Source organism: Streptomyces sp. JK94, from assembly GCF_053613315.1.
On record NZ_JBSICH010000014.1, the window covers coordinates 1 to 56,640 of the forward strand.

45 protein-coding genes and 2 pseudogenes (1 of these 47 only partly in view) are annotated in these 56,640 nt (G+C 73.9%); 20 read left to right on the forward strand and 27 right to left on the reverse strand.

Annotated elements, in window-relative coordinates:
* Positions 1-453: 453 nt before the first annotated feature.
* A complete protein-coding gene (locus ACVV2G_RS13170; RefSeq protein WP_453842866.1) occupies positions 454-903 on the forward strand; it encodes a PTS sugar transporter subunit IIA in 450 nt (149 codons plus the stop codon).
* A gap of 76 nt (positions 904-979) precedes the next feature.
* Complete coding sequence (gene ptsP / locus ACVV2G_RS13175) at positions 980-2,650, forward strand: phosphoenolpyruvate--protein phosphotransferase (RefSeq protein ID WP_453842867.1); 1,671 nt, start codon at positions 980-982, stop codon at positions 2,648-2,650.
* 70 nt (positions 2,651-2,720) lie between these two features.
* Here ptsP and ACVV2G_RS13180 read toward each other — a convergent pair whose 3' ends face one another.
* Positions 2,721-3,611: a hypothetical protein gene (locus tag ACVV2G_RS13180; protein WP_453842868.1), complete on the reverse strand. Its 891-nt coding sequence runs from the start codon at positions 3,609-3,611 to the stop codon at positions 2,721-2,723.
* Positions 3,612-3,732: 121 nt separating this feature from the next.
* Positions 3,733-5,709, reverse strand: coding sequence for an acetoacetate--CoA ligase (locus ACVV2G_RS13185; protein WP_453842869.1), 1,977 nt, complete (start codon positions 5,707-5,709; stop codon positions 3,733-3,735).
* 214 nt (positions 5,710-5,923) lie between these two features.
* Between ACVV2G_RS13185 and ACVV2G_RS13190 the strand changes: the two genes are divergently transcribed.
* The gene (locus tag ACVV2G_RS13190) at positions 5,924-8,302 is read left to right on the forward strand and encodes a glycoside hydrolase family 31 protein (RefSeq protein WP_453842870.1); all 2,379 of its coding nucleotides are present in this window, start codon (positions 5,924-5,926) and stop codon (positions 8,300-8,302) included.
* On the opposite strand, the gene ACVV2G_RS13195 is transcribed toward ACVV2G_RS13190, so the two are convergent.
* From ACVV2G_RS13195 to ACVV2G_RS13220, 6 genes are all read right to left on the reverse strand, one after another.
* Positions 8,293-8,829, reverse strand: coding sequence for an NUDIX domain-containing protein (locus ACVV2G_RS13195; protein WP_453842871.1), 537 nt, complete (start codon positions 8,827-8,829; stop codon positions 8,293-8,295). The two genes, ACVV2G_RS13190 and ACVV2G_RS13195, sit on opposite strands and share 10 nt — an antisense overlap.
* A 46-nt stretch (positions 8,830-8,875) precedes the next feature.
* A complete protein-coding gene (locus tag ACVV2G_RS13200) occupies positions 8,876-9,685 on the reverse strand; it encodes a M15 family metallopeptidase (protein ID WP_453842872.1) in 810 nt (269 codons plus the stop codon).
* A gap of 364 nt (positions 9,686-10,049) precedes the next feature.
* Positions 10,050-10,652: a GTP-binding protein gene (locus ACVV2G_RS13205; protein ID WP_453842873.1), complete on the reverse strand. Its 603-nt coding sequence runs from the start codon at positions 10,650-10,652 to the stop codon at positions 10,050-10,052.
* A gap of 118 nt (positions 10,653-10,770) precedes the next feature.
* Positions 10,771-11,166: a DUF742 domain-containing protein gene (locus ACVV2G_RS13210; protein ID WP_453842874.1), complete on the reverse strand. Its 396-nt coding sequence runs from the start codon at positions 11,164-11,166 to the stop codon at positions 10,771-10,773.
* Between the two features lie 10 nt (positions 11,167-11,176).
* Complete coding sequence (locus tag ACVV2G_RS13215) at positions 11,177-11,611, reverse strand: roadblock/LC7 domain-containing protein (protein ID WP_453842875.1); 435 nt, start codon at positions 11,609-11,611, stop codon at positions 11,177-11,179.
* Positions 11,608-14,613, reverse strand: coding sequence for a sensor histidine kinase (locus ACVV2G_RS13220; protein ID WP_453843081.1), 3,006 nt, complete (start codon positions 14,611-14,613; stop codon positions 11,608-11,610). Before ACVV2G_RS13220 ends, ACVV2G_RS13215 begins: the two co-directional genes overlap by 4 nt.
* Before the next feature lie 420 nt (positions 14,614-15,033).
* Between ACVV2G_RS13220 and ACVV2G_RS13225 the strand changes: the two genes are divergently transcribed.
* Positions 15,034-15,612, forward strand: a complete 579-nt coding sequence (locus ACVV2G_RS13225; RefSeq protein WP_453842876.1) for a hypothetical protein — start codon at positions 15,034-15,036, stop codon at positions 15,610-15,612.
* Positions 15,613-15,640: 28 nt separating this feature from the next.
* On the opposite strand, the gene ACVV2G_RS13230 is transcribed toward ACVV2G_RS13225, so the two are convergent.
* The 4 genes from ACVV2G_RS13230 to ACVV2G_RS13245 form a co-directional block, all read right to left on the reverse strand.
* A complete protein-coding gene (locus tag ACVV2G_RS13230; protein ID WP_453842877.1) occupies positions 15,641-20,293 on the reverse strand; it encodes a hypothetical protein in 4,653 nt (1,550 codons plus the stop codon).
* A 110-nt stretch (positions 20,294-20,403) separates the two neighbouring features.
* The gene (locus ACVV2G_RS13235; protein WP_453842878.1) at positions 20,404-21,285 is read right to left on the reverse strand and encodes a hypothetical protein; all 882 of its coding nucleotides are present in this window, start codon (positions 21,283-21,285) and stop codon (positions 20,404-20,406) included.
* Positions 21,286-21,361: 76 nt separating this feature from the next.
* Positions 21,362-22,888 (reverse strand): hypothetical protein, encoded by a 1,527-nt coding sequence (locus ACVV2G_RS13240; protein WP_453842879.1) that lies wholly within the window; start codon positions 22,886-22,888, stop codon positions 21,362-21,364.
* Positions 22,889-23,094: 206 nt separating this feature from the next.
* Positions 23,095-23,790: a GntR family transcriptional regulator gene (locus ACVV2G_RS13245; protein WP_453842880.1), complete on the reverse strand. Its 696-nt coding sequence runs from the start codon at positions 23,788-23,790 to the stop codon at positions 23,095-23,097.
* 223 nt (positions 23,791-24,013) lie between these two features.
* Between ACVV2G_RS13245 and ACVV2G_RS13250 the strand changes: the two genes are divergently transcribed.
* From ACVV2G_RS13250 to ACVV2G_RS13270, 5 genes are read left to right on the forward strand one after another with little or no spacing between them, the layout of a single operon-like run.
* Complete coding sequence (locus ACVV2G_RS13250; protein ID WP_453843082.1) at positions 24,014-25,345, forward strand: MFS transporter; 1,332 nt, start codon at positions 24,014-24,016, stop codon at positions 25,343-25,345.
* Positions 25,346-25,359: 14 nt separating this feature from the next.
* Entirely contained in the window at positions 25,360-26,175 is an 816-nt protein-coding gene (locus tag ACVV2G_RS13255; RefSeq protein ID WP_453843083.1) for a putative hydro-lyase, read from the forward strand.
* 58 nt (positions 26,176-26,233) lie between these two features.
* Positions 26,234-26,992 carry a LamB/YcsF family protein gene (locus ACVV2G_RS13260; protein WP_453842881.1) on the forward strand — a complete coding sequence of 253 codons (759 nt, stop codon included), beginning with the start codon at positions 26,234-26,236 and terminating at the stop codon, positions 26,990-26,992.
* Positions 26,989-27,615 (forward strand): 5-oxoprolinase subunit B family protein, encoded by a 627-nt coding sequence (locus tag ACVV2G_RS13265; RefSeq protein ID WP_453842882.1) that lies wholly within the window; start codon positions 26,989-26,991, stop codon positions 27,613-27,615. Before ACVV2G_RS13260 ends, ACVV2G_RS13265 begins: the two co-directional genes overlap by 4 nt.
* Entirely contained in the window at positions 27,612-28,481 is an 870-nt protein-coding gene (locus ACVV2G_RS13270; RefSeq protein ID WP_453842883.1) for a 5-oxoprolinase subunit C family protein, read from the forward strand. Before ACVV2G_RS13265 ends, ACVV2G_RS13270 begins: the two co-directional genes overlap by 4 nt.
* 324 nt (positions 28,482-28,805) lie before the next feature.
* Here the strand turns inward: ACVV2G_RS13270 and ACVV2G_RS13275 are convergent, their stop codons facing one another.
* From ACVV2G_RS13275 to ACVV2G_RS13290, 4 genes are all read right to left on the reverse strand, one after another.
* Positions 28,806-30,071, reverse strand: coding sequence for a glycosyltransferase (locus tag ACVV2G_RS13275; protein ID WP_453842884.1), 1,266 nt, complete (start codon positions 30,069-30,071; stop codon positions 28,806-28,808).
* A complete protein-coding gene (locus tag ACVV2G_RS13280; RefSeq protein WP_453842885.1) occupies positions 30,068-31,195 on the reverse strand; it encodes a glycosyltransferase family 4 protein in 1,128 nt (375 codons plus the stop codon). Before ACVV2G_RS13280 ends, ACVV2G_RS13275 begins: the two co-directional genes overlap by 4 nt.
* Positions 31,196-31,439: 244 nt before the next feature.
* A complete protein-coding gene (locus tag ACVV2G_RS13285; RefSeq protein WP_453842886.1) occupies positions 31,440-32,858 on the reverse strand; it encodes a HEAT repeat domain-containing protein in 1,419 nt (472 codons plus the stop codon).
* A gap of 334 nt (positions 32,859-33,192) precedes the next feature.
* A complete protein-coding gene (locus ACVV2G_RS13290; RefSeq protein ID WP_453842887.1) occupies positions 33,193-33,585 on the reverse strand; it encodes an ankyrin repeat domain-containing protein in 393 nt (130 codons plus the stop codon).
* 323 nt (positions 33,586-33,908) lie between these two features.
* On the opposite strand from ACVV2G_RS13290, the gene ACVV2G_RS13295 reads away from it, so the two are divergent.
* Positions 33,909-34,103 (forward strand): hypothetical protein, encoded by a 195-nt coding sequence (locus ACVV2G_RS13295; protein ID WP_003977410.1) that lies wholly within the window; start codon positions 33,909-33,911, stop codon positions 34,101-34,103.
* A gap of 52 nt (positions 34,104-34,155) precedes the next feature.
* A complete protein-coding gene (locus tag ACVV2G_RS13300; RefSeq protein WP_453842888.1) occupies positions 34,156-36,153 on the forward strand; it encodes a hypothetical protein in 1,998 nt (665 codons plus the stop codon).
* 265 nt (positions 36,154-36,418) lie between these two features.
* On the opposite strand, the gene ACVV2G_RS13305 is transcribed toward ACVV2G_RS13300, so the two are convergent.
* Positions 36,419-37,921, reverse strand: a complete 1,503-nt coding sequence (locus ACVV2G_RS13305; protein ID WP_453842889.1) for an SCO1417 family PLP biosynthesis transcription factor — start codon at positions 37,919-37,921, stop codon at positions 36,419-36,421.
* Positions 37,922-37,951: 30 nt separating this feature from the next.
* Here ACVV2G_RS13305 and yczE point away from each other — a divergent pair, with 30 nt between their 5' ends.
* The 4 genes from yczE (at position 37,952) to ACVV2G_RS13325 (ending at position 41,520) form a co-directional block, all read left to right on the forward strand.
* Positions 37,952-38,683 carry a membrane protein YczE gene (gene yczE, locus ACVV2G_RS13310; protein WP_453843084.1) on the forward strand — a complete coding sequence of 244 codons (732 nt, stop codon included), beginning with the start codon at positions 37,952-37,954 and terminating at the stop codon, positions 38,681-38,683.
* Positions 38,680-39,456, forward strand: a complete 777-nt coding sequence (locus tag ACVV2G_RS13315; RefSeq protein ID WP_453842890.1) for a glycerophosphodiester phosphodiesterase family protein — start codon at positions 38,680-38,682, stop codon at positions 39,454-39,456. Before yczE ends, ACVV2G_RS13315 begins: the two co-directional genes overlap by 4 nt.
* 64 nt (positions 39,457-39,520) lie before the next feature.
* Positions 39,521-40,867 carry an MFS transporter gene (locus ACVV2G_RS13320; protein ID WP_453842891.1) on the forward strand — a complete coding sequence of 449 codons (1,347 nt, stop codon included), beginning with the start codon at positions 39,521-39,523 and terminating at the stop codon, positions 40,865-40,867.
* A 278-nt stretch (positions 40,868-41,145) separates the two neighbouring features.
* The gene (locus ACVV2G_RS13325; RefSeq protein WP_003977404.1) at positions 41,146-41,520 is read left to right on the forward strand and encodes an RNA polymerase-binding protein RbpA; all 375 of its coding nucleotides are present in this window, start codon (positions 41,146-41,148) and stop codon (positions 41,518-41,520) included.
* Between the two features lie 145 nt (positions 41,521-41,665).
* On the opposite strand, the gene fxsA is transcribed toward ACVV2G_RS13325, so the two are convergent.
* From fxsA to ACVV2G_RS13345, 4 genes and pseudogenes are all read right to left on the reverse strand, one after another.
* The gene (fxsA, locus tag ACVV2G_RS13330) at positions 41,666-42,238 is read right to left on the reverse strand and encodes an FxsA family membrane protein (RefSeq protein WP_453842892.1); all 573 of its coding nucleotides are present in this window, start codon (positions 42,236-42,238) and stop codon (positions 41,666-41,668) included.
* 342 nt (positions 42,239-42,580) lie between these two features.
* Positions 42,581-43,367, reverse strand: a pseudogene (locus ACVV2G_RS13335) (polyprenol monophosphomannose synthase); the annotation flags it as partial.
* Between the two features lie 527 nt (positions 43,368-43,894).
* Entirely contained in the window at positions 43,895-45,499 is a 1,605-nt protein-coding gene (locus ACVV2G_RS13340) for an amidohydrolase (RefSeq protein WP_453842893.1), read from the reverse strand.
* A gap of 180 nt (positions 45,500-45,679) precedes the next feature.
* Positions 45,680-46,120: an Lrp/AsnC family transcriptional regulator gene (locus tag ACVV2G_RS13345; protein WP_453842894.1), complete on the reverse strand. Its 441-nt coding sequence runs from the start codon at positions 46,118-46,120 to the stop codon at positions 45,680-45,682.
* Between the two features lie 269 nt (positions 46,121-46,389).
* Between ACVV2G_RS13345 and ACVV2G_RS13350 the strand changes: the two genes are divergently transcribed.
* On the forward strand, positions 46,390-46,827 hold the full coding sequence (locus tag ACVV2G_RS13350; RefSeq protein ID WP_453842895.1) for a hypothetical protein: 438 nt from the start codon (positions 46,390-46,392) through the stop codon (positions 46,825-46,827).
* Between the two features lie 351 nt (positions 46,828-47,178).
* A complete protein-coding gene (locus ACVV2G_RS13355) occupies positions 47,179-47,382 on the forward strand; it encodes a hypothetical protein (RefSeq protein WP_453842896.1) in 204 nt (67 codons plus the stop codon).
* On the opposite strand, the gene ACVV2G_RS13360 is transcribed toward ACVV2G_RS13355, so the two are convergent.
* Complete coding sequence (locus ACVV2G_RS13360; RefSeq protein WP_453842897.1) at positions 47,345-48,517, reverse strand: acyl-CoA dehydrogenase family protein; 1,173 nt, start codon at positions 48,515-48,517, stop codon at positions 47,345-47,347. The two genes, ACVV2G_RS13355 and ACVV2G_RS13360, sit on opposite strands and share 38 nt — an antisense overlap.
* A gap of 278 nt (positions 48,518-48,795) precedes the next feature.
* Here ACVV2G_RS13360 and ACVV2G_RS13365 point away from each other — a divergent pair.
* A pseudogene (locus ACVV2G_RS13365) lies at positions 48,796-49,084 on the forward strand (chitinase); the annotation flags it as partial.
* Positions 49,085-49,131: 47 nt separating this feature from the next.
* On the opposite strand, the gene ACVV2G_RS13370 reads toward ACVV2G_RS13365, so the two are convergent.
* The 3 genes from ACVV2G_RS13370 to ACVV2G_RS13380 all read right to left on the reverse strand — a co-directional run bounded on the left by ACVV2G_RS13370 (position 49,132) and on the right by ACVV2G_RS13380 (position 51,580).
* Positions 49,132-49,800, reverse strand: coding sequence for a TetR/AcrR family transcriptional regulator (locus ACVV2G_RS13370; protein WP_453842898.1), 669 nt, complete (start codon positions 49,798-49,800; stop codon positions 49,132-49,134).
* An 82-nt stretch (positions 49,801-49,882) separates the two neighbouring features.
* Positions 49,883-50,023: an SCO1431 family membrane protein gene (locus ACVV2G_RS13375; protein WP_453842899.1), complete on the reverse strand. Its 141-nt coding sequence runs from the start codon at positions 50,021-50,023 to the stop codon at positions 49,883-49,885.
* A gap of 177 nt (positions 50,024-50,200) precedes the next feature.
* The gene (locus tag ACVV2G_RS13380) at positions 50,201-51,580 is read right to left on the reverse strand and encodes a C39 family peptidase (protein ID WP_453842900.1); all 1,380 of its coding nucleotides are present in this window, start codon (positions 51,578-51,580) and stop codon (positions 50,201-50,203) included.
* 209 nt (positions 51,581-51,789) lie between these two features.
* On the opposite strand from ACVV2G_RS13380, the gene ACVV2G_RS13385 reads away from it, so the two are divergent.
* On the forward strand, positions 51,790-52,410 hold the full coding sequence (locus ACVV2G_RS13385) for a uridine kinase family protein (protein ID WP_453843085.1): 621 nt from the start codon (positions 51,790-51,792) through the stop codon (positions 52,408-52,410).
* 431 nt (positions 52,411-52,841) lie between these two features.
* A complete protein-coding gene (locus tag ACVV2G_RS13390; protein WP_453842901.1) occupies positions 52,842-54,707 on the forward strand; it encodes an AAA family ATPase in 1,866 nt (621 codons plus the stop codon).
* 8 nt (positions 54,708-54,715) lie between these two features.
* Here the strand turns inward: ACVV2G_RS13390 and ACVV2G_RS13395 are convergent, their stop codons facing one another.
* Both ACVV2G_RS13395 and ACVV2G_RS13400 read right to left on the reverse strand, forming a co-directional pair.
* Positions 54,716-55,753: a hemolysin family protein gene (locus ACVV2G_RS13395; protein ID WP_453842902.1), complete on the reverse strand. Its 1,038-nt coding sequence runs from the start codon at positions 55,751-55,753 to the stop codon at positions 54,716-54,718.
* A protein-coding gene (locus tag ACVV2G_RS13400; protein ID WP_453842903.1) for a hemolysin family protein crosses the window boundary here: on the reverse strand, positions 55,750-56,640 show its 3' portion. 441 nt of this gene lie beyond the right edge of the window; the window shows 891 of its 1,332 coding nt (coding positions 442-1,332); its start codon lies beyond the right edge, outside the window; it ends in the stop codon at positions 55,750-55,752. Before ACVV2G_RS13400 ends, ACVV2G_RS13395 begins: the two co-directional genes overlap by 4 nt.

The following is a 56,640-nucleotide window of genomic DNA, read 5'->3' on the forward strand; positions in this document are numbered from 1 at the left end:
CAGGTCGGGGTATCAACATATCTGGCGTTGACTTTTGGCACGCTGTTGAGTTCTCAAGGAACGGACGCTTCCTTTGTACTCACCCGAGAGACTCTCTCAGGCTTTCCTCCGGGCGCTTCCCTTCGGTGTTTCCAACACTACCAGGCTTTCCCGGTGCTTTTGACCACCGTCCTGCGGGCATGCAGAAGGCGATCCGGCCCGGCGATAGGATCTGATGGGTTGGGTACTGCCGGGGCGAGAACGCCTTACTTCGCATCGCTCAACCTCAAGCAGGAAGAACGACTGTACACGGAGCCGTGGAACGGGTGCAAATCCGTGAGGACTGTGGTCTAGACCTCTAATCGGAACACTCATGCGGAACCGGTACTTCCCATGACATACGCTGCTGCACAGTGCGCCGTCCGGGACAGGCAGTGACGGCCCGTACACATCTCCGCCCCTGGGAGGCTTCCCATGACCACCGTCTCGTCCCCGCTCGTAGGACGTGCCATCGGACTGGCCGCAGTGCCCGATCCCGTCTTCTCCGGGGCCATGGTCGGCCCGGGTACCGCCATCGACCCCGTACGGGAGCCCTCCGAGGCGGTCGCCCCCGTGGACGGGGTCATCGTCTCCCTGCACCCGCACGCCTTCGTCGTCGTCGACGACAACGGGCACGGTGTGCTGACCCACCTCGGCATCGACACCGTGCAGCTCAACGGCGAGGGCTTCGAGCTGCTGGTGAACAAGGGCGACACCGTCGTGCGCGGGCAGGGCGTGGTGCGCTGGGACCCGGCCGCCGTCGAGGCCTCCGGCAAGTCGCCGATCTGTCCGGTCGTCGCCCTGGAGGCGACGGCCGAAGCTCTCGCCGAGCTTCGCGAGGACGGCGAAGTGAAGGCGGGCGAGACCCTCTTCCTCTGGAAGTGACGGCAGGGCCGTCGTGAACGGCCGGCAGGACAACCACCGCGGCGGCGGGACCCGCCGCATTATCGGGACGGGTGAGATGGAGACAACGCTGCGAGGCGTCGGCGTGAGCCACGGGGTGGCGATCGGCGAGGTTCGGCACATGGGCACGGCGGTGCTCGAACCGCCGGCCAAGCAGATTCCGGCCGAGGACGCGGAGCGCGAGCAGGGGCGCGCCCGCAAGGCCGTGGAGGCGGTGGCGGCCGACCTGATGGCGCGCGGCAACCTGGCGGGGGGTGAGGCCCAGGCGGTGCTCGAGGCGCAGGCCATGATGGCCCAGGACCCCGAGCTGATGGCCGACGTGGAACGGCGGGTCGCCGTCGGCAGCACGGCCGAGCGTGCCGTGTACGACGCCTTCGCCGCCTATCGCGCCCTGCTGGCCGGTGCCGGCGAGTACCTGGCCGGCCGTGTGGCCGATCTCGACGACGTGCGGAATCGTATCGTCGCCCGGCTGCTCGGGGTGCCGATGCCCGGCGTACCGGACAGCGACGAGCCGTACGTTCTCATCGCGCGGGACCTGGCACCCGCGGACACGGCGCTGCTGGACCCGACGCTGGTCCTCGGTTTCGTCACCGAGGAGGGCGGACCGACCAGTCACAGCGCCATCCTCGCGCGGGCGCTCGGAGTGCCGGCCGTGGTGGCGCTCCCCGGTGCCGGAGAACTGCCCGAGGGCACGGTCGTCGCCGTGGACGGGAGTACCGGCGAGGTCTTCGTGAGTCCGAGCGAGGAGAAGAAGGGCCGGCTGGCGGCGGAGGCGGCCGAGCGCAAGGCGGCGCTGGCCGCCTCGACGGGGCCGGGCGCGACCTCGGACGGCCACAAGGTGCCGCTGCTCGCGAACATCGGTGGCCCCGCGGACGTGCCGGCGGCGGTCGAGGCCGGAGCCGAAGGCGTCGGTCTCTTCCGTACCGAGTTCCTCTTCCTCGACGACAGCGAGAACGCGCCTTCGGAGGAGACACAGGTCGCCGCGTACCGGCAGGTACTGGAAGCGTTCCCCGAGAGCCGGGTCGTCGTGCGCGTGCTGGACGCCGGGGCGGACAAGCCCCTGGACTTCCTGACCCCGGGCGACGAGCCGAACCCGGCGCTGGGCGTGCGCGGGCTGCGGACGCTGCTCGACCACCCCGACGTGTTGCGGACGCAGCTGACCGCGCTGGCGAAGGCCGCGGAAGGCCTGCCCGTCTACCTAGAGGTCATGGCCCCGATGGTGGCGGACCGCGCCGACGCCAAGGCGTTCGCGGACGCGTGCCGCGAGGCCGGGCTGCGTGCCAAGTTCGGCGCCATGGTGGAGATCCCTTCGGCAGCCCTGCGGGCACGCTCGGTGCTGCAGGAGGTCGAGTTCCTGTCGCTGGGAACGAACGACCTCGCGCAGTACACCTTCGCGGCCGACCGGCAGGTGGGCGCCGTCTCCCGGTTGCAGGACCCGTGGCAGCCGGCGCTGCTCGACCTGGTCGCGCTGTCCGCCGAAGCGGCGAAGGCCGAGGGCAAGAGCTGCGGTGTCTGCGGTGAGGCCGCGTCCGATCCGCTGCTGGCGTGTGTGCTGACCGGTCTGGGGGTCACCTCCCTCTCCATGGGTGCGGCGTCACTGCCGTACGTGCGGGCGACGCTGGCGAAGTTCACGCTGGCGCAGTGCGAGCGTGCCGCGGCGGCCGCGCGGGCGTCGGACAGCGCCGAGGAGGCGCGGAACGCCGCTCAGGCGGTGCTCTCCGGCGAGTAGACGCCGGAGGGGCTGCCGCTGCGACTGGGTGCGGGGCGTTCCACCTTCGGGTGGGGCGCCCCGCAGGCGTTCAGTGGTGGTGCCCCGGTGGCAGGTGGTCGTCTCCGAGGTCCGGCGGTGCGCAGTAGTCGACGTTGGATTCCGGGGAGATGAGGTCGCCCGACTCCGCGTCGGTGCAGTAGGCGTCGAAGACCTCCCCCGCGGTGAGGGGTTCGAGGCCGTACCCCCTCAGGCGCCAGCCGTGGATGCGGTCGGGGCCGTTCGGGGGGCTGGTGCGCATGACCAGTCCGCCGGGGCTGTGCGTGGCGAGGCCGAGGGCGAGGACGCTGGTGAACTCCAGGGCCTCGGCCTCGTCGAGGTGCGGGGTGCCGTCGAGGTCCTCGTCGGCGTGGAGGACGGAGACGACGGTTTCCGGGGAGCCCGAGACGCTGCAGACCAGGTGCCGGTTGCCCGGTGGGGCCGTCTCGAGGATGCGGCCAAGGAGGCGTGAGGCCCGGACGAAGGCGGCCCGGCCGAGGTCTTCGCCGCAGGTGGCACAGCTGCCGAGGCGGGCGAGCAGGGTGGAGGCGTACTCCCAGGTGGCCTGGCGGACGGCTTCGTCCACGAGGGCCGGAAGGAGGTCGGCGAGGGACTGACCCTCGTACGGGACGGTGGGGCCGCCAGCGGCGAGTTCGGCGGTGAAGCGGCTCCGGCTGGTGGGGGCGTCGGGGTCGAGGCCGGCCGCCGCGCAGAAGTCCGCGTACTCCTCCGGGTCGAAGAGGGCGACCGTGGTGTGGGTGCCCTCGGACGCGCGTGCCCTCAGCAGGGCTTCCACCTGCCGCAGGTAGGTGGCGTGGTCGTCGAAGGTGAAGCTGCGGTAGCGCCGCATGGCGCGGAAGTCGTGCTCGTCGGTGAGCAGTCCGATGGTGCCGGCGATCTCCCGCCGCAGGACGCGTCGCGTGGTCCGGTCGGTGTGCGCCATGATTCCCCCTGTGCGCCGTCGATCAATACTCACTCACAGTAATCGGCGGCACTGACAACGGCGCCGGGGCGGGGCGCGGAGCCGGTCGCCGTGGGGGGCGGCCGGCTCCTCGAAGGCCTGGTCAGTGGCGTTTGCGGGCGAGTTCCTCGTAGAAGTGGAGCAGGTCGAGGTTGTCGATCGAGCCGGGATTGACGGCCTTGTCGAGCGGGGTGCCCTGGAGGAGTCGTTTGACGGGGACCTCGATGCGCTTGCCGGTCAGGGTGTGCGGGACTCCGGGGACTTCGATGACCTCGTCGGGTACGTGGCGCGGGGAGAGCTGTTCGCGGATGGTCTGCTTGATGCGCTTCAGCAGGGCGTCGTCGAGGACGGCTCCGTGGACGAGGTGCACGAAGAGGGGCATCCAGTAGCCGCCGTCGGGCTGTTCGACGCCGATGACGAGCGATTCCTTGATCTCGGGCAGGCGCTCCACGGCCTCGTAGATGTCGGCCGAGCCCATGCGGACGCCCTGCCGGTTGAGGGTGGAGTCGGAGCGGCCGTGGATGACGACGGACCCGCGGGAGGTGAGGGTGGTCCAGTCGCCGTGCCGCCAGACGCCGGGGTAGGTGTCGAAGTAGCTGTCGTGGTAGCGGCTGCCGTCGGGGTCGTTCCAGAAGCGGAGCGGCATCGAGGGCATGGGGTTGGTGACCACCAGTTCGCCGACCTCGTCGGTCAGGGGGGCGCCGCCCGGGTCCCAGGACTGCAGGTCGGTGCCCAGGCCGGGGGCCTGGAGCTCGCCGATGTACACGGGGAGGGTGGGGACGGCGCCCGCGAAGCAGGAGCACACGTCGGTGCCGCCGCTGACCGAGGCGATCCAGAGGTCGGCCCCGCTCTGCGCGAACTCCTCGTGCAGCCAGCGGAAGCCGTCGGGCGGCAGCGGCGAGCCGGTGGTGGCGACGCACGTGATCCTGGAGAGGTCGTGGTCGCGGGCGGGGTGCACGCCGGCCTTGCGGCAGGCCATGACGTAGGCGGCGGACGTGCCGAAGAGCGTCGCCCCGGTGCGTTCGGCGATGCGCCACTGGGCGCCCGTGTCGGGGTGGCCGGGGCTGCCGTCGTAGAGGACGACCGTGGTGCCGGTGAGCAGGCCGGAGACGAGGAAGTTCCACATCATCCAGCCGGTCGAGGTGTACCAGAAGAACCGGTCCTCGGGTCCGAGGTCGCTGTGCAGGCCGAGTTGCTTGAGGTGTTCGACCAGGATGCCGCCCTGGGACTGGACGATGGCCTTGGGGAGGCCGGTGGTGCCGGAGGAGTAGAGCACCCACAGAGGGTGGTCGAACGGCACCTGCTCGAAGACGGGGTCCGTGTCCGCGGCCGTCAGGGCCTCCCACTCGAGCGCGCCTTCCGGGGCCCTGCCGCCCAGGAGCGGGATGTGGACCACGGCGCGCAGGGTGGGCAGTTCGCGGCGGAGTTCGGCGACGGTGTCGCGGCGGTCGTGTTCCTTGCCGCCGTAGCGGTAGCCGTCGACGGTGAACAGGACGACGGGTTCGACCTGCTGGAAACGGTCGAGGACGCTTCGGGCGCCGAAGTCGGGTGCGCAGGAGGTCCAGACGCCGCCCACCGCGGCGGTGGCGAGGAGGGCGACGACGGCCTGCGGGATGTTCGGGAGGTAGCCGCTGACGCGGTCGCCCGGGCGTACGCCGAGGGCGCGCAGTTCGGCGGCGAGCGAACCGACCTGGCGGCGCAGCTCGGCCCAGGAGACCGGCCTCGGGTCGTGGGTCTCGTCGACGTACAGGAGTGCCGGCTGGTCCGCGCGGGTGGCCGCCGCGCGCAGGGCGTGTTCGGCGTAGTTGAGCGTGGCGCCGGGGAACCACCGGGCGCCCGGCATGGAGCGGTCGCCCAGCACGCGTGCGTAGGGGGTCGAGAAGCGTACGTCGAACCATTCCGTGACGGCTTTCCAGAAAGTGTCCAGTTCGTCGACGGACCAGCGGTGCAGGGCGGCGTAGCCGCCTTCGGCGGGGGCGCCGTGGTGTTCGGCGGCCCAGCTCTGGAAGCGGGTGATCCGGGCCCGGGCGATGCGCTGCGGATCTGGCTGCCAGAGCGGCTGAGGGTTCACGGTCGTCATGGGGCGGCTCCCGGACTGTGCGCGTCGTGTGCGTCCTCCGCGCACGGGCTGGGGTTGTGCGCGTGACGCGGCTGACACGGACGATGCCATGTGATCGACTTCCGCACCAGGGCGCGCCCCGCATGGCCGGTGTCATGAAGATGTGGTGCGGTCACGGGTGAACGGCAGTTGAACGACACCCGCGCGGACGGCCGTCGATGGCAGGGTGAGCAGCATGGACGGTCGTGACCTGGTGCGTTCGATGAAAGTGGTCGCTTCTGCGGGGGCGGCGCAGGGGTTGCGGACCGTACGGGCGGCGTGGCGCAGGCGTCGAGCCGACGCGGTGGGGCTGCCGCCGCGGGGTGCGGAGCGTGCCCGGGTGCCGGGCTCGATGCGGGAGGTGGAGCCCGGGCCCGGCGGCGGGGTCGTCCGGTTCAGCCGCTCGGAGCTGAGCATCCGCGTCGCCGTGAACGGTTCCGTGTTCTGGGGCTGGGACGGAGCCGGGCCGGAGCCGTCGTACGCGGTGCCGGGCCCCTGTCCGGAGCCGGATCCGCGGGCCGTGCTGGAGCCGGACAAGGACGGCGGGTGGCGGGTGGTGGCCGAGCGGGCGACGGTGATCGTGTCCCGGCTCGGCGCGATCGAGATCCGTACGCCCGGGGGCGTCGTCCTGCGCCGTGAGCTGCCGCCGCGCTGGTGGGAACCGGTCGGCGGTGGTCCGGCCCGTTGGACGCAGCGGTCGGAGGTGGCGGCGGACGCGCGGTTCTTCGGGCTCGGTGCGCGGGCTGCGGGGCCTCGGCTGCGGGACGGCACGTACCGGCTGTGGAACGCCGGTCCCGGCCGGCCTTCCGCGCGCGGTGGGGCCACGTCGTCCCTCACGATGCCGGTGCAGTTGGTGGTGGCCGACGCGGGGACGCATCTGGTGTTCCACGACAGCGCGTGGGACGGCACGGTGAGGGTGCGGGAGGGCCAGGAGGGGGCGGGGTCCGGGCACGACCGGCCCGGGCAGAGTGTGCTGCGTATGGACGGTGGTCCGCTGCGGTGCTGGGTGTCGGTGGGCACCCCCGCGCGCGTGCTGCTGGCCTGGGCGTCGCTGACCGGGGCGCCCGCGCTGCCTCCGGCGTGGGCGCTCGGTCACCATCACGCGCTGTCGGGGTCGGGGGACGAGCAGGAGGTGCGGCGCGCCGTCGCCGGTCACCAGGAGCGTGATCTGCCGCTCGACGCCGTGCACCTGGGTGTCGGCCATCTCGACGCCCATGAGGTGTTCACCATCGACGAGGAGCGGTATCCGAAGCTGCCCGTCCTCGCCGAGGAGCTGCGCCGGGACGGGATCCGTCTGGTGTCGGCCGTCGCCTCGTCGGTCCCGGCCGTGCCCGGCGGTGCCGTGTACGAGAGCGGGACGGGCGAGGACGTTTTCGTGCGGGACGCCTCCGGAGCCGTCGTGCGGAGCGCGGCACCGCACGGTGACGTGGTCTTTCCGGACTTCACTCATCCGCGCACGCGTACGTGGTGGGGCGGGCTCTACGAAGAGCGGCTGGGGCGGGGGTTCGCCGGGTTCTGGCACGACCTGGACGAGCCCACCTCGTTGGCCGCGTTCGGGGAGTCGGCCCTGCCGCGGTCGGCCCGGCACTCGATGGAGGGCCGGGGCGGTGACCACAGGGAGGCCCACAACGTGCACGCGCTGTGCATGGCCCGGGCCGGGTACGAGGGGTTGCGGGCGCTGGCTCCCGGGGAGCGCCCGTTCGTCCTCTCGCGTTCCGGGTGGGCGGGCATGCAGCGGTACGGCGGCGCGTGGTCCGGGGCGGTGGCCACGGGGTGGCCGGGGCTGCGGGCCTCGCTGGCGCTGGTGATGGGGTTCGGGTTGTGCGGGGTGCCGTACTCGGGGACGTATGTGGGCGGGGCCGGCGGGAGCGCGTCGCCGGAGCTGTATCTACGGTGGTTGCAGCTGGCCGCCCACCTGCCGCTGTTCCGCACGTACGGGGGGCCGCGGGCGGCCGGCGGGGCGCCGTGGGAGTTCGGTGACGAGGTGCTGGAGCACGCGCGCGTGGCGTTCGCCGAGCGGCGGCGGCTGCTGCCGTACTTCGTGACGCTGGCGCACCTGGCCCGGCGAACGGGCGCGCCGTACGTGCGTCCGCTGTGGTGGTCGTCGCCGGAGGAGCGGGCGTTGCGGGACTGCGAGGACGCCTTCCTGCTGGGCGACCGCCTGCTGGTGGCTCCGGTGCTGGACCCGGGGGCGGACCGGCGGGCGGTGCGGTTGCCGCGGGGGCGGTGGTACGACGTGGTCACGGAGCGGGCGTACGAGGGGCCCGCGCAGGTTCTCGCCGACGCTCCGCCGGAGCGGATTCCGGTGTTCGCGCGCGCGGGAGCGGTGATTCCGGTGCGGGGCGAGGACGGCCGGCCGGCACTGGAGGCGTGGGCGCCCGCGCGGGGGCGGGTCGGTGGCGGGCTGGTCGTGCCGGACGGGGGCGACGGCTGGGCGGAACCGGAGATCGAGCGGTACGTCTCGCGCTGGGAGGGACGGCGGGTGGTCGTGGAGCGGGAGGACGAGGGCGGGGTGGCCGAGCCGTCCTGCCCGGTGCGTGTCCGCGGGCTCGCCGGGGGCGCGGTTCAGACGTAGCGGCCCTCGAACCAGGCCCGCACGGCGTGGGTGTGGAGCGGGAAGGCGAGTTCCTCCGCTCGGCGCAGCAGGTGCCATCCCTGCGTCTCGTTCGTGGTGGTGGAGGCCGGGAGCCCGGCGGCCGGGCGCTCGGGGAGGAGCCCGAAGAGCAGCAGGTGGCCGTCGGGCGAGCTCATGGCGTCGGCGAGACGCACGTCGCGGCTCGGCACGTCGATGCCCGTCTCCTCCCTCAGCTCTCGGACGACGGCCTGCCGCCACTCCTCCCGGTCGTCGAGGTAGCCACCGGGCAGTGCGACGCCCCCGCGTGCGGGGGTGACGGTTCGGGTGATGACGACCAGGGCGGTGCCCTGGGTGTCGTACACGGGCTGGAGGGCGACCGCGACCGGCAGGGGGTTGCGGTAGGCCCGGGTGCCGCACGCCGGGCAGGTGCGGGGCCAGCCGGAGACGCCGTCCCCGTAGCGCGTTCCGCAGCTCGAACAGTGCGAGCCGGGTGCGGGGCCGGGAACGGGGGCTTGGGTGGTGGGCACGCCGCGGACTGTAGCCGATCGGGGTGGGGGCGTCCTCGCGGACGGCTCAGGGGCGGCCGGTGAGCGACCCGGCGGAGACCGGGAAGTCGAAGTAGGTGTCCGGATGGGGCTCGGGCTTGTACGTGAAGTGCCACCACTCCTCGGGGAGGTTCACCAGGCCGACGTGTTCCAGGGTGTTCTTCAGCAGCAGCCGGTTGGCGCGCTGGGCGCCCTGGACGCGGGGGTCGAGGGTGTGGGAGCGGGTGTCGAAGCAGTCGTAGCCGGTGCCCATGTCGACGGAGTTGTCGGGGAAGCGCTCGTCCCGGGGTGCGTAGCAGGGCACCAGGGGCTGCCCGGGGTGGTACGGCCGGGTCGGCCTCGCCGGGAGCTCGACGATCGTGAGGTCCACCGTGGAGCCGCGGCTGTGGCCGGACCTCTCTGCGATGTATCCGTCCGCGAACAGGCGGCTCTTGTCGACGTCCGGATAGAACTCGGCCTTCATGCCCTGGTCGTCGAGGTCCTCGGCCCAGCGGACGAAGTGGTCGACGGCCCGCTGCGGCCGGTAGCAGTCGTACACCTTGAGGGAGTAGCCCTGGCGCAGCAGATGGGTCTGGGCCCGGTGGAGCGCCTCGGCCGCGGGGCGGGTGAGGATGCACAGGGGCTGCCGGTAGCCGTCGACGCGCGCGCCGACGAAGTTGTGCGGGGTGACGTAGCGCATCTCCTGGACGATCGTCGGGTCGACGCTTCCCAGGGCCACGAAGTCCTTCGGTGCCCTGGGCCCGGACTGCGCGTGGGCGTCGGCGGGTGCGGCCGTGACGACGAGCAGGGCGGCGAGGGCGGTGGCCGGACCGCGGAGCACGGCGGAGAGTCGTGTCATGTCTCCTGCATCTATCAGGTTCGGCCCCCACGGGGAAAGGGGCTCGACCCGCTGGCCGCCGCCGTGCTGGACGTGCCGTGGTCGGCCGGCGGACGGCCCGTGACGCTGTCCTTGGCGACGGTCCTGTGCGCACCGGGCAGCATGCCGGAGCACCGGCGGGCGGCAGCCTGTCCGGCCCCGCTGAAGGGGGCCGCGAAGGCGCTGCGCGGGGCGAGTCGGGTGGTGGGCCGGGCGGGGGTGTCCTGGCACGGGATCCGGCGCGGCTAGGGCCGGGCCACGGCGCCCGCCGGATGAGCGGGAGCCGGGGGCTCCGCGGGCGCCCGCGGGGACGGCGCGTGGGTGACGTACCGCTGCCCCGAGCCGGTCAGGTCGCGACGGCGCGGCGGTCCGCGGTCTGGGTCATGGCGTGCTGGACGACGCCGACGAGGACCTCCTTGACGGACTCCCGGTCACGGGCGTCGCACATCACCAGCGGCACGTCGGTGTCGAGGTCGAGGGCCTGGCGGACGGTCTCGGCCGGGTACCGGGCCGATGCCTCGAAGCAGTTGACGCCGACCAGGAACGGGATGGAGCGCCGTTCGAAGTAGTCGACGGCCGCGAAGCAGTCCTCCAGGCGGCGGGTGTCGGCCAGGACGACGGCGCCGAGCGCGCCCTCGGAGAGCTCGTCCCACATGAACCAGAACCGCTCCTGGCCGGGCGTCCCGAAGAGGTACAGCACCAGGTCCTCGCGCAGTGTGATCCGTCCGAAGTCCATGGCCACCGTGGTGGTGTGCTTGCCCTCCACTCCGCTGACGTCGTCGACGGGCCGTCCGGCCTCGGTGAGGAGTTCCTCGGTGCGCAGCGGCCTGATCTCGCTGACCGCGCCGACGAGGGTGGTCTTGCCGACGCCGAAGCCGCCGGCGACCAGGATCTTGAGCGTGACGGGCTCGACCGGCGGCTTGCCGCGCTGGGAACGCCCGAAGATCATCGACTTCTTCTCCTTAACGTGCCACGTGCCGTGCCGCTTCTCGTGCCGCTTGCCGTGGCGCTCTTCGTTCCGTTTGTCCTGGGGCGCGCCGGGGCGCTCGTCGTGACCGGCGGCCGGTTCACAGTGCCCTCAGCCCGCTGATCACGTCGCGCAGGATGTTCTCGTCCGGCAGTTCGGCCGGGGGCACGGGCCGGTTCACGTGGACGAGTTCGATGTCCACGAGGTCGCCGACCAGGACCCGTACGACGCCGATGGGCAGGTCCAGCTCGGCGGCGAGTTCGGCGACCGACTGCGGGGCGTTCCGGCACAGTTCGACGATGTCCACGTGCTCCGGGGCGAGCGTGACGTCCGCCTCCGGGTCGTCCGCGTGGGGTTCCGTGACGACCACCGCGATCAGGTCGAGGCGGTGCTGGGCCGCGCTGGAGGTGCGGCCCCGCGTCATGGCGTACGGACGGACGACGGGGCCGGCCTCGTCGTCGAACCAGTGGCTTCTTCCCTGACCGTCTGCGCTCATGTCATCCCACTTACCCGCCCGAGGGCAGATCGGTGCGCGGAGCGGTGCCCAGGTGCACGCCGACCCGCTTGACGAGGAGGGTCATCTCGTAGGCGACCTGGCCGACGTCGGAGTCGGCGTCCGACAGGACGGCGAGGCAGCTGCCGTCGCCGGCGGCGGTGACGAACAGGAAGGCGTCGTCGAGTTCGACGACCGTCTGCCGGACGCTGCCCGCCTCGAAGTGGCGGCCCACGCCCTTGGCGAGGCTGTGGAAGCCGGACGCCACGGCGGCCAGGTGCTCGCTGTCCTCCCTGGTCAGGGCCTTGGACGCCCCGGTCGCCAGGCCGTCACCGGACAGCACGACGGCTTTGCGTATGCTCGCGACACGGTCCACCAGGTCGTCGAGGAGCCAGTTGAGCTCCCCGGACCCGGTCGCGCTGTGGTCGGTCGCCTTCGGTGCGGTCATCGACCGTCCCTCTCATTCGTTCCTCGTGGTGCGTGTGGTGCTGTGCCGCCCGGGACGTCGTCACCGGCGGCGTTCTCCTCGCGGCCGCGCCGCCAGCCGCGCTGGAGCGATGCCATGCGGCTGCGTACTTCCTCGGCGTCCCGGTCGGCGGGACCGGGCCGGTCCTCGGCGGGACGCTCGGCGCTCTGCCTGAGCTGAGGTGCCAGGTTGGCCTGCCTCACGCGCCGGGGCAGCGCGCCCGAGCCGGGGTCGGGGGCCCCGGGGGTGCCCGGGACGCCGGGCGCGGGGTCGGCGCGCCGCGTTCGTCCCGGCCCGGGGTCCGACGGCGATCCCGCGCGCGTGGAGGACGTGCCGCGGCGCCGGGCCGGGAGGGAGGGCGGCCCGCCGGGTTCCGTACGCGCGGCGTCACGGCCGTCGGGGCGGTCCGCCGCACGACGCTGGGCGCGGTCCGCCTCGCGGACGTCGGGGCGGCCGTCGGCCCGGTCGGTGTCACGGCCGCTGGAACGGTCGTCGGGGCCGTCGGTGTGTCCTTCGGTGGGTGCTTCGGTGCGGTCCTCCTGACGACGGCGCACCGGCAGTGCGGGCGGCTCCGGGCGTGCCCGCGGTGACGTCGGGTCTGTCGTCCGGTCGGCGTCTGCCGGGGGCCCCTCGTCCGCGCCGTCCCGGCCGGCCCGCTCGGGGACCGGGCGGCCGTGCGAACTGACCAGCTTGGGAGTCCGGCGGCGGGGCAGCGCGACCGGCGGGCCGGCCCGGCCCTGGTCCGGAGGCGGTGCACTGTCGCGGCCGGGGTCGCGACGTCGCCGTTCGGTTCGACGGACCGCCTGGTCGTCGTCCGCCGCGGCGAGGGAGCGCCGGGGGCCGAACAGGCCGTCCCCTTCGCTGTCCCGATCGCCGAGCGCGCCCGGCAGATCGTCGAGGGCGTCCAGGTCGACGGGTCCCTCCAGACCGACCGGCGCTTCCAGTTCCACCGGTCCGTCCAGCAGCGGGGCCGGCCGGCCGGGCAGCCGCGCGGGCACGTGGGAGAGAGCGGCGCGGCGGCCGTCCTCCCGCTCCTTCCCCTTGACGTGCTGGGGCCGGTCGAGGCGGAAGCCGACGCCGTTGGTGTCCGGGGCGTCGTCCGTGAGCAGCGCGTCGGGCACGAAGACGACCGCGGTGGTGCCGCCGTACGGGGACGGCTGCAGGGAGACCCGGACGTTCTGCCGCTGGGCGAGCCGGCTGACGACGAAGAGTCCGAGCCGGTCGGTGTCGGACAGCTCGAACTGCGGGGTTTCGGCCAGCCGCAGGTTGGCGTCCAGGAGCGCCTCGGCGGCCATCCCGAGGCCGCGGTCGTGGATCTCCAGGGTGAAGCCGTTGGCGACCCGGCCCCCCAGGACCTGCACGGCGGTGTGCGGCGGTGAGAACACCGTGGCGTTCTCCAGTAGTTCCGCCACGAGGTGGGTGAGGTCGGCGACGGCCGGTCCGGTGACGGCGATGCGGGGCAGCCGGCGGACCTCTATGCGCTCGTAGTCCTCGACCTCGGCGACGGCCGCGCGCACCACGTCCATGAGCTGCACGGGTTTGCGCCACTGCCTGGACGGGGCGGCCCCGGAGAGGATGACCAGGCCCTCGGCGTGTCGTCGCATGCGGGTGGTCAGGTGGTCGAGGCGGAACAGGTCGGCGAGTTCCTCGGTGTCGTCGGTGCGGCGCTCCATGGTGTCCAGCAGGGTGAGCTGCTTGTGCAGCAGCACCTGGCTGCGTCGTGCGAGGTTGACGAACACCTCGGAGACGCCGGCCTGGAGTTCGGCCTGCCTGACGGCGGCTTCCACGGCGGCGCGCTGAAGGGTGTTGAGTGCCTGGCCGACCTCGCCGATCTCGTTCCTGTCGTACTCCAGACGCGGCACCTCGGTCTCCACGTCCACCTGTTCGCCGGCCGCGAGGCGGCGCATCACGCTGGGCAGCCGTACGCCGGACGCCTCGTGGGCCTCCAGGCGCAACTGCCCGAGGTCGCGGATGAGGGAGCGTCCGACGCGCACGGACAGGAAGAGGGAGAGGAGCAGGGCGATGAGGCCGAGAGCGCCGGCGACGACCACCTTGGCGATGACGTTCATCGCTACCGGGTTGACGCGGTCCTGGTAGCGGTCGGCGGCGTTGTCGTCGAGAGCGCCGAGCTCGTCGAGCACGCTGCCTGCGGCGGTGTCCCAGCTCTTGGCGGTGACGCCGCGGGGAGTGCCGTCCTCGGCGGAGACGGCCGCCTCCTCTGCGCCCCTCAGGGGGGCGGAGGAGGCGTTCTTCCAGAAGCTCTGGTAGCGCCCGCGGTCGGCGGCCGGCAGCAGGGGGAGAGTGATGTCGTACATCACGGTGCGCTGGGCCACGAGGTCGGAGACGTCCCGCACTTCGCTTCGGGTCAGCCGGCCGGTGACCAGGGCGGAGCCGAGGAGGGCGTCCTCGCGGGAGAGCAGTTCGCGAGCGCGGGAGACGTTGACGAGTGCGCGGTACTGCTTGTCCAGGCCCACGTCGTCGATGACGTGGAGGTTGGCGAGCAGCTCGTGGCAGGGGTCGACCAGGCGGTTGTAGAGGCCGAGCGCCTGCGCGCGGTCGACGGTGCCGTCCTCGACGCTGCGGCGCAGCGAACCGATGCCGTCGAAGGCGTCGAGGACGGTGGTGAGACGCTCCTCCTCGTTCCGGCCCAGCGCTTCCCGTACGTCGGCGTCGGCGGCGTTGCGTCGGATCTCGGCGATGGCCCCGTCGGTGGCGGTGCGGCTGCGCTCCAGGGCGGCGAGCCCGTCGGAGGCGCGCGGGTCGGCGAGGTGGACGAGGGTCTGGCGGCGTTCCTGCTGGAGCACGCGGACGGCGTCCTCGACCGGGTAGCCGATCTCTTCGACGACGGTCGAGACGCTGAACAGCCGACTCGCCTCGCGTCCCGTGAGCACCGTGGCGAAGGCCCAGATCGCGGTCAGGGACACCAGTGGCACGAGAAGCAGCGCCACGATCTTCCGGCGGATCGACTTCCCGCGAAAGCGCATGGCCTCCCCCAGCTCGCCCCCCATCGGCAGAGGGTGCACACGTACGTCAACAAACGGCGCGAGCCTACTACTGACGCGGAGGCGACTCGAAGACCCGTCCGGAGCCCGAACCCCTGCGGCAGCGGCGGATGATGGTCAGTTGTCCGGTCATTGCGGGAGATTGCCTCCCCGATCCGGCGGCGGGTGCGCGGGAGGCGCCTTCCGGTGGCGCGGGGAACTGGCCGAAAGTATTCGACTGCGCGGGATGTCCGGGAATCTTCGGCGGTCGTCGTTCGTCCTTCACTGCGGGAAGGGGAGGCGGAATCGGCCACAGGAGCCGCATCCCTCCCCCGGACGGCGTAAAGCAGCGCAAGCCGGGCAGCCAGAGGGAAGCCGTGTCGTCGGACACGGGCGAGCTGTCTGCTGGCGGTGGGGAGTGACATGTTGATGAGCACGGCGGAGCGGCGCAAGGCGCCCGAGGACGGCGGTGCGCCCGGGTCGGCGGCGCGTTCGGCTCCCGAGGTGGCGGATCACGACACCCCGGCGGCCGGGCGGGACACGCCGGCACCGGCTCGGCCGGAGCAGCCGGAGCGGCGGGCGGCACGGGAGCCGCGGGAGGCGGAGCCGGCCTACCGGCCGTTGTGGACGGAGGAGCCCGCGCAGCGGCGCCGACTGCCGGACCCGGTCCGTACGGCGGCCGTCCGCGCGGTGCTCGTCGTCGCCGTGACGCTGATACTCGCGATGGTGGCCTTCCTCTGCACGCTGGCGGGGTCGTGGCTGGCGTTCCCGATGGTGATCGGCAGCGTGGCGGGCACGGTGGTGGCCACATGGGGTGTGCTGGACGTCTGGGTGACGCGTCAGGTCTGGAATCAGCGGCACGGCGTGGTGTCGACGCCGAGCAGCACCGCGCGGGCCATGCGCCGGGAGCGTCGCCGGGCCAGGCGGCAGGCCCGGTCCGCGGAGCGTGCCCAGGGGCGGATACGCCGGCGCGGCGGCGCGGGGCAGTTGTCGCACTCCTGAGTCGCCGGAGGCCGGCCGGGCCGCGTCCTCACCGGGCGGGCCGGGCGGGCCTCTTGTACATCCGCGTCGCCGTGATCTCGCTGTGCACCGTCTCGCCCTCGCCCGTCGGTGTCGGCTGGGGCAGGCCCGGCCGCAGGTGTTCCTCCACGCTGATGTACTTCAGGCCGGCCCTGAGGTCGGCGTCGTTGCGCAGCCGGATGACCAGTGGGAACTCGGCGAGCGCCGTCGTGTCGAACAGGCCGGTGGTGTACAGGAGCTGTACGCCGAGGGCGTCGGACACGGCCCGCTGGAGCTCCAGCAGGTAGGTGGCGTTGGCGCGGCCGATGGGGTTGTCGAGGAACAGGGTGCCGGCGTGGCGGTGCCGGTCGCGGCCCCGGTCGTTGCTGCGCAGTGCTGCCATCGTGCAGTACAGGGCGATGGCAGCGGTGAGGAGCTGGCCGCCGGAGAAGACGTCGCCCATCTGACCGACGGGCACGCGCTCGGCGCGCAGTACGGCGTCGGGCTTGAGGATCTCGACGGCGACGCCCCTGGGCCGGAGTGCGGCGGCGACGCCGCGCAGCAGCAGGGACATGCCGTCACGGCGCAGGTCGGAGTTCTTCTTCACGGCGGCGCGGGTGGCCTCGTCGACGACCTCGCCGAGCCGCTCGGTGAGGATGGCCTGGTCGGGTTCCTCGAAGCGGATGCGCAGGAACTCCTGCCCGGACCACTCGCCGAGGCCCTCGGGCAGCCGGGAGAGCCGCTGGGCGGAGCGGAGGGTGGCGAGTGCGGACTCGACCAGGCCGCGCAGCCGGTCCACGATCGAGTCGCGGTTGCGCTCCAGCTGCGCCAGCTCGTCGGTCAGCACCCGGAGCCGGGGCGCGAAGGCGTCCGCCCACTTGGCGGCGTGCTCGGGCAGCGCGGAGGCGGGCAGTTCCCGGATCTGCTGGCGGGCGGGGGTGCGGACCTGCTCGTAGCGGGTGGAGTTGGCGTGCCGGACGAGGATGTCGCTCGCCTCGCGTACGGCGGTCTCGGCGGCGGACAGGTCGGCGGCGCAGCCGCGCAGCGAGCGGCGGGCCTCGGTGGCGGACTGCCGGGCCCCCTCCAGACCGCCCGGGAAGGGCTCGGCCTCCTCCCGTTCCTCCTCGGGCGCGTGCTCGCGCAGCAGGTCGCGGAGCATGGCGGCGATCTCGTCGAAGCCGCCGGCCGCGTCCTCGGCGGCGCGGTGCGCGTCGAGGAGTTCGGAGTGGGCCTCGCGGGCCGCGGTCAGTGCCTCGGTGCTGGAGGCCAGTTCGGCGTTCGCCGTGCGCAGCAGGGTCTGGGCGTGCTCGGCGTCGCGCGGGAGGAGTTCCTCGGGGAGTCCGGTGTGGGCGTCGCCGTCCTCGGGCGCGTGCCGTTCGGCCTCGCCGCGCAGCCGGCCGAGCTGCTCGCTGGCGCTCGACATCCGGGTCTCCAGGAGCTGGACCAGCTCCTCCGCGCGGGCGGCGGCGGCCTGCCGGGACGGTCCGTCGGAGCCGTCGGGCGACTCCAGCAGCTGCCCGGCCCGTGTGCGGACCTTGTTGCTGAGCCGGTCCAGCTCCGCGCGTGCCGCGCTCTCGTCGCTCTCCGCACGGGCCTGCTCGGCGCGCAGGTCGGCGCCGACGCCGACCTGCGCGTACAGCTGGGACGCGGCGCGGTAGGCCTCGCGGAGGGCCGGCAGGGAGGCCTTCGGCGCGTCCGTGCCGTTGTCGGCATCCGCCGCCACGTCGTCGGGGGCGCCGGCGATCTCGGAGCGTTCGGCGCGCAGCGCGCGGGCGGTGCGCCGCGCGTCGTCGGCGGCACGCTGGGCGGCCCGGCGGTCCTCGTCGGCGGCGCGGGCCCGTTCCACACAGGCCTGGGCTCGGGCCTCGGCCTCGGCGCCCTCGTCGGCCAGTTCACGGAGCCGGGCCTGCCAGCCGGCGCGCTCGCGCAGCCGGAAGGCCAGTCCGGCCAGGGCGTCGGCGGCACGGCGGGCCTTCTGCGCGGCCTCCTGCCGCTCGTCCCGCATCCTGACCGCCTCGGCGGCGCTCTCGTCGGCCTCGGCCCGTACCGTGCGCGCCTCGGTCAGTTCGGTCTCGGTCTCCTCGGCGAAGGCGCGCGCCTCCTCGGCGGTCCGGGCCAGCTCGGCGAGGCGTCCGGCGGGGCAGCCGGCGCGCCAGGAGCCGAGCCGGGCCGCCAGCTCGCGGTCCTTGGCGAGCCGGGCGGCCAGGGCGCGGATCTCCTCGTCCCGCTCCGTCGCCCGTGCGCGCAGCGTCTGCCGCTCCTCGTCGGCGGCGTGCTCGTCGTGCATGGCGGGGTTGGGCGGGACGAGGAAGACGTCCCCGCTGCCGGAGTCCGGCCCCGGGGTGGGTGCGAGCAGGGCGGCAGCCGTGCCGACGGCGACGGCCGAGCGCGGCAGCAGCGCCGCGTCGCCGAGGACGTCGCGGGCACGGGTGTGCGAGTCGGGGTCGGTGATGATCACGCCGTCGACCAGTTCCGGCCGGGCGGCGAGCACGCGCACGTGGTCGGCGGGGTCGACGGCCTGGGCGAGGTAGCGCCAGCCGGGCAGGGCGGGGATGCCGTGCTCGCCGAGGAACTCGACGGTGGCCAGCACGTCCGGGCCGGGCGGCAGCAGTCCGCCGTCACCGAGTGCGCCGAGGATGCGGGAGTCGTCGGCGGCGGCGGTGCGCAGCTCGAACAGGTGGCGTTCGGCGGAGGAGACGGTGTCGTCGAGCAGTTCGCGCAGTTCGTCGGCGAAGCGGTCGAGTTCCTCGGGGGTGAGCGCCCCCTGTTCCGTGGTCCCGGGCGCGGCGGCCTGGTCACGGTCGGCCTGGCGGGGCTGCGGGATGCCGGGGCGGGTCCCGGCGGCCAGGCCGAGCAGTTCGGCGAGCCGTTCATCGGCCGCCAGCGCCCCGACCGTGCGGCGCTCGGCCTCGTGGGCGCGCTCGGCCGCGGTGGCCGCGTCCGCCGCGCGGGCCGCCGTCAGTTCGGCGCGGCTCTCCGCGGCGGCCGCCTCCCGGGCGTGCTCCGTGGCCCGGCGTGCCGCCTCGCGGGCGGTGTCCCAGGCCGCGACGGTCGTCTTCTCGGCGTCGCTGGCGGCGAGGGCGGCGCGGGCGGGGTCCGCGTCGGGTGCGCTGTCGTCGAGCCAGCCCGCGCGGACCGCCTCGGCGGTCTCCTGCTCGACCTCGGTGAGGCGCTGACGCAGATGGCCGGCCTCGCTGCGGGCGCGCTGCGCCTCGGTGGCGGCGGCGGTGGAGTCCCGGTGGGCGGTGTCGCTGACGCCCTGGAGGGCGGCGGACCGCTCCTCCTCCTCGTTGGCGTGGTCCTCGGCCTTTCCGGCCGCGGCGTGCAGGGCTCGGACCAGGTCGACGGCTGCCCTGGCGCGGGCGGCGAGCGCGGGGGCCGCGTCCCGCTCGGCCTCCTGGATGGCGGCGGACACGCGGGCGACGCGGTCGGCGGCGGCCCGGTGGCGCAGGACGGCTTCGGCGGCCTGCCAGGCGGAGTGCAGGGTGCGCGCGTCGGCGAGTTCCCGCTTCTGCGCGGCGGCCGACTTCTCGGCCGCGCTCAGCGCCAGCGAGGCGTGCCGGTAGGCGAGTTCGGCGGTGATGAGGGCGCTGCGGTCGCGGGCCGACTCGGCGTGGGTGACGGCGTAGGCTGCGGCGGTGACCCGCTGGGCGAGATCCCCGGCCCGGACCCGCTCCCGGGCTCCGCGGGCGGAGAGGCGACGCGCCAGGGTCCTGGTCCGGCGTTCGGCGGCGGTGTGCACGTCCCGCGCGCGGGCGCGGGCTTCGGTGGCCTCGACGATCCGGCCCAGGAGGTCGACGGACCCGGCGGTGAAGTCGCGTTCGGCGATCAGCTCGGCCCGCCGGCCCAGCTTGTTGCCGAATCCGCTGACCAGATCGGCGAGTCCGTCGGTGTCGCGGGTGTCGGTGACGGCGCGCAGCAGCAGGTCCGTGAAGTCGGAGTCCTTCTTGACGGCGAAGAGGCCGGCGGCCTCCCCCTCGTCGGCGTTCATCTCGCGCTGGTAGCGGAAGAGTTCGGGGTCGAGGCCGAGGTCGCCGAGGTGCTCGATCCAGCGGTCGTGGATCTCCTCCCAGTGCACTTCCAGGTGCGGATACGCCTTCCCGGCCTCGGTGATCGCGTCCCGGAAACCCTTCATGGTGCGTCGCCGGCCCTGGGCGCCGGAGACGCCCTCGACGGGCGGGCGTACGGCGGTGGCCTCGGCGACGGGCAGGTTGTCCAGGGTCAGTCCGGGGCCGGGCCGGAACGAGTACCAGGCCTCGGCGAACTTCCGCGGGTCGTTGGAGACCTGGCGCCCCCGCCACTCGCTGGCCTTGCCCACGACGACGCACTCACCGGTCTGCACATGCTGCCACTCCAGTGCCACGTGTCCGCAGTCGTCCGCGAGCAGGAACTTGCGCAGTACGCCGGAGCTGGCGCCGCCCAGCGTGTTGCGGTGGCCCGGCAGCATGACGGAGAAGATCAGCTTGAGCAGGACGGACTTGCCGCCGCCGTTCTCCAGGAACAGCACGCCGGCGGGTGCGGGCCGGCGCGGCGGGCCGTCGGGCTCCTCCTCGAAGAACTCCGCCTGCGTGGGCGCGGGGTCGGGCACGGGCAGGCCCACACCGCGCAGGTCAAGCACGGTGTCGGCGTAGCGCGCACCGGCGGGTCCGATGGAGTAGAGGCGGACCCGGGACAGCTCGTACATGGCGGACTCTCGTAAGTCTTCGGGAAGTCGGGGAGAGGGAAGTCGAGGGGACGAGAAGGATGTCGGGGAGACGGGAAGGAGGCCGGGGCGACGGGAGGGGGCGGTCGGGGTCAGGAAGAGTGGAACGGCAGCCCGGCGTCGGCCACCAGCTCCAGGTCCTCCGTCTCCTCGGCGGGCAGCAGCGTCGCCGTGCCGTCGGTCACCGGGACGACGCCCAGCTCCAGCAGCTCGGCCATGGCGGCACTGCCCGCCATGTCACGCACCTGGAGCTGGTAGCGGGCCGTGGTGCGGTACGTGCCGCCGTTCTCGTCGCCGGTGCGCTGGAGGAAGCCGGACTCGGTGAGGAAGGCGGCGGCCTTGCCGACGATGCCCGTGGTGGAGCCGGGGAGCCTGCGCGCGTCCTTGGTGGCGCCCGTGGAGCTGCGTCTGGCCCAGATCCGCCAGGCGGCCTCCAGGCCCGGGGCGCCGGTGGCCGGGTCGGTGTTCTCGCCCTGCTCCTCGGCCCGCTCCTCGAGCCGGCGGCAGGCCTGGCGGACGAAGGCGTCCACGCCGTTGACCGTGACACGGCCGATGTAGCCGTCGTCGGCGAGGTCCTCCGGGCGCGGGTAGGCCATGGCGGCGACGGCGAGGTGGGCGAGGCCGTGCAGGAAGCGGTCGCCGGAGTCGGTCGCGGCACGCCGCGCGTAGTCGCCCATGCGGACGGCGAACACCGAGTCCTCGGCGGCGGTCACGGCCATCCCCGCGCGCGGGGACACCTCCAGGACGATCAGCCCGAGTCCGGCGGCCACGGCGTCGGCGAGCCGCGCGAAGGGTGGGTCCTCGCGGTAGCGGCGCAGCAGGTCGGCGTACTCCTGGTCGCGGGCGGGCAGCAGCTTGGGCTGGAGGCCGAAGGCGACGAGCCGCGCCGCGTCGGCGGCGTCGGCGGGCGTGACGGCCGCGGTGGCCGGTGCGGCGCCCGCTTCCGGTTCGCTCCGGTCGACGTGCTCGGTCACGGTCGGTACTCCTTGCTGTGCTGGTGCATGTGCTGGTGCATGTGCTGGTGCGCGGGGGTGAGGTCGCGGGCGCCGGTCATGCCGCCTCCGTGCGGTCCGCGGCCATCCCGGCCGCATCCAGCAGCGCGGTGCCCACGATGAGGTCGGCGCCGCCGAACTCGGGGTCGTCCAGTTCGGTGCCGTCGTCCACGGCGAACAGCAGCTTGGGCTCGCCCTGCCGGTAGGCGGTGCCCACCGGCGGGCTGGCCGCGTGGACGGCCAGCAGCGCGACGAGGTACGGCAGGTCGGGGTCCTGGGCGCGGGCGTCGGCCAGCAGTCCGGAGAGCCGGCGCGGCGCGTCGTGCGGCAGGTCGAGCAGCTCCATGGCGGCGGCGAGCTGGCCCTCGCTGAAGCGGCTGTCGTCCGGGGTGGCGATCAGGTCGGGTTCCGGCATCTCGGCGCCGAGGTGCTCCCGCTCCACGGGCGGCGTCAGCAGCAGGTCGACGAGGTCGCCGACCCGGACCGAGACGGGCGTGCGCAGACCGGTGCCCCGCGCGAAGAAGGCGTCCGTGACGCGCAGCGCCCGCTCCAGGGGCAGCGGGAGGGCGGGGGCGAGGAGGTGGCCGTACAGGTCGAGGCCCGAGGTCGTCAGGGGGGTGCCGAAGGCCTGCCGGTCCTGTTCCGCGCGGAAGAGCGGCCCGGCCTCCAGGAGACGGGACTGGAGCTGGGTGTGGCGGCGGATGCAGTCCTTGACGATGTCGACGAGTTCGGCGGCGCGGCGCTTCTGCTCGGGGTCCTCGGACTCGTCGCGGGCCTTGCGGATGTTGGTGAGGATCGCGTTCTCGTGGCGGTACCGGTCGGCGACGTGGTCCAGTGCTTCGGCGATCATGTCGGGGACGGCGGTCAGCCAGTCCACCGCGCGGACGTTGCGCCGGGTGGCGTCCAGGGCCTTGCGGAGGGTCTCCGAGTACTGCACGGTCCGGTACCGGGCCTGCTCGGCGGCGAGCTGGGCGTCGGCGAGGCGGCCACGGCTGATCAGCACCTCCAGCTTGACCTCGGCGGCGATCTGGGCGCTGGTGACGTCGGTGTCGAGGGCGCCGACGAGGACGTTGACCGCCTCGTCCGTGGTGCGCAGGTAGATGGTGCCACCGGGACCGGGGACCTCTTCGAGCAGCTTGAAGTCGTAGTCCCGGCGCACGTAGGTGCCGTCCGGTCCGAAGGTGCCGTACACCGCGCGGAAGCCGCGGTCGACGCTGCCGACGTTGATCAGGTTCTCCAGGACCCAGCGGGCCACCCGCTCGTGCTCGGCGGCGGGCCGTGCCGGGGCCTGGGCGGCGACGCGCGGGGTCAGCCGGGCCACTATCTGGTCGTGGTCGGCGCCGGTGTCGAAGTCCATGGTGAGCGTGACGAGGTCGATGGCGGCGAGGGCGACCTCCGCCATGCCGTACACCGAGTACTCACCGGCGAGGTTCGCCTTGCGCGCGTCGAGGTCGTGCAGCGGGGCCGTGCAGGCGAGCGCACGCAGCCGCCGCGCCAGTCCCTCGTCGGCGGCCGGGCCCGTCGCAGGGCGCGGCCCCGCGCTGAGCTGGGGCGGAACGCTGTCCGTCGGTGCAGGCGAAGTCACGGTGCACAGACTAGGTCCTCGGTCCGACAACGGCCCAAACGGCGCAGATGCTCCCCCGCACGACGGGCACGTGGAACGCCCGCCCCGGCCCGCGGCCCGGCCTGCGGACCCTGGCCCGCCCCCTGATCCGGCCTGCGGCACCCGGCCCCGGCCGCCGCTCCGGTCGGCGGCACGCGCCCCGCCCCGCTCCCTCCGGCGCCGTCGGTCTACCCGTCGTCCCCGACCCGGCGCAGGTAGACCTCGACGACCCGCTTCAGCGAGTTCCGGAGGTAGACGCCGAGCAGTCGCTCCGCCGTCTCCCGCTCGCCGTTCTCCAGCGCCGCGAGGATCTCCGCGTTCCGCGCGATGTACGGCTCGTGCAGGCGCCGCGGGTCGTCCACGACGTGGAAAGCGAGACGCAGTTCGGCGAAGACGCTGCGCATCAGCTCGTCCGTGCGTTCGCTGCCGGCGAGGGCGACCAGTTCCCGGTGGAAGTGGATGTTGGCCGTACCCACACCTTTCCAGTCACCTTCGCGGGCCGACCGACGCCCCTCCTCGACCGCCTCGGCGAGCGCGTCCAGGGCGTACGGCGGCTCGCCGAGGCTCCGGACGACGGCGCACTCGACGAGGGACCGGGTGCGGTATATGTCCTCCACGTCCTCGACCGTCAGGACCCGGACGAAGACGCCCCGGTTCAGCTCGTGGACGAGCAGGCGTTCGTGGGTGAGCAGCCGGAACGACTCGCGCAGGGTGTTGCGGGAGACTCCGAGCGCGCCGCCGATGCTGTCCTCCGACAACCGGGTCCCGGGTGGGAAGTAGCCCTCGGCGATCCGGCTCCTGAGGATGTCCGAGACCCGCTCGGCGGTGCTGGTCCGCCCAAGGAGGGCGCGGTCGTCGGCCAGTCCCGTCAACTGCTCTGCCATGCCCGGAATTCAACCGCAGACGCCAGAACGAAACAACAGGGGTATTGAGGGATCGTTGAACGATCCCCTACGGTGCCTTCAGGTGGCGGCTCCCCGGCACGGGACACGGCACGACGCCCGGCACGACACCCGCTCCCCCACCGCACCGACCGGCCCACCGCACCACCGCACCGACCGGCTCACCCTCGGCAAGCACCCTCCGTCCTCCCTCTGCGAGGTGCTCATGAGCACGACCCCTCCACCGCGGTCCCTGTCCGCCGAAGTGTCCGCCGAAGCCCGTCCCGGCACCGTCGAACCCCTCTCGGACGGCGGCCCGTTCGGCTGGTTGCGCGCCCTCGGTCCGCGGGGCCGCCGCGCCTTCGGCGGCGCGTTCGGCGGCTACGCCCTCGACTCGTACGACTACTTCACCCTGCCGCTGACCATGGTCGCGCTGGCCGCGTACTTCGGCCTGGACAGCGGCCAGACCGGGCTGCTCACGACGGTCACGCTGGTGGTCTCCGCGGTCGGCGGCGCCCTCGCGGGTGTCCTGGCGGACCGCATCGGCAGGGTCAAGGCCCTGCTGCTCACCGTCATCACCTACGCCGTGTTCACGGTGGCCTGCGGATTCGCGCCCAACTACGAGACGCTGCTGGTCTTCCGCGCACTTCAGGGCCTCGGCTTCGGCGGTGAGTGGGCGGTCGGCGCGATCCTGGTCGCCGAGTACGCGAGCGCCAGGCACCGGGGACGCACGCTGGGCGCGATCCAGAGTTCCTGGGCCGTGGGCTGGGCGCTCGCCGTGGTCGTGTACACGCTGGTGTTCTCGCTGGTCGGGGACGACCTGGCCTGGCGCGTCATGTTCTGGACGGGTGCGCTGCCGGCGCTGCTCGTGGTCTGGGTGCGGCGCAGCGTGCACGACGCGCCCAGGGCCGCCGAGGTCCGCGAGAAGGGCACGCGGAAGGGCTCGTTCGCGGCGATCTTCGAGCCCGGCACGGCCCGCACGCCGGGCCTGCTGCGTGTCACGCTCTTCGCGAGCCTGCTCTCCACCGGTGTCCAGGGCGGCTACTACACCCTCGCCACCTGGGTGCCGACCTATCTGAAGGACGAGCGCGGCCTGTCGGTCGTGGGCACGGGCGGGTACCTGACGTTCCTCATCTCGGGCGCCTTCACCGGCTACCTCACCGGCGGCTACCTCACCGACCTCCTCGGCCGCAGGCGCAACATCTGGCTCTTCGCCCTGCTGTCGGCCGTGTGCATCCTGGCGTACGCGAACATTCCCGGCGGCGCCGACACCCTGCTCCTGGTGCTCGGTTTCCCGCTCGGCTTCTGCATGTCGGCGATCTTCAGCGGCTTCGGCTCGTACCTGAGCGAGCTGTACCCGACGGCCGTGCGGGGCGCGGGCCAGGGCTTCACGTACAACACCGGACGCGCCGTGGGCGCCGTCTTCCCGACGACGGTCGGCTTCCTGGCCGGCAGCTGGGGCGTGGGCGGCGCGCTGGTCTTCGGCGCCATCGGCTACGGCATCGCGGCACTGGCTCTGCTGGGGCTGCCCGAGACACGCGGAAGGGAACTGACGTGAAGCAGTCGCACCGCATGGCCGAGGACCGGCCGATCGTCCTCGTCGACGAGCACGCGCACGCGTGGAGTGCGAAAACGGCCCGCTCCCGCCTGCGCGAGGGCCTGACCGGGCCCACGGCCGGGGTCGCGGCCGGGCGCACCCAGGCCAACCTGATCTCGGTGCCCGCCGGCTGGGCGTACGACATGCTGCTCTTCTGCACCCGCAATCCGGGGCCCTGCCCGGTGCTCGACGTCACGGACGCCGGGTCCTGGACCACCGTGCTGGCCGACGGTGCCGACCTGCGCACCGACCTGCCGCGCTACCGGGTGTGGCGGGACGGCGCGCTGGTGGACGAACCGACGGACGTGCGCGCCCACTGGCGGGACGACCTGGTGTCGTTCCTGATCGGCTGCAGTTTCACCTTCGAGTGGGCGCTGGCCTCGGCCGGTGTTCCCCTCCGGCATGTCGAGCAGGGCCGCAACGTCCCGATGTACGTCACCACCCGGCGGTGCCGTCCGGCCGGCCGGCTGCACGGGCCGATGGTCGTGTCCATGCGTCCGGTGCCGCCCGCGCACCTGTCGGCGGCGATCCGCGAGACCAGCCTGCTCCCCGCCGTCCACGGCGGGCCGGTGCACTGCGGGGACCCGTCGGCGCTCGGCATCGACGACCTGGGCCGGCCGGACTTCGGGGACCCGGTGGACGCCCAGCCGGACGACATCCCGGTCTTCTGGGCCTGCGGGGTGACCCCGCAGGCGGCCGTCATGGCCTCGCGGCCGCCCTTCGCGATCACCCACGCACCGGGGCAGATGTTCCTCACCGACGTCCGGGACGAGCAGTACCGCGTGGTGTGATCCGGCCGCCCCGCCGCACAGCCGAGACCGCAGACACGAGACCGGAGACACTGGAGACATGACCTCGATCGACCTCAACGCCGACCTCGGCGAGGGCTTCGGCCGCTGGCGGCTCACCGACGACGAGGGCCTGCTCTCCGTCGTCACCAGCGCCAACGTGGCCTGCGGCTTCCACGCCGGGGATCCGGCCACCATGCGGCGGGTGTGCGAACGGGCGGCCGAGCGGGGCGTGACGATCGGCGCCCAGGTCTCCTACCGGGACCTGGCCGGTTTCGGACGGCGCGCGATGGACGTGCCCTCCGCCGAGCTGGCGGCCGAGGTGGCCTACCAGATCGGCGCCCTGGAGGTCTTCGCACGGTCGGCGGGCACGCGCGTGGCGTACGTCAAGCCGCACGGTGCCCTGTACAACCGGGTGGTCCGGGACGCGGAGCAGGCCGCCGCCGTCGTCGACGGGGTGCTCCTGGCGGGCGGCGCCCTGCCGGTGCTCGGGCTGCCCGGCTCGCGCGTGCTGGAGCTGGCCGGCCGGGCCGGGCTGCCGGCCGTCCCGGAGGCGTTCGCGGACCGGGCGTACACCGACGAGGGCACGCTCGTGCCGCGCGGGCAGGACGGCGCCGTGGTCGCCGACCCGGACGCCGTGGTGGGGCGTTCGGTGGAGCTGGCCGGTTCCGGCACGGTCACCACCCGCTCGGGGGCCCGGGTCGAGGTGCGCGCGCGTTCCCTGTGCGTGCACGGCGACACGCCCGGCGCGGTGGACCTGGCCCACCGGGTACGGCAGCGGCTGGAGGCGTCGGGGATCCGGGTGGAGGCCTTCGCGTGAACGTCCTGCGGGTCGGCGACGACGCCCTGCTCGTGGAGGTCTCCTCGGGCGACGAGGCCGAGGCGCTCCATGCGGAGCTGCTGCGGCGCCGCGCGGAGGGCGCACTCGCGGCCCGGGAGATCGTCCCGGCGGCCCGCACCGTCCTCCTCGACGGCCTCACCGACCCCGTCCGGCTGGCGTCCGAACTGGCCTCCGCCGAGATACCGCCCGCTCCCCCGCGCGCGGGCCGGGTCGTCGAGCTCCCGGTCCGCTACGACGGCCCGGACCTGGCCGACGTCGCGGCACACTGGGGCGTGAGCGAGGGGGAGGTGGCGCGCGTCCACGCGGGCACCGAGTTCCGGGTCGCCTTCTGCGGATTCGCGCCCGGTTTCGGGTACCTGACCGGTCTGCCCGCGCGCTACGACGTGCCGCGCCGGGACACCCCGCGCACGGCCGTCCCGGCCGGTTCGGTGGCGCTGGCGGGCCCGTACACGGGCGTGTACCCGCGTTCCTCGCCGGGCGGCTGGCAGTTGATCGGTACGACGGACGCCGTCCTGTGGGACCACACACGCGTGCCGGCGGCGCTGCTGTCGCCGGGTACGCGCGTGCGCTTCGTCGCCCACGGACACCGGGAGGGTTCATGACGGACCGTGCGCTCGCCGTCGTCCGCGCCGGGGCCATGACCACCGTGCAGGACCGGGGCCGCCCCGGCCACGCGCACCTCGGCGTCCCCCGCTCGGGGGCGCTCGACGCGCCGGCGGCCGCGCTGGTCACCCGGCTGGTCGGCGATCCGCCCGGCACCGCCGTCCTGGAGACCACGCTCACCGGCTGCGCCCTGCGTCCGCGCTGTGCGGTGACCGTGGCGGTCGGCGGCGCCCCGTGCCCGGTGACGGTGGACGGGCGGCCGGCGCCCTGGGGCGCGCCGGTCCACGTACCGGCGGGTGCGCTGCTGGACGTCGGTGCGGCCGTGACCGGCGTCCGCGCCTACGTGGCCGTCTCCGGCGGCGTCCTCGTGGAGCCGGTCCTCGGCAGCCGCTCCACCGACCTGCTGTCCGGTCTCGGGCCGCCGCCCCTCACCGACGGCACGGTGCTTCCCCTGGGGCGACCGCGCGGACAGCACGCGCGCGTGGACGCGGCCCCGCAGCCCGCGCCCCCGGCGGAGCTGGTCCTGCGGGTGACGCCGGGCCCGCGCGCCGACTGGTTCACACCCGAGGCGGTACGGACGTTCACCTCCCGGGCCTACCGGGTGTCGTCCGCGAGCAACCGCATCGGGCTGCGCACGGACGGGCCCGCGCTGCAGCGCGCCCGCTCCGGCGAACTCGCCAGTGAGGGGATGGTGCTGGGCGCGGTGCAGGTGCCGCCCGCCGGCAGGCCGGTGGTGTTCCTCGCCGACCACCCGACGACCGGTGGCTACCCGGTGATCGGCGTCGTCCGCACGGCCGACCTCCCGGCGGCGGCCCAGGCGGCACCGGGCACGCCGGTCCGCTTCGTGGCCGTACGCGGGCGCTGAGCACCGCGGTGCCGCGTGCGCGCGCCTGCTCGGCCGGCGCGCACCGTCGACCGGGCCGCCGGCCCCGCGCCCTCCGTGCCGGGCCGCGGAGCGGGGCGGGGCGGGGCGGGGCGGGGCGGGGCGGGGCGGCGGCCGGCCGTGGCTCCCGGCGACGTCACGGGCCCGCGTCCCTCGGAGGGCGAGGCCGGCGCGCCCCACGTCGTCCGGCGAGCAGGCGCCGAGCAGCGCAACCGCCCGGCCGCACCAACCGCCCCATCCCGCCGGGTCGCCGCGGCCCTCGGCAGGTCAGTCGCCGGGGGCCGAGGGCCGCGGCCCGGACACGCCTCACGGCACGGTGTGCGGCCGTACGGGGCGCGCGGGCAGCATCGCGTCGTGCGGCGGTACGGAACGCGCGGGCGCCGTCGCATCGTGCGGCCGTACGGAACGTACCGACACCGTCGCATCGTGCGGCCGTACGGGACGCGCGGGCACCGTCGCGTCGTGCGCGGCCAGGAACGCCTCGACCGCCGCGTCCCAGCCGAAGTGCTCCGCACGCGCGCGTGCGGCCTCCCGCCGGTCCGTCTCCCGCCGTCCGAGGAGCAGTTCCACGGCGTCCGCGAAGGCCTCCCCCCGGTCGGCGGCGACGGCACCGGCGGGGCCGATCACCTCCGGCAGCGCCGACGACGCGCTGGCCACCACGGGCGTACCGCACGCCATCGCCTCCAGCGCGGCGAGTCCGAAGGTCTCGGCCGGTCCGGGCGCCAGGCACACGTCGGCGGACGCCTGGAGCGCGCCGAGCAGTGCTCGGTCGGCGACGTGCCCGAGGAAGGTCACGGACAGTCCGCTTTCCCGCGCCCGCTGTTCGAGCCGCGCACGCAGCGGCCCGTCGCCGGCGACCACCAGCACCGCCCGCACTCCGCGGCGCCGGAGCGCCGCCAGCGCGTCGAGCGCGGTGCCGGGCCGCTTCTCCACGGACAGCCGGGAGCACATCACCAGCAGCGTCTCGTCCACGCGCGCGTGCCGGGCGCGCAGCCCGGGGTCACGCAGCGCCGGATGCCGCCCGGCCAGGTCGACGCCCAGAGGCGCCCGTACGACGTTGCGGGCCCCGACGCGGACGAACTCCCGCTCGGCGAACTCCGTGGTGCACACCACGCGCGCGTAGGTGTGCGCCGTACGGATGTTGAGGGCGTCGGCGGTGCGCCGGGCCGCGCGCTCGGACAGGCCCCAGGTGCGCAGCACCCCGTCGGTGGTCTCGTGGGACACCATCACGGCGGGGACCCGGGCCCGCCGGGCCCACTTGCCGGTCCAGCGCAGCGTGGTGCGGTCGGACACCTCCAGGCGGTCGGGTGCCAGCTCCTCCAGGAGCGCGGCCACCCGCCGCCTGTCGGTCAGGACGCGGTAGCCGCCGGTGCCCGGCAGCGGCGGTCCGGGCAGGGTGATCACCCGGCCCTGCTCGGTCTCCCGGTCGTCGGCGCGCTCCCCGGGGACGATCAGCACGGGTTCGTGCCCGGCCGTCCGGTACCCCTTGCCCAGCTCGCGCAGCGCGGTGCGCAGGCCGCCCGACGCGGGCGCGACGAAGTTGGCGAGCCGGACGATCCGCAGGGCGCTCATGCCGCCAGCACCGCCTTGCGCGAGGCCAGCACGTCCGTGTAGTGCCCGACCAGCCGGTCGCCGACGGCCGCCCAGGTGCGTCCCTCGACGGCGGCCCGCCCCGCGGCACCGTACCCGGCCCGCAGTGCGGGGTCGGCGGACAGGGACCAGACCGCGTCCCGGAGGGCGCCGGCGTCGCGCGGCGGCACCAGCAGACCGGTGCGCCCGTGGGCGACGAGGTCCAGCGGGCCGCCCGCGGCGGGCGCGACGACGGGCACGCCGCTGGCCATGGCCTCCTGCACGGTCTGGCAGAACGTCTCGAAGGGGCCGGTGTGCGCGAAGACGTCCAGCGAGGCGAAGACCCGGGCGAGGTCGTCGCCGGTACGGCGGCCCAGGAAGACCGCGCCCGGCAGCGCCTGCTCCAGGCCCGGCCGGCTCGGCCCGTCCCCGACGACCACGACGCGTACACCGTCCAGGCCGCAGACCCCGGACAGCAGCTCCACCTGCTTCTCGGGGGCGAGCCGTCCGACGTAGCCGACGATCAGTTCGCCGTCGGGGGCGAGTTCGCGGCGCAGCGCCTCGTCGCGCAGGCCGGGCCGGAAGCGGACGGTGTCCACGCCGCGCGGCCACAGCGCCACCCTGGGCACGCCGTGCGCCCGGAGGTCGCGCAGGGCCGCACCGGACGGGGCGAGGGTGAGGTCGGCGGCGGAGTGCACGGAGCGGATGCGCCGCCAGGCCGCCGCCTCGCCCGCGCCCACGTACGTACGGGCGTATCCGGCGAGGTCGGTCTGGTACACGGCCACGGCGGGCACACCGAGCCGGGCGGCGGCGGCCATGCCCCGGACGCCGAGGACGAACGGACTGGCGAGGTGGACGAGGTCGGCACGGTGCTCGGTGATCGCGGCGGCCACGCGGCGGCTGGGGAGGGCGACGCGGACCTGGGGGTAGCCGGGGAGCGGGAGGGAGGGGATCCGGACGAGGGGACACGGGGCGGAGGCGTCCGCGGTGGTGCCGGGGGCGGTGGCCGGGGCGACGACGACGCAGTCGTGACCGCGGTCGACGAGGTGCCGGGCGGTCTGGAGCGCGCAGTGGGCCACGCCGTTCACATCGGGGGGAAAGGATTCGGTCACGATGACGACACGCATACCCGTGTTGTCGCCGGACCGGACGTGCTCGCGTCAACGTCGATCTTTCCGGGCGGGGAACGTCCCATGAGCGTTGCCCCGTCCACCCGGGCGGGTCGGGCCGTGGCCATGCCCGACTGGTCCGCGGGTCATCCGCCGTTCACACGGAGGGGCCGCCGCCCCGGCTTCCGGGCCTCGGCCGGCGGGCGGACGGGCGCCCGGCACCCCGCCCGCCATGCACGTGCCCGTGCCCGTGCTGGCACGCTCACACCGTGGGCATGTCCGGTCCGAAGCGGCTGCGCACGGCCGTCTGGACCTCGTCCTCCTCGGCCGGATCGGCGGCCAGCCTGCGCAGCCGTTCGACGACGCGGTTGTCACCGGTCTCGGCGTGGTGGGCGGCGAGTTCGCGGGTGGTCTCCTCGCAGTCCCACAGGCACTCGATGGCGAATCCGGCGGCGAAGGACGGGTCGGTGGCGGCCAGCGCACGGGCGGCCCGGCCGCGCAGGTGGGAGGAGGCGGTCTCGCGGTAGATGTGGCGCAGTACGGGAGCCGCGCAGGCGATGCCGAGCCGGCCGGTGCCGTCGACCAGGGTCCACAGCGTCTGCGCGTCCGGGCCCTCGTCGCGCACCGCCTCCCGGAGGGCGGCGAGGACGAGGTCGCGGTCCCGCGCTCCGCCCCGGCAGGCGAGCACGCGGCCGGCGGCGGCGCCCAGGGCGTCGGGCCGGTGGACCCAGCCGCGCGCGCGGTCCACGGCGGCGAGGCCGCGCATGCGCTCGAAGGCGGCGACGGCGGCCTCCACCACCGGGGCCGAGCCGGTGGTCACGGCGCCCTCGATCAGGGCGAGGGCGTCCGGATCGTTGCCGTCGGCGAGGTAGTGCAGGGCGGTGCAGCGGGCGCCCTCGGCGCCGCACCGGGCGGCCTCGACGATCTCGGGCCGGTCCTCGGGGCCGGCAACGGCGGTGAGGCACCGGGCGGCCGGCACGTGCAGCGCGACGCCGCGCTCGACACCCTGGTCGGCCCACTCGAACACGGCCCGCACGCTCCAGCCCGGTCGCGGGCCGGCGGGACTCATCTGCCGCTGCCAGCGGTCGAAACAGCCCGTCTCCCGAGCGGCACGCACGCGCGTGGCGATCGACTCGCGCGGATCGTCGGCCCACAGCCGCCAGGGGCGGGGTTCGAAGGCGTCGCGTACGGCGACGGCCAGCTCGGCCTCGCCCTCGGCGTCGCGCGGGAAGCGTGCCAGGACGGGGGCGGCGAGGGCACGCAGCCCGGCGTCGTCGTCGCGCAGGGCCAGCTCGTCCAGGGCCCACGCCCAGTTGGTGCCGTGGGCGGCGTACCCGCGCAACAGCCCGAGCGCGTCGAGCCTGCCGTAGGACGCGAGGTGGCCGAGGACCGCGAGGGCGAGCCCGGTGCGTGACTCGTCGGAGTCGAGGATGTCCTCGGGGTCGAAGAGGTGGGCCTCGATCGCGTCCAGCTCGCCGTTCAGGTCGAGGTAGAGGCGGGCGTAGTAGAGGGAGCGGTTCTCGACCTGCCAGTCGTGGCGGGGGTCGTGCAGCACACAGTGGTTCAGTGCCGCGAGCGCTTCGGTCCGCGGAGCGGTGAGCGCATGCAGCGTGCCGTCGCCGCGACCCCGCTGAAGCAGGCCGAGCAGCGTACCGCTGGGCGCTATGACCGGATCGAACATGGGAAACAGCCTCACATCAAGCGTCGACGCAACCGGGGAGCACGCGTTACCTGGCCGTGCGCCAACACGTCGGAGCGCCCGCCGTCTCTTGCTTGCTGAAGACCATGTTCCTCTGCCTCTCGTCGATGGCCCGTGCGGGCCGTGTCACGGGCCGCGCGGTGCGGCAACACCTGCCCAGCCATCACGTCCGTGAACCACGTCGTCATGATGACCCGGCGGTCACATCTGCCGCGACCGAAATTTCGGCGGCCCTGTATCGCCTCCCCCGTTTTTCGTGTTTTCCCTGGTCGGAATGGGTGGGGCCGATCCGGAGCGGTCCCGGCCCGGCGTCCGGTCACCGGGTGCCGAACAGCTCCAGCAGCTCCGTCCGGGCGAACATCCGCGCCGTGTCGACGGCCGACGGGGTACCCGCGGCCGGATCGGCACCGGCCTCCAGAAGCGCCCTGGTCACTTCCGTCTCACCCTTGAAGGCGGCCCCGGCAAGCGGCGTCTGACCGCGGTCGTTGATGCGGTCGGCCTCGGCGCCACGGGCCAGCAGCGCCCGCACCGCTTCGGCGTGGCCGTGGTAGGCGGCGAGCATGACGAGGGAGTCGCCGCGGTCGTTGGTGAGGTTGGCCGGGACCCCGGCGTCCACGTACGCCACCAGTTCCTCGGTCCGCCCCTGCCGGGCCAGATCGAAGATCTTGGTCGCCAGCTCCACGACCTCGGGGTCGGGGGCTTCACTCATCGGCCGGACCACCTCTCACTACGAACGCTGCACACGTCGTGAACGTTGGGGACTTCGGGGCCGCACGGCCACGAGCGGTGCGGCCGTACAGGTGAATCGCCAGGGTAACGGCTCGTGCCGCGCGCGAGCCGACGTGCCCGAGGTAAAGATCGGCACGGACCCGGCCGGGCGCAACCGCCCAGCTCAACCGGCCCAGCGGATCACTGCGCCACCTGAGGCAATTTCGCGGGATTTCGCCCGTTTGCACCTTTTATCGTATGGATACATGCTGTGAGCCTGGAAGTACTCATGGTGACTGTCCCCCGCGAAACCAGGAGAACTCAATGATCCTCTCGATCTCAGGCGTGGTCCTGCTCGGCATCGTCGTCTTCATCTTCTTCCGCAAGGACGGCCTCAAGGCCTCGCACGCGCTGGTCGCGGTCCTGTTCGGGTTCTATCTCGCCAGCACGGCCATCGCCCCGAGCATCAAGGCGGGCGGCGAGAGCCTGGCGGGCCTCCTCGGCGGAATCAAGTTCTGACGGCCCGCACCACCACCCGACATCCGCACGTACGCACTTCCAGGAGGCAGCAGTGGCCCGGCGGCCCCTCCCCCGCATTCTGAGCAACGGCGGCGCACAGCTCGCCCGGAGCCGGGAGCTGGCCCGGACGGCGGCCGACAGCGCCACCGATGTCCTCCAGCCGTTGATCACGATCGCCCGCGGTCTGCGCCGCCTGGCCGCGGCCGCGCGGCGCAGATGGACCGAGACCCCCAAGGACCGGCGCGGCGCGCTGCTGTTCCTGGTGGCCTCGGTGGTCCTGGCCGTGGCTCTCGTGCCCTACGGCCCACTGCTCGCCGCCGTCACCCTGATGGCGGCGGCCGCCTGGCAGGGCCGGGACCGCACCCCACCGGTGCCGGACGGCCCCGACGACTCCGAGACCAAGCGCCTGCAGTCGCTCTACGAGGCCTTGGTCCCGTACTTCTCGCTCGCCGAGGACCCCGACCCCCTCTACTCCCACGGGGGTGAGTGGGAGAAGGCGTTCCCGGCGTACGAGTTCGACGCCAACGGCCGCTTCGCCCACCTGGTGGTCCGCTATCCCGCGTTCTTCACCGACGGGGAGGCCGAGGCCCGCGCCCGCATCGAGCACCTGCTCGCCGCCAAGGCGGGGCGGGGACGCGAGTACCACTTCGCGTGGGACGAGGAGGCCAACCACCTCTCCGTCGACGTGCTCGCGGCGCTGCCCACCGACATCGCCGTCCAGCGGTTCGTGACGGCGCCCGGCGAGACGGTCCTCGGCTTCACCGACCCGACCCGGGTCCAGCGCACCCTCCCGCTCACCCATGGCGAGGAGCGGCGGGACGTCCCGCCGGTCGTCTGGCGCACCGGCATCCGCTCGACCGAGCCCCACCTGCTGGCCCTGGGGCAGCCCGGGACGGGCACCTCCACCCTGCTGCGCTCGGTGGCGCTGCAGGCCCTGCACCACGGCGACCTGCTGATCGCCGACGGCGGCGGCACCGGCGAGTACGCCTGCCTGGTCGGCCGGGACGGCGTACTCGCCGTCGAGTGCGGCCTCACCGGGGCGCTGACGAGCCTCGAATGGGCCGCGGCCGAGACGGAACGACGGCTGATCGCCGTCAACCGGGCCCGGCAGGAGGGCCGGCCTCCGCCCGACGACACCCGGCGGCCCCTGTGGGTCTTCCTCGACCGGCCGAGCGCGTTCGCGCACCTGGCCGCCACGGACGGCCGCAGGGACCCGCAGTCCCTGCTCCAGATCCCGCTGCGTCACGGCCGCGCCGCGAACGTGACGGTGGTCGTCGCCGACCAGCTGGACGCCCTGGACAGCCTCAGCGACGCCGTACGACAGCACACGCGCGCGCGGGTCGTCCTCGGCCCGGCCACGGCGGACGAGCTGACGGCCGTGCTGGGCGCTCCCCCGCACACCACTCCCGTCGACCAGGTCCCGCCCGGCCGCGGCTACGCCCGCCTGGGCACCGGCCCGGTGCACCGCCTCCAGGTCCCGGCCACGCCGGACCCGTACGACGACGCGACCAGCGAAGCGCACCGACAGGCCGTCCTCTGCCTGCTCCCGCCGCGCACGACGCCCGCGGACGGGGAGCGGGCTCCGGTACCCGTGGAGGCGGAGCGCGTCTCCACCGCGAAGGCCGTCCCCGCGGAGCAGCCCGCCCCCACCGGCACCACGCACCCGACCGACGAGAAGGCCCCCACGGGCAGGACCGTCTCCGTCGGGAAGAAGGGCACCCCGGGCCGGGAGGAGGTCGGTCCCGGCGAGTCCGGGGCGGACGCCGGGCCGGCACCGGTCGTGGCCGGCGTCGCTTCGGCACCGGTCGCGGCGGGCGTCGCTTCGGCACCGGTCGTCGTGGCCGAGCCGGCCCGGGCCGTGGCGGGCGTCGAATCCGCACCGGTCGTGGTGGAAGCGGCGGCGACAGCGGTCGTGGTGAAGGCCGAGCCGGCACCGGTCGTGGTGGAAACGGCGGCTACCGTGTCGCAGGTCCCGTCGGAGGCGGCGGCCGCGGAGCCGGCCCGCGAGGGGAAGGTCCCGGCCGAAGCGGTCGCGGCGGAGACCTCCTGACCACTCCACCCGTACTGGACCGGTCGCGGCGGGACCTCCTGACGCCCCCGGACCGAAGCGGCCCACTCCGCCGCGGACCGGACGCGACCCGGCCCGGAGCCGCCGGACCGTTCCCGGGGTGACCTCCGGCCCCGCCCGCCGGTCCGCCGCCTCGGCGGTCCCGCCCCGGCAGCACCGTCCGGGACGCGACCACCGAGGCGGACCGGCTTCTCCGGCCCCGGGCCCCCCGGGACTGGCGGTTCCCCCGGGACCGGCGGCTCCCCCGTTACGCCACGAACGTGCGCGGCCCTTCGCCGCCGCCGACGCCACCGCCGCTCTCCACCAGCCGGGCCGCCGCGGCCAGGCGTGCCGCCGCCTCCTCGGCCACCGCCCCGCCGACGGTGAACGGCAGCCGGACGTAGCCCTCGAAGGCCCCGTCGACCCCGAACCGCGGCCCGGAGGGGACCCGGACTCCCACCCGCTCCCCCGCCTCGGCGAGCCGTGAGCCCGACAGGCCGCCGGTCCGCACCCACAGGGTGAGCCCGCCGCGCGGCACCTCGAACTCCCAGTCGGGCAGTTCGCGGCGCACCGCGGCCACCAGCTCGTCCCGGTTCTGCCGGGCCTGCGCGCGGCGCACCGCCACGGCCTGCTCCCAGCCCCCGGTGCTGAACAGCCAGTTCACGGCCAGTTGCTCCAGCACGGGCGTGCCCAGGTCGGCGTACGCGCGCGCGGCGACCAGGCTGCGGATCACGTCGGGCGCGGCGCGGACCCAGCCGATGCGCATCCCGGCCCAGAAGGCCTTGCTGGCGGAGCCGACGGTGACGACCGTGGAGCCGGCCGGGTCGAAGGCGCACACCGGGCGCGGCATCTCGACCTCGTCGTCCAGCCACAGCTCGCTCATCGTCTCGTCGGCCACGAGCACCGTCCCCGCCGACCGGGCCGCGTCCACCAGCCGCCGCCGCTGGTCGTCGTCGGCGAGCGCGCCGGTGGGGTTGTGGAAGTCGGCGACCACGTACGCGATGCGGGGCGCGGCGTCGCGGAGCACCTGGCGCCAGCGGTCCACGTCCCAGCCGGTGAGCCCCTCGGCCATCGCGACGGGGACCAGCCGGGCCCCGGCCTCGCGCATCAGCTGGAGGATGTTGGCGTACGAGGGGGACTCCACGGCGATGCGCTCCCCACGCCCCCCGAACAGGTGACAGATGGCGTCGATCGCGCCCATCGCCCCCGTGGTCACCATGATCTGCTCGGGCATGGTCGGGATGCCGCGCGCGGTGTAGCGCTCGGCGATCATGGCGCGCAGCGCGGGCAGCCCGGCCGGGTAGTCGCCGTGGGTGTGCGCGTAGGGGGGCAGCTCCTCCAGAGCGCCCTGCACGGCCCGGGTGAGCCAGGGCTCGGGTGCGGGGAGCGCCGCGCAGCCGAGGTCGATCATCGAGCCGAGCGCCTCGGGCGGCAGGGGCTCCAGCCCGCGCGCCGGCAAGGGGTTCCCGGCGGGCACGGCGGTCCAGCTGCCCGCGCCGCGCCGGGACTCCAGGAAGCCCTCGGCGCGCAGGGCCTCGTAGGCGGCGGCGACGGTGGTACGGCTGACGGTCAGGGACAGGGCCAGCTCGCGTTCGGCGGGCAGCCGGGCGGCGACCGGCACCCGCCCTTCGAGCACGAGCAGCCGGATGCCGTCCGCGAGCGCGCGGTAGGCGGGCGGGCGACGGGTGCCGGGCCCGGCCGGGCGCTCCTGCTGGGAGCCGAGCAGCCGGGCGAGCTGCCCCGCCCCCACGGCCGAGGTCCACTGCACCATGTGAATCAGTCCACCTTCCCCGAATTGGCCATGGTTGGCTCTCCTTCTCAGGCCACAGGATGTCACGCATCAGGCCACTACCACCACAGGGGGCACGTCTTGTCCAGACAGACCGGGCCACGGCATCTCACGCGGCGACTGACACAGCTCTACGGCGGACTCGTGCTGTACGGCGCGAGTTCGGCGCTGCTGGTCAGGTCGGGACTGGGGCTGGAGCCGTGGAACGTGCTGCACCAGGGCCTCGCCGGGCGCACCGGCCTGTCGATGGGGGTGGTGCTGACCGTCGTCGGCGCGGCCGTGCTGCTGCTGTGGATCCCGCTGCGCCAGCGGCCGGGCCTCGGCACGGTGTCGAACGTGCTGGTGATCGGCGCCGCGATGGACGCGGCCCTGGCCGTCGTGCCCGACGCCCACGGCTGGACGCCGCGCGTCGCCATGATGGTGGCGGGGATCGTCCTGAACGGCGCGGCGACCGGCCTGTACATCGCCGCACGGTTCGGCCCGGGCCCGCGCGACGGCCTGATGACCGGGCTCAACCGGTGCACGGGGCTCTCGGTGCGCCTGGTACGGACCGCCGTCGAGATCACCGTCGTGGCGACGGGCTTCGCCCTCGGCGGCACGGTCGGGGTCGGCACCCTGCTGTACGCGGTGTCGATCGGTCCGCTCGCCCAGGTGTTCCTGCGCGTGTTCGCCGTTCCTCCGGCACCGGGCGGCAGCACGGTGGTCGCCGCCGGTCAACCCCGGCGCGCCATACTGCGTCGGTGACCACCCCGATACGCCACCCGCGCCACCCCTATCTGGACCACCCCGGTCCGATCGCGTTCGCCCACCGGGGCGGGGCCGCGGACGGCCTGGAGAACACCCTGCGGCAGTTCCGGCGCGCGGTCGGGACGGGATACCGGTACCTCGAGACCGACGTGCACGCCACACGGGACGGGAAGCTCGTCGCCTTCCACGACCCGACGCTGGACCGGGTGACGGACGGGGCCGGGCGGATCGCCGACCTCCCGTGGCAGAAGGTGCGTCACGCGCGCGTCGCGGGCGTGGAGCCGGTGCCGCTCTTCGAGGAGCTGCTGGAGACCTTTCCCGAGGTCCGCTGGAACGTCGACGTCAAGGCGGAGCAGGCGCTGCTGCCGCTGCTGGACCTGGTCGAGCGGACGAACGGCTGGGACCGGATCTGCGTCGGCTCGTTCTCCGAGGCACGCGTGATCCGCGCCCAGCGCCTGGCCGGCCCGCGCCTGGCCACCTCGTACGGCACCAGGGGCGTCCTCAACCTGCGACTGCGCTCCTGGGGCGTCCCGGCCGCACTGCGCCGCTCGGCGGTGGCCGCACAGGTGCCCGAGACCCAGTCGGGCATCCAGGTGGTCGATCAGCGCTTCGTGCGCGCCGCCCACGCACGGGGCCTCCAGGTGCACGTCTGGACGGTGAACGACCCCGACCGCATGCACCGGCTCCTGGATCTGGGGGTGGATGGCATCATGACCGATCACATCGACACACTGCGCAGGGTCATGGAGGACCGCGGTCTCTGGGTCTGAGACCGTCCGGCATCCGTGGCCGGCCTCGGGCCGTCGCGCGTCTCACGGGGAAGCGAGGGCACGGGTGGGCACCGACACCGTGCGGACGGACGCGGCCGACGGAGCCGCCGGCCGGCGGCGCGAGCAGCGCGGCTGGTACGTCTACGACTGGGCGTGCTCGGCCTACTCGACGAGCGTGCTCACCGTCTTCCTCGGGCCCTATCTGACGTCGGTCGCCGAGTCGGCGGCCGACGCGGACGGGTACGTCCACCCGCTGGGCATACCCGTGCGGGCCGGGTCCTTCTTCGCGTACTCGGTGTCCCTGTCCGTGATCGCCGCGGTGCTCGTGATGCCCCTGGTGGGCGCCGCGGCCGACCGCTCCGGCCGCAAGAAGCCGCTGCTGGCCGCCGCCGCGTACACCGGCGCGGGGGCCACGACCGCCATGTTCTTCCTCGACGGCGACCGCTATCTGCTGGGCGGCCTGCTCCTGGTCGTCGCCAACGCCGCGCAGTCCGTGGCGATGATGCTCTACAACGCGTACCTGCCCCAGATCGCCCCGCCCGAGGAACGCGACGCGGTCTCCTCACGCGGCTGGGCCTTCGGCTACGCGGCCGGGGCACTGGTCCTGGTCGCGAACCTGATCCTCTACACCGCCCACGACTCCTTCGGACTGACCGAGAGCGCGGCGGTCCGGGTCTGCCTGGCGTCGGCCGGACTGTGGTGGGGCGCCTTCGCGCTGATCCCGCTGCGGCGGCTGCGCGACCGCCGCGCTCCCGCGCGCGAGGCGGCCCTGCCCGGTTTCCGGCAGCTCGCGGCCACCGTCCGCGACATGCGCCGCCGCCCACTGACCCTGGCCTTCCTGCTGGCGTACCTCGTCTACAACGACGGCATCCAGACGGTGATCTCCCAGGCCTCGGTCTACGGCTCCGAGGAACTGGACCTCGGGCAGTCGACGCTCATCGTGGCCGTGCTGCTGGTCCAGCTGCTGGCGGTGGCGGGCGCGCTGGCGCTCGGCCGGCTGGCCCGGACGTACGGGGCGAAGCGCACGATCCTCGGGTCGCTGGTCGCCTGGACCGTCACCCTCGCGGCCGGTTACTTCCTGCCGGCCGGGGAGCCGGTGTGGTTCTTCGTCCTGGCCGCCGGGATCGGGCTCGTCCTCGGCGGCAGCCAGGCACTGTCCCGCTCCCTGTTCTCCCACCTGGTCCCGCCCGGGAAGGAGGCCGAGTACTTCTCGGCGTACGAGCTGAGCGACCGCGGGATGAGCTGGCTCGGTCCCCTGCTGTTCGGGCTGACCTACCAGCTGACCGGGAGCTACCGGGACGCGATCATCTCGCTGGTGGCGTTCTTCGTCATCGGTTTCGCCCTGCTCGCGCGGGTCCCCGTACGGCGGGCCATCGGCGACGCGGGCAACCCGGTACCCGAGCGGATTTAGCACTCGGCGCGAAAGAGCTGTAGTGTACGCGTTTGGCCTGCCAGGCGTACCGTTACTGCGCGTCAATGGTGCCGAAACGCTATGTCGCATCTGCCAGCAGAGGTGACAAACCGGGCGTCGGCGGGTACTGCACTGGTTGCAAGGCTGCGACTGCGACGGCGACGCAGACGCCCGGAACGGGAGTCGGGACGGGAATCTTTACCGCCGCCCGGACGTTGACCGGATGACGACGACAGCGACACCTGTCCTGTGGGCGACAAGCCCGGGAGGCACGATTCATGAGTGAGCGAGCTCTTCGCGGCACGCGCCTCGTGGTGACCAGCTACGAGACGGACCGCGGCATCGACCTGGCCCCGCGCCAGGCCGTGGAGTACGCATGCGAGAAGGGGCATCGATTCGAGATGCCCTTCTCGGTCGAGGCGGAGATCCCGCCGGAGTGGGAGTGCAAGGTCTGCGGGGCCCAGGCACTCCTCGTGGACGGCGACGGCCCTGAGGAAAAGAAGGCCAAGCCCGCGCGTACGCACTGGGACATGCTGATGGAACGCCGCACCCGCGAGGAACTCGAAGAGGTCCTCGAGGAGCGGCTGGCCGTTCTGCGCTCCGGCGCGATGAACATCGCGGTGCATCCGCGAGACAGCCGCAAGAGTGCGTAGCGGGAAACCGTAAGCAGCACAACCGAACACCGCGGGTGCCGTACGTGAGCTTCACGTACGGCACCCGCGGTTTTGCTGCCGGTGGGGCCGGCGGACCGTCTGGCGGGCCGGGACCGAACAGGGCCCCGGCCCGGTACGTCGGATCTCAGCGCGTCAGCGGCGGGCGAGGGTCCCGCGGGGCGTCGTCCGGGTCGTCCCGTACGACCTCGCCCTGGACGACCCTGCCGTCCGGCTGGTGCATGCGGGCCTGGCGGAAGGCGTCTCCCAGGGTGCCGGGGCCGGCCTCGCGGAGCTTGCGCTCCACGGTCCGCTCCGCGTAGCGGCTCACCGCCTTCTGCACCGGGGGCAGCAGCATGAGCAGACCCAGCGCGTCCGAGATCAGGCCGGGCAGTATCAGGAGCAGCCCGCCCAGCATCACCAGGCCGTTGCCCTCGCTGTTCGGCCGGGCCTCCGGCGCCCTGCCGGACTGCTGCTGCTGCAACGTCTCCGTGAGGTTCCGGAAGGCCCGGCGGCCCGCCGCCTTGATGACCACGGAGCCGAGGACGATGCCCCCGACCAGCAGCAGGAAGACCACGAAGCCGCTGGACGCCCCCGCGACCAGGGTCAGCAGCCAGATCTCCAGCACGAGCCACGCGGCCATGCCCAGCGGCAGGAACGTGCGCAGCCGGGAGCGCGGGGGCCGGGTGGAGGACCTGGGGGTCTGAGCGCCAGTCGTCATACCCCCAAGTGTGCCTGGCCCCGGCTCAGCACGGCATAAGGGGGCGTCAGGCGTCAGACGTTCCCTCGGGGGCCCGCGTCGGCCTGCCGCCCGCCGGTTCGGACTTCTCGGCCGCCGGTGCGGGCCCGTCGGCCGGCTCGGGGGCGGGTGCACCGGCCATACCGGCGGACTTACCGGCCGGCCCGGGGGCGGGCTCGCCGGCCTTGCCGGCGGACCTCTCGGACTTTTCGGTCGGCCCGGGCTTCTCAGCCGCTTCAGCCGTCTCAGCCGTCTCAGCCGTCCGCACGGTCGTCGACTCGTCGGCCGGCCTGCCGGTCGCCTCGCCCGGCGCCCTGTCGGGCTGCTTGTCGCGCCCCAGAACCTTGCCGACCCTCTCCCCCACCCCCCACGTGGTGACCCGCCACAGGGCCTCCACGAGGATGTCGCGGCTCATCTTGGAATCGCCGTGCTCGCGCTCGACGAACGTGATGGGCACCTCGACCACGTGGTAGCCGGCCTTGATCGCCCGGCGCGCGAGGTCGACCTGGAAGCAGTAGCCCTGGGAGGAGACCTCGTCCAGGCCGAGCCCCTCCAGGGTCTCGCGGCGGAAGGCGCGGTAGCCGCCGGTGATGTCGCGCAGCGGCAGGTCGAGCGCGAGGCGCGAGTACATGCTGCCGCCGCGGGAGATGAACTCGCGGGACTTTGGCCAGTTCACCACCCGGCCGCCGGGCACCCAGCGGGAGCCGAGCACCAGGTCGGCGCCCTTGAGGGCGGTCAGCAGGCGGGGCAGCTCCTCGGGCTGGTGGGAGCCGTCGGCGTCCATCTCGATCAGCACGCCGTAGCCGTGCTCCAGGCCCCAGCGGAAGCCCGCGAGGTAGGCGGCGCCCAGCCCTTCCTTGCCCCGGCGGTGCAGCACCTGGACGTGGTCGTCCCCGGCGGCCAGTTCGTCGGCGAGCTTGCCGGTGCCGTCGGGGCTGTTGTCGTCGGCCACGAGAACGTGCGCCTCGGGGACCGCCTCGCGCACGCGCGTGACGATCGTCTTGATGTTCTCCGCCTCGTTGTAGGTCGGGATGATCACCAAGGCCGTACCCAGGGGACCGAACCGCCTCCCCCGCCCCGCTGCCGCGGGCGTCCCGTCGCCGTCGTTCACCGCTGCCCCTTCATGTCCGTACGCAGAGGACCACCATAATGGCCGCGGCCTGCGATGACGTGACACGACGAGCGTACGGCGGTGTCGTTTCCCCGGGGCCGGGGCAGGGATGCACGTTCAATGACCGTTTCCGCTGCGGATGGGGGCCCGGCGCCCTTCGGGCCGACCTGGGACCCGCTGGCTGCGGATCGACCGAAAGCCGTTGTCTACTGAGCGCCCGGGCCCCACCCGGGTCACACCTCCCGACCGGCGGGAACGTTCCCTCGTCACGGCGAGAGCGCTGAGCCTGGCTCCCAGCGACGGTGCCCCGGTGCGGCACACCGTCCCTGACCCAGCGGCGCCGCGACGCGTGCGCGGAGTATTCCCCGGTCGGACGTCCGGTGGTGGACTCGGCCGAACCTACCGGCCCCCCGCCGTCGGCTGTCAACAGCCGTTCGACCTGCGGCTTCCCCGTCAATGCCCAGGTCAGCGGGGAGGACCCGCAGGTCGTACCCGGCAGAAGATCACCGTCTCGTCGGCCGTGCGGATCACTCGCCCGGCCGTACGAAGACCGTTCGGCCGCCGACGACGGTGCGCAGGCAGACGGGCAGGTCCCGGCCCGGAGTGAGGTCGGGGAGGCCCGGGGTCCCGGAACGCGGGTCGGTCGACCAGCGTGCGACCCGGTCGTCGGGAGCCTGGACCAGCAGCTCGCCCGTACGCCACACCGCGTAGTCGGCGGGGGCGCCCGGCACCAGGACGCCCGCGTCGTCGCGTCCGACCGCCCGCCAGCCCCCGCGCGTGTGCGCCGTGAACGCCGCTCGCACGGAGACGCGGTGCTCCGCCGTGCGGTGGAAGGCGGCGGCCCGGACGGTGCCCCACGGGTCGAGGGGCGTGACCGGGCTGTCCGAGCCGAAGGCGAGCGGGACTCCGGCGCGCAGCAGGGCGGCGTAGGGGTTGAGGGTGCGCGCCCGTTCGGTGCCCAGGCGGCGGGCGTACATGCCGTCCTCGCCGCCCCACAGGGCGTCGAACGCGGGCTGGACGGAGGCGGTCAGGCCCAGCTCCGCGAAGGCCGCGACGGTCTCGGGGGTGAGCATCTCGGCATGCTCGACGCGGTGGCGGGCGGCGCGGACACGGGCGAGGCCGAGTTCGCCGGCGGCGGCACGCACGCCCTCGACGACGGCGGTCACGGCGGCGTCGCCGATGGCGTGGAAGCCTGCCTGGAGTCCGGCCCCGGTGCAGGCGACGACATGGGCGGCGACGGCGACGGCGTCCAGGTAGGCGGTGCCGCTGTGACCGGCGTCGGCGTACGGCTGGTGCAGGCAGGCGGTGTGCGAGCCGAGGGCACCGTCGACGAAGAGGTCGCCCGCGGCGCCGATCGCGCCCAGCTCCCTCGCCTTGTCGACGTCCTGTTCGGCCCAGTAGCCGAGCACGCGCGGCCCGGCCTCCGTGGCCGACAGCCGGAGCAGGCCGGTGAGGTCGTCCTCGGAGGAGATCTCCGGGCCTGCGCATTCGTGAACGGTGCCGATGCCGAGGGAGGCGGCGTGCGCGAGGGCGGCGCGCTGGGCCTCGGTGCGCTGCGCGGGGGCGACGGCCCCGAGGGCCGCAGCGCGTACGGCGTGGTGGGCGTCGGCGGTGAGCGGGCCGTCGACGCGGCCGGCGCCCCCGGGGACCAGGTCGAGCAGGGCGGTGGTGACGACGGCCGAATGGACGTCGATACGGCTGAGGTAGAGGGGACGGCCGCCGGTGGCCTCGTCCAGCTCGGCACGCGTCGGGGGCAGGCCGTCGGGCCAGCGGGAGGCGTCCCAGCCGTGCCCGAGGAGAACGCGGTCGTCCGGGCGCGCCGCCGCGAAGTCCCGTACGAGGGCGAGGGCCGCCGCGCGGGTGGGGGCACCGGAGAGGTCGAGGCCGGTGAGGGCCAGGCCGGTGGACGTGGTGTGCACGTGTGCGTCCGTGAACGCCGGGGTCACCAGGGCACTGTCCAGGTCGACCACCTCGTCCACCCCGTCCGCGAAGGCGTCCGCGGCTCCCTCGGAGCCGACCCAGGCGACCTGGCCGCGTTCGACGACCATCGCCGTCGCGAAGGGGTCGGCGGGACTGTGGACCTCGCCGCGGCGCAGCAGGACGGTCGTGGACGGGATGGTGGACTCACTCATGGACACCAGTCTCGCCCCTCGCGCGGACCGCCCGGCACGCAGGTCGGCACTGCACGCGGGCGCGGGCGCTCCTGGCGGACGGCGCCGGGGCGATCCGGCGACTCGACCTGCGGCCGGGGCTCGCGCGACAGCGGGTCGGACATGCGACGGCCGCGACGGCCGGGGCTCGCGCGGAAGCGGTCAGATACGCGGTGGCCGGGCCTCGTACGGCGTGGAGAGCACCACGGTGGTCCGCGTCGAGACGCCCGCGAGGGAGCGGACCCGGGCGAGCAGCTCCTCCAGCTCGTGCGGGGTGGCCACACGCACCTTGAGGATGTAGTTCTCGTCGCCCGCCACACTGTGGCAGGCCTCGATCTCGGGAGTGCCCGCCAGACGGTCCGCGATGTCGTCGGGGGCGCTGGGGTCGAACGGTTTCACGGAGATGAACGCGGTCATCGGCAGGCCGACGGCCTCCGGGTCGACGACCGCGGCGTAGCCGCGGATGACGCCACGCTGCTCCAGCCGGCGCACCCGCTGGTGCACGGCCGACGTGGACAGGCCCGTGGCCTTGCCCAGGTCTGTGTAGCTCATCCGCCCGTCCTTGACGAGCAGCTGCACGATCCGTCGGTCCAGCTCCTCCATGGCGCAAGAACCTACAGTGCGGTCGATCTCCTCGGATACCTGAGCGGCCCAGGCCAGGCACTGTTCGTGATGTGACGGCCGGTCAACCGGCCGTCGGACGGGGGCGAATCGGCCGCACGGGGCGCTCACGCACGGCATGTGACGAAGACCACACACCCTCCGGACCGTCTCCGTGATGTTCTCGTGATTACCCCGCAGGGGGGACGGGAAGTGCTTGCTGTGGTCGAGGCCGCAGTGCCTTCACGGCCCAGCCCGAGGGGGAGAATCCCATGCAGAGTCTTAAGCGCCCTGGACGTACCACGCCCAAGCGGCAGCAACCGGTCGTCGAACCCGTATCGGAGGGCGTCGAACCCGACGCCCTCGACGACGAGGAACTCGACGCCTACGACACCTTCGAGATGTACCGGGTGATCTGCCCGGACTGCGCGCAGCCCATCGCCCTGCTGGCGGACGAGGAGGTACTGCCGGAGCACGCGCTGTGCGCCTCGCCGTGGAACCCGTTCGGGCTCACGGCCTGTGCCGGTACCGGCCGCAGGGCCACCGACGCCCGTCCGGCGGACGAGTCGTCCCAGCCCCACGAGCAGGACACCGCCCTGCTGCTGACGCTCCCCCAGGGTCTCGACTGGCGGACCCAGCCCTTCTCCCACGTCGGTGGCCCGGGTTCGCGCCCGATCAGGGTGCCGTCGATGCGGCACGAGGCGGCCTGAGCCGTCCGGGCGTCCACCGTCCGGGAGACCGTCGCTCACCACTCGTCCGACCCACCCGTGCCACGGTCCGCAGACGGCCGTGGCACGGGCTGCGGCGCTGCCCGGGCGGGACCGGGGTGGTGTGCCGACGGTGCGTCAGGCGCCGGTCCGAGCCGGGGCTCGGCGGCGTACGCCCGGGAACTCACGCTCGAATGCGCGGGCCGGTGACCCGTCCGCACGTCCCCGCGTTGCCCGGGTATGACCGCCACGTACTCGGCGACCGGGCCTCGGCGCCGCGTGTTCGTCCCGGCGCCCGCGGGACTGCTTCCGCCGGCTCCGCAGCCCCCGGACCCGCCGATCTACCGTGAGCTGATGCGGACCTGGGCCCAGCGGGGCCGTACCCTGCCGGGTCGCGACGACCCGGAGTGGGTACGGCTGACGGCGCCCCCGCGCGGCCTCGGGGACTTCTTCGCCACCGGTGACTACGGCCTGACCGGCGACTTCGGCGTGACCGGTGCCTTCCGTGCGACCGGCGACTTCAGCGTCCCTCGGGACCCGCGAGGTGACGGGCGATGACCATCCGCTGGATCTGGTTCGTGCCCTCGACGATCTGCAGGACCTTGGCCTCGCGCATGTACCGCTCGGCCGGGAAGTCCGCGGTGTAGCCGTACCCGCCGAGGACCTGCACGGCGTCGGTGGTGACCCGCATCGCCGCGTCGGTGCAGTGCAGCTTGGCCATGGCGGCCTGCTTGGCGAAGGGCAGTCCGGCGTCGCGCAGCCGCGCCGCGGTGAGGTACAGCGCGCGGCCGGCCTCGACCTGGGTCGCCATGTCGGCGAGCATGAAGCGCAGCCCCTGGAAGTCGGAGATCGGCTTGCCGAACTGCCGCCGCTCGACCGCGTACGACACCGCCGCGTCCAGTGCCGCCTGGGCCACACCGATCGCGCAGGCGGCGATGCCGAGCCGCCCGGAGTCGAGCGCGGACAGGGCGATCGCGAAGCCCTGGCCCTCGGCGCCGAGGCGGCGGGCGTCGCGGACCCGCACGCCGTCGAGGTGGACCTGCGCGGTGGGCGAGCCCTTCAGCCCCATCTTCTTCTCCGGCACCGCGGCGCTCAGCCCCTCGGCGTCGCCGGGGACCAGGAAGGCGGTGATGCCCCGCGGCCCCTCCGCGCCCGTACGCGCCATGACGGTGTAGAAGTCGGCGATGCCGCCGTGCGTGATCCAGGCCTTGGTGCCGGTGATCACCCAGTCGTCGCCGTCGCGCACGGCCCGGGTGCGCAGCGAGGCGGCGTCCGAGCCGGAGGCGGGCTCGGAGAGGCAGTAGGCGCCGAGCAGACCGCCGCCGAGCATCGCGGGCAGGTGCTCGGTCTGCTGCTCCTTGGTGCCGTAGGCGGCGAGCGCGTAGGAGGCGAGGGTGTGCACGCTGACGCCGAGGCCGACCGTGAGCCGGGCCGCGGCCAGCTCCTCCAGGACCTGGAGGTAGACCTCGTACGGCTGCTCACCGCCGCCGCACCCGGCGTCGTAGGGCAGGCCGAGCAGGCCGGACTCGGAGAGCAGGGCGAAGACCTCGCGAGGGAAGCGTCCGGCGTCCTCCTCCTCGGCCGCGTGCGGGGCGATCTCACGCTGCGCGATGTCGCGGACGAGCGAGATCAGATCCCGTGCCTCGTCCGTGGGCAGTTGCCGGTCCACCGGCTGCGGGGCGCGGTCGGGCATGGCGACGCTCTCCTCCCTGTCGGGCGCATCAGCGGACGTGCGCCTTGGGTGGAGGCGGTTCCGCCGGGTCGTTCGGGCCTGGCCGATGCTCGCACTCCCGGGTCGCGGAAGCGGCTGACCAGCGGCTGTGGGCTGTGAGTATGCCCGATTGGAGGCATCGAGTCACCAGTTAACGACCGCTTACTTCAAGAAGTGACCGGACCGGTGCCGGAGGCCTCCCCGGCACCCTTGATCCGGGAAATGGTCCTACCTATCGACCGCACTGGTCGTCCTCCCGGTCGGCGCCCGGCGGCACCGCTGCCGGCCCGGCGCAGGGGACGTACGAGAACGGCATCAAGGGACTGCAAGGTGCCGAGGACCAGCTGCCCGGCGACCGGCGCCGTGGCCGGCACGGCGTACGCCGAGTGCGGGGACGACGAGTGGAGTCACGACACTCCGCAGAGCATCGCGACCGAGATGACGTACAACGACCAGCAGGGACTGGGCGGCACGTTCTTCTGGGAGCTGAGCGGCGACACGGCGAACGGTGAGCTGATCGAGGCGATCGAAGACGATCAACTGACCTGATCCACGGAGGCGTGGGGGCGGGTCCGGCTCGGGTGCCCGCCCCGGCGCTATGCGTGCCGGTCGTCCCGCCGGGCGGGCGCCGGGGCCGGGCAGGCGGGGTCCAGCTCCTCGATGGCGCGCAGGGTCCCGCCGAGCGACTTCACCAGCAGGTCGCACATGGTCTCGCGGGGCAGCTCGGGGCGGCCGATCCAGTCCAGGGCGGCGCCCTCGACACTGCACACCCAGGCGAGCAGGCCCATGCGGGCCAGCGGACCGACGTCGGAACGGCCGTACGCCCCCTCGGCGATGGTGTCGACGATGGCCTCGCGCACCCCGTCCCGGATGGCGTGCACCTCGGCGTCGAAGCCGACCCCGCCGCTGACGATGGTGCGGTAGGCGGCCTGGTGGTGCTCGGCGTAGCGCAGGTATCCGTCGATGGTGCGGTGGACGCGGTCCACCTGCGGCCGTTCGGTGCCGCCCGCCGCGGTGGTGACCAGGTCGGCGACGGAGTCCTGGATGATCGCCAGGTAGTAGCCCCGCTTGGACTGGAAGTAGTAGTAGATCAGCCCCTTGGCGACATGCGCCTGGCGGGCGATGTCGTCCATCGAGAGCGCGTCGTACGACGTGTCGGCGAACAACCTCCGCCCGATGGCGATCAGTTCGGTCCGGCGCACCAGCGAGCGCTCGGTGCCGCGCGCCCGCGGACGGACGGCGGCACACTGTTGACTGATATTCAATTTCGACCCTGGTCTCCTACGAGTGGCAGGACACCCGCAGTATGGCAGGTCGCATCGTGGGACAGGTCACACCCGGATCACGTCACAGCAGACCCAGCTGGACCACCAGCATCGCGATCACCACGACGAGCGTCCAGCCCATGACGTGCTCGAGGATCTTCGGCCCGTCCTCCTTGGGGCCGCCGGTACGGACACGGACTGCTGCGGCGGTGTGTGCGCTCATGGCTTCTCGCTGGTCTCGACGTGCGGTGGACCCCCCGGCACCCCCCGGGGGCTTCCCGCGAGGTGACGCCGTCCACCATGCCACCGTGAGCGGCTTTTGCGGCGGAGACGTTGGTCACAGCAAACGGCCCCCCGGGCCGCGTCGGAGCGGTGCCGGGGGGCCGTCGTCGCGGCGCGGTCAGCGCACGCCCACCGCTTCGAGCGCCTTGCGCTGGCGCGGGCCGGGGTGCGCCGGGAAGTACAGGTAGCAGACGCCGCCGGTACCGGAGGCGACCTTGCCGGTGGCGTCGTACCGCTTGGTCCGGAGCCAGATGTTCTCCCACTCGCGCCGCTGGTAGACGCGGCGCACGGACTCGTTGTCGTCCGAGGCGGGGTCGTTGGCGATCACGTCGCCGTCGGCGGTGAAGCCGATCACGGTCATCAGGTGTCCCGAGGTGCCGTAACCGGCCCCGGTCAGCTCCTCCTCCAGGAAGGACTGGGACGTGATGGCCGGGATGCCGGCCGCGATCAGCGTCTCCAGGTCGGTGAGGGAGCCGAGGCGGGTGACCACGCCCTGCAGACCCTCGAAGGTGGCCGCGTAGGCGGCGTTGAAGGGCCAGTTGCCGCAGCCGGCGTACTGGTGGTCGTACGTGTACCGGGCCGCGTGACAGATCTGCGGGTCGGTGTACGCGGGATCGACCCAGGCGAGCTGTTCCTGGGAGAGCCGGCCGCCCCAGTACTCGATGACCATCTGCGAGGAGGTGGGGCTGCACCAGGCCTCGCCGCCGTTGTCGTACTCAGGGTACCGGCCCTTGTGGATCTCCTGCGAGTAGCGCGGGACGCGCAGTTCCTGGGCGAGGCCGGGGGCGGAGGCCGGGACGGTGAAACGGTCCGGGATGTCCGACCCCATGGCGCCGAGCCGCCAGACGGTGGGGGTCGACCTCGTCCCGGGACGGCGGTACAGCGTGAGCCGGAGCCGGTAGGAGGTCAGACGCAGGCCCGTCGACGCGTCGTCGATGGCGAAGGTGTCCGTCCAGACGCTGCTCCTGCCGTCACCCTGGTCGTCGACCGAGGTGCGCCGGATGTCCTGGGCGCCGTCACCGGCCGCCCAGCGGCCCATCACGTACCAGGGTGTGTCCGTGCCGTCGGAGTAGCGGCCCTTGAGCTCGACCTGCAGCCAGGTGCCGCCCGGGGTGTGCGCGTTCCAGGAGGCGATGACCTCGGTGGAGGGCACGGCGAGGCGGTGGACGGGCGAGGTCCAGGTCGCGTACTCCCAGGTGGCGGCCCTGCCGGTGTGCGGGTCGGCGTAGTCGGCGGTGCCGGCCGGGGCACCGATCGCGACACCGGGCCGGGCGCCCGCGACCGGACGGGCGCCTTCCGCGGTCCCTCGCCGCCAGTCGCGGAACGTGGTCCAGGCGCGGTGGTCGACCTGTCGGGAGGGGGTGCGGTCGCGGTCCGCCGGGCCGCCGCCCCCGACGGGCGAGGCGTGGGCGGTGGCCGGGACCGCGCCGGCCGCCACGGCGGTGGCGACGGCTGCGGCCAGGACGGTCCTGCGGGACGGCTGTTCGGCTCTGCTCATGGGTGGAAGACCCCCAGGTGTCCGAGTCGGGCGGGTCCGTAGCACGGCTGTGCGCCAACTATGACCGCGGGGACCCGGTCCTGCCAGCACTTCCGCGGACGCCACGCCATGAACATGGGTGTCGACCAGTGGCGTGGCGCGGGCACCGCGCGGGCGCGGTTAGAGTACGGGGGCCGTCGCCCGCCCCTTCGCGCAGCCCGGGACCCGCCATCCACGACCTCGCCGCCCTGCTCCGCCGGCTTCCTCCCTCCTGCGGCCCCGTGCGCCTGGTCGGCATCGACGGGCATGCCGGCTCCGGGAAATCCACGTTCACCGGGCGGCTGGCCACCGAGCTGGGCGGCGCCCCGGTGCTGCGCCTCGACGACATCGCCAGTCACGACGCGCTGTTCGACTGGACCGGCCGGCTGCTGAGCCAGGTGATCGAGCCCCTGGAGCGCGGTGACACCGCGTACTACGCCCCCTACGACTGGCGGACCCGGCACTTCGGAGCGCCCCGCCCGCTGCCGCCCGCCCCGGTGGTTCTGGTCGAGGGCGTGGGCGCGGGCCGCGAGGCGCTGCGCCCCCGCCTGGCCCGGCTGATCTGGATGGAGCTGCCGCGCGAGGAGGCATGGGCGCGCGGACGGGCGCGCGACGGAGTGGAGCAGGGGGCCTTCTGGGACGGGTGGATCCCGGCGGAGCGCCGGCACTTCGCCCACGACCCCTCGCGCCCCTTCGCACATCTTCTGGTACGCCAGAGCGAGGCGGGGTACGAGGTACTCCCGGGACCCGCGGCAACCACCTCCGAAGCCCCCTTCCTCACGCAGGGTGACGGGCCCTCCGCAATGTGTTGAACGTGTGAAGACCCCTCCGTGACAACGCGCCGGGGCGCCCCAACTGCGCTTGACCCAGGGGCCGTACAGGTCATACGTTCTGGATGTGCGGCCCTTCGGAGCCGCCGGCAGACGCGAAGCCCCCGGTTGTTCCCCCGTGATCGGGGGCTTCGTTCTGCCCTGAGAGCGCTTCCCGGCTGCTCCTCGGCGCGATCCGGTCACCCTCGGTCACCGGCTCGTACGCGTCCCGTCCGCCCCCACCTCGCGGAACGGCCTGCCCCGGCACCCTTCGGGGGAAAGACCACCGCGGGTACGATGCCCCTCGGTGCGACCTACGGGCTTCTGCCGCGCGCACCTCGCAACTCCGGTCCGCGGCGGAGCCGTTGACCGAGGCGGTCGGCGGGCGACGGCTCGACGGCATACCGACGGGGGCACGGTACGTGGGGGACGGGATGGATCTGGGCACACGGGGCCCTCAGGCCCCGGCCGACCTCGCCTGGCTGCGCGGCGTGGACGCCTACACCATGGGGGCCTATCCGCAGGCGGAGGAGGAGTTCCGGGCCGCGGTCCGCATCGATCCCGCGATGGCCGACGGCTGGCTGGGCCTGCACGCGCTGCGCGTGGACACCACCAACGCGCTGCTCCGGATGTTCCGGCACCGGGACCGCTTCGGTGAGCAGCGTGCCCGCCACCGCCGGACGCTCAATTCCTGGTACTGGCTGGGCTGGTGGGTGCAACCCGTGCTGGAGAACCCCCGCGATCTGCTGCTGGCGCACGCCTCCCACTGGCTGGACGGCCGCCACGTCCCCGAGCTGGACCGGGCCCTGGCCGGGCTGCCGCCCGTGGACGCCGATCCCCAGGTCCGCTTCCTGCATGCCTGCCGCGCCTACCTGGTCAAGGACTGGGAGCAGCTCGTGCGGCACACCGACCCGCTGCTCGGCGATCCCCTGCTGGGGATCGAGGCCGGCCTGTTCAGCGGCATGGCGCGGGTGCGGCTGGAGATGTACGGGCAGGCCGAGCCGCTGCTGTCGGCGGCCCTCATGCGGTGCCGCAGCGAGCAGCCGCAGCGCAAGGAGCTGCGCTACTGGCTGGCGCGGGCCCACGAGGGGACGGGCCGCAGCGCCGCGGCGCTCCCGCTGTACCGGGCCGTGCACCGCGTCGACCCCGCCTTCATGGACACATCGGCCCGGCTGGCGGCGATCGCCGAGGGGGACGGCTACGACGACACGGCCGACCTCGCCGGGCTCGCCCAGCCCGGTACGGGACCGGACTGCCTGGACGGCACCGACGGACTCGACCCGCTCTTCGGCGCCGAGGAACGCGACCTCAAGCTCTCCGTGCCCCAGCCCTCGCCGGCCGCCCCGCTGCCCCCGCTGACCGGTCCGGCGGTGCGCGAGAAGGCCGACGGGCCGGTCCCCTCGCTCCCCACCGGGCCCACCGACCCCGCGTTGCTGGAGGAGGCGCTCGCCGAGCTGGAGCGCATGGTGGGCCTGGAGCCGGTGAAGCGGCAGGTCAAGGCCTTGTCCGCGCAGCTCAACATGGCGCGGCTGCGGGCCGGGCAGGGCCTCCCGGTCCAGCCGCCCAAACGGCACTTCGTCTTCTCCGGCCCCTCCGGCACCGGCAAGACCACCGTGGCCCGCATCCTGGGCCGCGTCTTCTACGCCCTCGGCCTGCTCGGCGGTGACCACCTCGTGGAGGCGCAGCGGGCCGACCTGGTCGGCGAGTACCTGGGCCAGACCGCCGTGAAGGCCAACGAACTGATCGACTCCGCGCTGGGCGGCGTCCTCTTCGTCGACGAGGCGTACTCCCTGTCCAACTCCGGCTACGGCAAGGGCGACGCCTACGGCGACGAGGCGCTCCAGGTCCTGCTGAAGCGGGCCGAGGACAACCGCGACCACCTCGTCGTCATCCTCGCCGGCTATCCGGAGGGCATGGACCGGCTGCTGGCCGCCAACCCCGGGCTGTCCTCCCGTTTCACGACCCGCGTGGACTTCCCGTCGTACCGGCCGCTGGAACTCACCTCGATCGGTGAGGTGCTCGCGGCCGAGAACGGCGACGTGTGGGACGAGGAGGCGCTCGACGAGCTGCGTTCCGTCGCCGGGCACGTGGTGGACCAGGGTTGGATCGACGAGCTGGGGAACGGGCGGTTCCTGCGGACGCTCTACGAGAAGAGCTGCGCGTACCGGGACCTGCGGTTGTCGGTGTACCCCGGGGCGCTGACGCGGGACGACCTGGCCACCCTGCGGTTGCCCGATCTCATGCAGGCCTACGGGGAGGTGCTCTCGGGAAGGGGGCCGCAGGACCCGCCGGCGCCCTGAGTCCGGAGCTAGGTGGCCAGCGTCACCTCCCGGTGGGCCGGGTCCCGTACCTCCCCCACCAGCAGCTCCAGTACGTCCTCCAGGGCGACCACGCCCAGCACCCTCCCCGACGCGTCCGTCACCTGGGCCAGGTGGGTGGCGGCGCGGCGCATCACGGTGAGGGCGTCGTCGAGGGGCAGTTCGGGGCGGAGGGTCGTCATCGGGCGCCAGAGGTGCTGCGGGACGGCCCGGTCCGAGTCCTCCAGGTCCAGGACGTCCTTGACGTGGAGATAGCCCATGAAGGCGCCCTTGTCGACCGCCACCGGGAAGCGCGAGTACCCGGTGCGGGCGGTGAGACCGACGATCTCGCCCGGGGTGACCGACGGGCTGACCGTCACCAGCGACTCCCGGCCGAGGAGCACGTCCGTCACGGGACGGGAGCCCAGTTCCAGGGCGTCCTCGAGGTGTTCCTGCTCTTCCGGGTCGAGCAGGCCGGCCTGGCCGGCGTCCTCCACCAGCCGGTTGAGCTGTTCGCTGGTGAAGACGGCCTCGATCTCGTCCTTGGGCTCGACGCGGCACAACCGCAGGATGCCGTGGGCGCAGGCGCCGAGCGCGACGGTGACCGGCCGGCAGAGGCGGGCGAAGGCGACCAGGCCGGGGCTCAGCCACAGCGCGGTCTTCTCGGGGGCGGCCATCGCGAGGTTCTTCGGGACCATCTCGCCGATGACGAGGTGGCAGAAGACCACGGCGGCCAGTGCGATGACGTAGCCGAGCGGGTGGATCACGCCGTGCGGCAGGTGCATCCACCCGAAGACCGGCTCCAGCAGACGGGCGACCGTCGGCTCGGCGACCGCGCCGAGCGTCAGCGAGCAGACCGTGATGCCGAACTGTGCCGCGGCCATCATCTGCGGCAGCCGCTCCAGCCCGTACAGCACCTGCCGGGAGCGGGCGGTGCCGAGGGGTTCGATCTGGCTGCGGCGCACCGAGACGAGCGCGAACTCGGCGCCGACGAAGAAGCCGTTGGCGAGGACGAGCAGCGCGGCGAAGAGGAGTTGCAGCACGCTCATCGGGCGGCCTCCAGCACGGACGCCGGCGCCGTGCGCACCAGTCGTATCCGCTCGGCGCGGTAGTGGCCGACCTGGCGGACCGAGAGCCGCCAGCCGGGCAGTTCCGCCCGGTCTCCGACGGCCGGGATGCGGCCGAGCAGACCGGCGACCAGACCGGCCGCCGTCTCGTACGGCCCTTCCGGGGCCTCGAGGCCGATGCGCCGCAGGGCGTCGACGCGGCAGCTGCCGTCCACGTCCCAGGCGGGGCGGCCGTCCTCGGGCGGGGCGGCGGCGAGTTCGGGGACGTCGAGGCCGTCGTGCTCGTCGCGGACCTCGCCGACGATCTCCTCGACGATGTCCTCCAGGGTGACGACGCCGGCCGTGCCGCCGTACTCGTCCACGACGACCGCGATGGGCTGCTCGCTGCGCAGGCGGGTGAGCAGGGGCCGGACGGGCAGCGTCTCGGGGACGAGCAGCGCCGGGCGGGCGATGCGGCTCGCGGGAGTGCGCAGCCGGTCGTGCGCGGGGACCGCGAGGGCGTCCTTGAGGTGGACCATGCCGACGATCTCGTCGATCTTTCCCCGGTAGACGGGGAAGCGGGACAGGCCGGTGGCGCGGGTCAGGTTGACCACGTCCTCGGCGGTGGCCGACGCGTGCAGGGAGCTGACCTTCACGCGCGGGGTCATGACGTGCTGCGCGGTCAGTCCGCCCAGCGAGAGGGTCCGTACGAAGAGGTCGGCGGTGTCCTGCTCCAGTGCGCCGGCCCGGGCGGAGTGCCGGGCCAGGGAGACCAGTTCGCCGGGGGTGCGGGCGGAGGCCAGCTCTTCGGCCGGTTCGATGCCGAGTGCGCGGACCAGGCGGTTGGCGACGGCGTTCAGCGCGGCGATCACCGGGTGGAACAGCCGGGC

Coding starts and splice junctions, on each gene's coding strand:
- ACVV2G_RS13285 (WP_453842886.1), bottom strand. CDS start 32,858: ATGTTCGATCCGGTCATAGCGCCCAGCGGTACGCTGCTCGGCCTGCTT.
- ACVV2G_RS13355 (WP_453842896.1), top strand. CDS start 47,179: ATGCGGACCTGGGCCCAGCGGGGCCGTACCCTGCCGGGTCGCGACGAC.
- ACVV2G_RS13395 (WP_453842902.1), bottom strand. CDS start 55,753: ATGAGCGTGCTGCAACTCCTCTTCGCCGCGCTGCTCGTCCTCGCCAAC.
- ACVV2G_RS13250 (WP_453843082.1), top strand. CDS start 24,014: ATGAGCACGACCCCTCCACCGCGGTCCCTGTCCGCCGAAGTGTCCGCC.
- ACVV2G_RS13305 (WP_453842889.1), bottom strand. CDS start 37,921: ATGGTGCAGTGGACCTCGGCCGTGGGGGCGGGGCAGCTCGCCCGGCTG.
- ACVV2G_RS13215 (WP_453842875.1), bottom strand. CDS start 11,611: ATGACCGCACCGAAGGCGACCGACCACAGCGCGACCGGGTCCGGGGAG.
- ACVV2G_RS13290 (WP_453842887.1), bottom strand. CDS start 33,585: ATGAGTGAAGCCCCCGACCCCGAGGTCGTGGAGCTGGCGACCAAGATC.
- ACVV2G_RS13275 (WP_453842884.1), bottom strand. CDS start 30,071: ATGAGCGCCCTGCGGATCGTCCGGCTCGCCAACTTCGTCGCGCCCGCG.
- ptsP (WP_453842867.1), top strand. CDS start 980: ATGGAGACAACGCTGCGAGGCGTCGGCGTGAGCCACGGGGTGGCGATC.
- ACVV2G_RS13190 (WP_453842870.1), top strand. CDS start 5,924: ATGGACGGTCGTGACCTGGTGCGTTCGATGAAAGTGGTCGCTTCTGCG.
- fxsA (WP_453842892.1), bottom strand. CDS start 42,238: ATGACGACTGGCGCTCAGACCCCCAGGTCCTCCACCCGGCCCCCGCGC.
- ACVV2G_RS13225 (WP_453842876.1), top strand. CDS start 15,034: ATGTTGATGAGCACGGCGGAGCGGCGCAAGGCGCCCGAGGACGGCGGT.
- ACVV2G_RS13375 (WP_453842899.1), bottom strand. CDS start 50,023: ATGAGCGCACACACCGCCGCAGCAGTCCGTGTCCGTACCGGCGGCCCC.
- ACVV2G_RS13350 (WP_453842895.1), top strand. CDS start 46,390: ATGCAGAGTCTTAAGCGCCCTGGACGTACCACGCCCAAGCGGCAGCAA.
- ACVV2G_RS13245 (WP_453842880.1), bottom strand. CDS start 23,790: ATGGCAGAGCAGTTGACGGGACTGGCCGACGACCGCGCCCTCCTTGGG.
- ACVV2G_RS13390 (WP_453842901.1), top strand. CDS start 52,842: ATGGATCTGGGCACACGGGGCCCTCAGGCCCCGGCCGACCTCGCCTGG.
- ACVV2G_RS13180 (WP_453842868.1), bottom strand. CDS start 3,611: ATGGCGCACACCGACCGGACCACGCGACGCGTCCTGCGGCGGGAGATC.
- ACVV2G_RS13295 (WP_003977410.1), top strand. CDS start 33,909: ATGATCCTCTCGATCTCAGGCGTGGTCCTGCTCGGCATCGTCGTCTTC.
- ACVV2G_RS13230 (WP_453842877.1), bottom strand. CDS start 20,293: ATGTACGAGCTGTCCCGGGTCCGCCTCTACTCCATCGGACCCGCCGGT.
- ACVV2G_RS13270 (WP_453842883.1), top strand. CDS start 27,612: ATGACGGACCGTGCGCTCGCCGTCGTCCGCGCCGGGGCCATGACCACC.
- ACVV2G_RS13340 (WP_453842893.1), bottom strand. CDS start 45,499: ATGAGTGAGTCCACCATCCCGTCCACGACCGTCCTGCTGCGCCGCGGC.
- yczE (WP_453843084.1), top strand. CDS start 37,952: ATGGTTGGCTCTCCTTCTCAGGCCACAGGATGTCACGCATCAGGCCAC.
- ACVV2G_RS13210 (WP_453842874.1), bottom strand. CDS start 11,166: ATGAGCGCAGACGGTCAGGGAAGAAGCCACTGGTTCGACGACGAGGCC.
- ACVV2G_RS13325 (WP_003977404.1), top strand. CDS start 41,146: ATGAGTGAGCGAGCTCTTCGCGGCACGCGCCTCGTGGTGACCAGCTAC.
- ACVV2G_RS13360 (WP_453842897.1), bottom strand. CDS start 48,517: ATGCCCGACCGCGCCCCGCAGCCGGTGGACCGGCAACTGCCCACGGAC.
- ACVV2G_RS13220 (WP_453843081.1), bottom strand. CDS start 14,613: ATGCGCTTTCGCGGGAAGTCGATCCGCCGGAAGATCGTGGCGCTGCTT.
- ACVV2G_RS13345 (WP_453842894.1), bottom strand. CDS start 46,120: ATGGAGGAGCTGGACCGACGGATCGTGCAGCTGCTCGTCAAGGACGGG.
- ACVV2G_RS13280 (WP_453842885.1), bottom strand. CDS start 31,195: ATGCGTGTCGTCATCGTGACCGAATCCTTTCCCCCCGATGTGAACGGC.
- ACVV2G_RS13170 (WP_453842866.1), top strand. CDS start 454: ATGACCACCGTCTCGTCCCCGCTCGTAGGACGTGCCATCGGACTGGCC.
- ACVV2G_RS13205 (WP_453842873.1), bottom strand. CDS start 10,652: ATGATCTTCGGGCGTTCCCAGCGCGGCAAGCCGCCGGTCGAGCCCGTC.
- ACVV2G_RS13185 (WP_453842869.1), bottom strand. CDS start 5,709: ATGACGACCGTGAACCCTCAGCCGCTCTGGCAGCCAGATCCGCAGCGC.
- ACVV2G_RS13255 (WP_453843083.1), top strand. CDS start 25,360: ATGGCCGAGGACCGGCCGATCGTCCTCGTCGACGAGCACGCGCACGCG.
- ACVV2G_RS13200 (WP_453842872.1), bottom strand. CDS start 9,685: ATGACACGACTCTCCGCCGTGCTCCGCGGTCCGGCCACCGCCCTCGCC.
- ACVV2G_RS13260 (WP_453842881.1), top strand. CDS start 26,234: ATGACCTCGATCGACCTCAACGCCGACCTCGGCGAGGGCTTCGGCCGC.
- ACVV2G_RS13380 (WP_453842900.1), bottom strand. CDS start 51,580: ATGAGCAGAGCCGAACAGCCGTCCCGCAGGACCGTCCTGGCCGCAGCC.